At 58.1% G+C, this 57,671-nt stretch carries 46 protein-coding genes (1 of these 46 cut by a window edge); 25 read left to right on the top strand and 21 right to left on the bottom strand.

Features of this window, described 5'->3' with window-relative positions:
• Nucleotides 1–124 precede the first annotated feature (124 nt).
• On the bottom strand, nt 125–5,407 hold the full coding sequence (locus tag EDC30_RS05350) for a hybrid sensor histidine kinase/response regulator (RefSeq protein WP_132257745.1): 5,283 nt from the start codon (nt 5,405–5,407) through the stop codon (nt 125–127).
• A 144-nt stretch (nt 5,408–5,551) separates the two neighbouring features.
• Here EDC30_RS05350 and EDC30_RS05345 point away from each other — a divergent pair, with 144 nt between their 5' ends.
• Complete coding sequence (locus EDC30_RS05345; RefSeq protein WP_132257744.1) at nt 5,552–6,646, top strand: catalase family protein; 1,095 nt, start codon at nt 5,552–5,554, stop codon at nt 6,644–6,646.
• On the opposite strand, the gene EDC30_RS05340 is transcribed toward EDC30_RS05345, so the two are convergent.
• The 3 genes from EDC30_RS05340 to EDC30_RS05330 are packed head-to-tail and all read right to left on the bottom strand — an operon-like array spanning nt 6,580 to nt 9,462.
• The gene (locus EDC30_RS05340) at nt 6,580–8,085 is read right to left on the bottom strand and encodes a Dyp-type peroxidase (protein ID WP_132257743.1); all 1,506 of its coding nucleotides are present in this window, start codon (nt 8,083–8,085) and stop codon (nt 6,580–6,582) included. The genes EDC30_RS05345 and EDC30_RS05340 overlap by 67 nt on opposite strands.
• A gap of 8 nt (nt 8,086–8,093) precedes the next feature.
• On the bottom strand, nt 8,094–8,780 hold the full coding sequence (locus tag EDC30_RS05335; protein WP_132257742.1) for a hypothetical protein: 687 nt from the start codon (nt 8,778–8,780) through the stop codon (nt 8,094–8,096).
• Nucleotides 8,773–9,462: a hypothetical protein gene (locus EDC30_RS05330; RefSeq protein WP_207907210.1), complete on the bottom strand. Its 690-nt coding sequence runs from the start codon at nt 9,460–9,462 to the stop codon at nt 8,773–8,775. The genes EDC30_RS05335 and EDC30_RS05330 overlap by 8 nt, the downstream gene beginning before the upstream one ends.
• Nucleotides 9,463–9,758: 296 nt before the next feature.
• Between EDC30_RS05330 and EDC30_RS05325 the strand changes: the two genes are divergently transcribed.
• The 3 genes from EDC30_RS05325 to EDC30_RS05315 are packed head-to-tail and all read left to right on the top strand — an operon-like array spanning nt 9,759 to nt 10,919.
• Nucleotides 9,759–10,115 (top strand): Hpt domain-containing protein, encoded by a 357-nt coding sequence (locus EDC30_RS05325; RefSeq protein ID WP_132257741.1) that lies wholly within the window; start codon nt 9,759–9,761, stop codon nt 10,113–10,115.
• Between the two features lie 10 nt (nt 10,116–10,125).
• A complete protein-coding gene (locus EDC30_RS05320) occupies nt 10,126–10,539 on the top strand; it encodes a response regulator transcription factor (RefSeq protein ID WP_132257740.1) in 414 nt (137 codons plus the stop codon).
• A 41-nt stretch (nt 10,540–10,580) separates the two neighbouring features.
• The gene (locus tag EDC30_RS05315) at nt 10,581–10,919 is read left to right on the top strand and encodes a hypothetical protein (RefSeq protein WP_132257739.1); all 339 of its coding nucleotides are present in this window, start codon (nt 10,581–10,583) and stop codon (nt 10,917–10,919) included.
• Between the two features lie 65 nt (nt 10,920–10,984).
• Here EDC30_RS05315 and EDC30_RS05310 read toward each other — a convergent pair whose 3' ends face one another.
• Entirely contained in the window at nt 10,985–11,968 is a 984-nt protein-coding gene (locus EDC30_RS05310) for a serine/threonine protein kinase (RefSeq protein ID WP_424446900.1), read from the bottom strand.
• Nucleotides 11,969–12,059: 91 nt separating this feature from the next.
• Between EDC30_RS05310 and EDC30_RS05305 the strand changes: the two genes are divergently transcribed.
• A complete protein-coding gene (locus EDC30_RS05305) occupies nt 12,060–12,749 on the top strand; it encodes a UPF0149 family protein (RefSeq protein WP_132257737.1) in 690 nt (229 codons plus the stop codon).
• 129 nt (nt 12,750–12,878) lie between these two features.
• Here the strand turns inward: EDC30_RS05305 and orn are convergent, their stop codons facing one another.
• Nucleotides 12,879–13,469 carry an oligoribonuclease gene (orn, locus tag EDC30_RS05300; protein WP_132257736.1) on the bottom strand — a complete coding sequence of 197 codons (591 nt, stop codon included), beginning with the start codon at nt 13,467–13,469 and terminating at the stop codon, nt 12,879–12,881.
• Nucleotides 13,470–13,513: 44 nt separating this feature from the next.
• Here orn and EDC30_RS05295 point away from each other — a divergent pair, with 44 nt between their 5' ends.
• From EDC30_RS05295 to rsgA, 3 genes are read left to right on the top strand one after another with little or no spacing between them, the layout of a single operon-like run.
• Nucleotides 13,514–14,779 carry a M48 family metallopeptidase gene (locus EDC30_RS05295; protein WP_132257735.1) on the top strand — a complete coding sequence of 422 codons (1,266 nt, stop codon included), beginning with the start codon at nt 13,514–13,516 and terminating at the stop codon, nt 14,777–14,779.
• Nucleotides 14,780–14,798: 19 nt separating this feature from the next.
• On the top strand, nt 14,799–15,161 hold the full coding sequence (locus tag EDC30_RS05290; RefSeq protein ID WP_132257734.1) for a 4a-hydroxytetrahydrobiopterin dehydratase: 363 nt from the start codon (nt 14,799–14,801) through the stop codon (nt 15,159–15,161).
• Nucleotides 15,161–16,054 (top strand): ribosome small subunit-dependent GTPase A, encoded by an 894-nt coding sequence (gene rsgA, locus EDC30_RS05285; protein WP_132257733.1) that lies wholly within the window; start codon nt 15,161–15,163, stop codon nt 16,052–16,054. Before EDC30_RS05290 ends, rsgA begins: the two co-directional genes overlap by 1 nt.
• Nucleotides 16,055–16,065: 11 nt before the next feature.
• Here rsgA and EDC30_RS05280 read toward each other — a convergent pair whose 3' ends face one another.
• The 3 genes from EDC30_RS05280 to EDC30_RS05270 all read right to left on the bottom strand — a co-directional run bounded on the left by EDC30_RS05280 (nt 16,066) and on the right by EDC30_RS05270 (nt 18,469).
• On the bottom strand, nt 16,066–16,536 hold the full coding sequence (locus tag EDC30_RS05280; protein WP_132257732.1) for a DUF2269 family protein: 471 nt from the start codon (nt 16,534–16,536) through the stop codon (nt 16,066–16,068).
• Between the two features lie 7 nt (nt 16,537–16,543).
• Entirely contained in the window at nt 16,544–17,809 is a 1,266-nt protein-coding gene (locus EDC30_RS05275) for an SDR family oxidoreductase (protein WP_243656657.1), read from the bottom strand.
• A 108-nt stretch (nt 17,810–17,917) separates the two neighbouring features.
• Complete coding sequence (locus EDC30_RS05270; RefSeq protein WP_132257730.1) at nt 17,918–18,469, bottom strand: GbsR/MarR family transcriptional regulator; 552 nt, start codon at nt 18,467–18,469, stop codon at nt 17,918–17,920.
• A gap of 194 nt (nt 18,470–18,663) precedes the next feature.
• Here EDC30_RS05270 and argF point away from each other — a divergent pair, with 194 nt between their 5' ends.
• The 3 genes from argF to ppnP are packed head-to-tail and all read left to right on the top strand — an operon-like array spanning nt 18,664 to nt 21,304.
• Entirely contained in the window at nt 18,664–19,578 is a 915-nt protein-coding gene (argF, locus tag EDC30_RS05265; RefSeq protein ID WP_132257729.1) for an ornithine carbamoyltransferase, read from the top strand.
• Nucleotides 19,579–19,619: 41 nt separating this feature from the next.
• Nucleotides 19,620–20,960, top strand: a complete 1,341-nt coding sequence (gene argG, locus EDC30_RS05260) for an argininosuccinate synthase (RefSeq protein ID WP_132257728.1) — start codon at nt 19,620–19,622, stop codon at nt 20,958–20,960.
• A gap of 29 nt (nt 20,961–20,989) precedes the next feature.
• The gene (gene ppnP, locus EDC30_RS05255) at nt 20,990–21,304 is read left to right on the top strand and encodes a pyrimidine/purine nucleoside phosphorylase (RefSeq protein WP_132257727.1); all 315 of its coding nucleotides are present in this window, start codon (nt 20,990–20,992) and stop codon (nt 21,302–21,304) included.
• Between the two features lie 196 nt (nt 21,305–21,500).
• Here ppnP and murB read toward each other — a convergent pair whose 3' ends face one another.
• Nucleotides 21,501–22,529 carry a UDP-N-acetylmuramate dehydrogenase gene (murB, locus tag EDC30_RS05250; protein WP_132257726.1) on the bottom strand — a complete coding sequence of 343 codons (1,029 nt, stop codon included), beginning with the start codon at nt 22,527–22,529 and terminating at the stop codon, nt 21,501–21,503.
• A 184-nt stretch (nt 22,530–22,713) separates the two neighbouring features.
• Between murB and EDC30_RS05245 the strand changes: the two genes are divergently transcribed.
• From EDC30_RS05245 to EDC30_RS05235, 3 genes are read left to right on the top strand one after another with little or no spacing between them, the layout of a single operon-like run.
• The gene (locus tag EDC30_RS05245; protein ID WP_132257725.1) at nt 22,714–23,199 is read left to right on the top strand and encodes a YajQ family cyclic di-GMP-binding protein; all 486 of its coding nucleotides are present in this window, start codon (nt 22,714–22,716) and stop codon (nt 23,197–23,199) included.
• Between the two features lie 25 nt (nt 23,200–23,224).
• Entirely contained in the window at nt 23,225–23,548 is a 324-nt protein-coding gene (locus EDC30_RS05240; protein WP_132257724.1) for a hypothetical protein, read from the top strand.
• Nucleotides 23,520–24,164, top strand: coding sequence for a TIGR02281 family clan AA aspartic protease (locus EDC30_RS05235; protein WP_132257723.1), 645 nt, complete (start codon nt 23,520–23,522; stop codon nt 24,162–24,164). The genes EDC30_RS05240 and EDC30_RS05235 overlap by 29 nt, the downstream gene beginning before the upstream one ends.
• A gap of 148 nt (nt 24,165–24,312) precedes the next feature.
• Here EDC30_RS05235 and aroG read toward each other — a convergent pair whose 3' ends face one another.
• The 4 genes from aroG to EDC30_RS05215 form a co-directional block, all read right to left on the bottom strand.
• Nucleotides 24,313–25,386 (bottom strand): 3-deoxy-7-phosphoheptulonate synthase AroG, encoded by a 1,074-nt coding sequence (aroG, locus tag EDC30_RS05230; RefSeq protein WP_132257722.1) that lies wholly within the window; start codon nt 25,384–25,386, stop codon nt 24,313–24,315.
• 278 nt (nt 25,387–25,664) lie between these two features.
• Nucleotides 25,665–27,125 (bottom strand): metalloprotease TldD, encoded by a 1,461-nt coding sequence (tldD, locus tag EDC30_RS05225; protein ID WP_132257721.1) that lies wholly within the window; start codon nt 27,123–27,125, stop codon nt 25,665–25,667.
• A gap of 116 nt (nt 27,126–27,241) precedes the next feature.
• A complete protein-coding gene (locus EDC30_RS05220; RefSeq protein ID WP_132257720.1) occupies nt 27,242–28,063 on the bottom strand; it encodes a carbon-nitrogen hydrolase family protein in 822 nt (273 codons plus the stop codon).
• Between the two features lie 4 nt (nt 28,064–28,067).
• On the bottom strand, nt 28,068–32,252 hold the full coding sequence (locus tag EDC30_RS05215) for a YhdP family protein (protein ID WP_243656656.1): 4,185 nt from the start codon (nt 32,250–32,252) through the stop codon (nt 28,068–28,070).
• Nucleotides 32,253–32,499: 247 nt separating this feature from the next.
• Here EDC30_RS05215 and glnE point away from each other — a divergent pair, with 247 nt between their 5' ends.
• The gene (gene glnE, locus EDC30_RS05210; protein WP_132257718.1) at nt 32,500–35,220 is read left to right on the top strand and encodes a bifunctional [glutamate--ammonia ligase]-adenylyl-L-tyrosine phosphorylase/[glutamate--ammonia-ligase] adenylyltransferase; all 2,721 of its coding nucleotides are present in this window, start codon (nt 32,500–32,502) and stop codon (nt 35,218–35,220) included.
• 106 nt (nt 35,221–35,326) lie between these two features.
• On the opposite strand, the gene EDC30_RS05205 is transcribed toward glnE, so the two are convergent.
• Nucleotides 35,327–36,007 carry a hypothetical protein gene (locus tag EDC30_RS05205; protein WP_165973734.1) on the bottom strand — a complete coding sequence of 227 codons (681 nt, stop codon included), beginning with the start codon at nt 36,005–36,007 and terminating at the stop codon, nt 35,327–35,329.
• A gap of 287 nt (nt 36,008–36,294) precedes the next feature.
• Between EDC30_RS05205 and EDC30_RS05200 the strand changes: the two genes are divergently transcribed.
• A complete protein-coding gene (locus EDC30_RS05200; RefSeq protein WP_132257716.1) occupies nt 36,295–38,004 on the top strand; it encodes a RecQ family ATP-dependent DNA helicase in 1,710 nt (569 codons plus the stop codon).
• 167 nt (nt 38,005–38,171) lie between these two features.
• Here EDC30_RS05200 and gap read toward each other — a convergent pair whose 3' ends face one another.
• Nucleotides 38,172–39,182: a type I glyceraldehyde-3-phosphate dehydrogenase gene (gene gap / locus EDC30_RS05195; RefSeq protein ID WP_132257715.1), complete on the bottom strand. Its 1,011-nt coding sequence runs from the start codon at nt 39,180–39,182 to the stop codon at nt 38,172–38,174.
• A 61-nt stretch (nt 39,183–39,243) separates the two neighbouring features.
• Nucleotides 39,244–41,241 (bottom strand): transketolase, encoded by a 1,998-nt coding sequence (gene tkt / locus EDC30_RS05190; RefSeq protein ID WP_132257714.1) that lies wholly within the window; start codon nt 41,239–41,241, stop codon nt 39,244–39,246.
• Between the two features lie 245 nt (nt 41,242–41,486).
• On the opposite strand from tkt, the gene EDC30_RS05185 reads away from it, so the two are divergent.
• The 7 genes from EDC30_RS05185 to EDC30_RS05155 all read left to right on the top strand — a co-directional run bounded on the left by EDC30_RS05185 (nt 41,487) and on the right by EDC30_RS05155 (nt 49,626).
• A complete protein-coding gene (locus EDC30_RS05185) occupies nt 41,487–42,212 on the top strand; it encodes a 16S rRNA (uracil(1498)-N(3))-methyltransferase (RefSeq protein ID WP_132257713.1) in 726 nt (241 codons plus the stop codon).
• Nucleotides 42,213–42,320: 108 nt separating this feature from the next.
• Nucleotides 42,321–43,298, top strand: coding sequence for a bifunctional riboflavin kinase/FAD synthetase (locus EDC30_RS05180; RefSeq protein WP_132257712.1), 978 nt, complete (start codon nt 42,321–42,323; stop codon nt 43,296–43,298).
• Between the two features lie 86 nt (nt 43,299–43,384).
• Nucleotides 43,385–46,261, top strand: a complete 2,877-nt coding sequence (gene ileS / locus EDC30_RS05175; RefSeq protein WP_132257711.1) for an isoleucine--tRNA ligase — start codon at nt 43,385–43,387, stop codon at nt 46,259–46,261.
• Nucleotides 46,262–46,281: 20 nt separating this feature from the next.
• Complete coding sequence (gene lspA, locus EDC30_RS05170; protein ID WP_132257710.1) at nt 46,282–46,782, top strand: signal peptidase II; 501 nt, start codon at nt 46,282–46,284, stop codon at nt 46,780–46,782.
• 16 nt (nt 46,783–46,798) lie between these two features.
• The gene (gene coaBC, locus EDC30_RS05165) at nt 46,799–47,989 is read left to right on the top strand and encodes a bifunctional phosphopantothenoylcysteine decarboxylase/phosphopantothenate--cysteine ligase CoaBC (protein WP_132257709.1); all 1,191 of its coding nucleotides are present in this window, start codon (nt 46,799–46,801) and stop codon (nt 47,987–47,989) included.
• 90 nt (nt 47,990–48,079) lie between these two features.
• Nucleotides 48,080–48,529 carry a dUTP diphosphatase gene (gene dut / locus EDC30_RS05160; RefSeq protein WP_132257708.1) on the top strand — a complete coding sequence of 150 codons (450 nt, stop codon included), beginning with the start codon at nt 48,080–48,082 and terminating at the stop codon, nt 48,527–48,529.
• A gap of 11 nt (nt 48,530–48,540) precedes the next feature.
• Nucleotides 48,541–49,626, top strand: a complete 1,086-nt coding sequence (locus EDC30_RS05155) for a M48 family metallopeptidase (protein ID WP_132257707.1) — start codon at nt 48,541–48,543, stop codon at nt 49,624–49,626.
• Between the two features lie 164 nt (nt 49,627–49,790).
• Here the strand turns inward: EDC30_RS05155 and clpA are convergent, their stop codons facing one another.
• Both clpA and clpS read right to left on the bottom strand, forming a co-directional pair.
• Complete coding sequence (gene clpA, locus EDC30_RS05150) at nt 49,791–52,091, bottom strand: ATP-dependent Clp protease ATP-binding subunit ClpA (RefSeq protein WP_132257706.1); 2,301 nt, start codon at nt 52,089–52,091, stop codon at nt 49,791–49,793.
• Nucleotides 52,088–52,399, bottom strand: a complete 312-nt coding sequence (gene clpS, locus EDC30_RS05145) for an ATP-dependent Clp protease adapter ClpS (protein WP_132257705.1) — start codon at nt 52,397–52,399, stop codon at nt 52,088–52,090. Before clpS ends, clpA begins: the two co-directional genes overlap by 4 nt.
• 337 nt (nt 52,400–52,736) lie before the next feature.
• On the opposite strand from clpS, the gene EDC30_RS05140 reads away from it, so the two are divergent.
• The gene (locus EDC30_RS05140) at nt 52,737–52,940 is read left to right on the top strand and encodes a cold-shock protein (RefSeq protein ID WP_132257704.1); all 204 of its coding nucleotides are present in this window, start codon (nt 52,737–52,739) and stop codon (nt 52,938–52,940) included.
• A 96-nt stretch (nt 52,941–53,036) separates the two neighbouring features.
• Here EDC30_RS05140 and EDC30_RS05135 read toward each other — a convergent pair whose 3' ends face one another.
• A complete protein-coding gene (locus EDC30_RS05135) occupies nt 53,037–55,271 on the bottom strand; it encodes an NADP-dependent isocitrate dehydrogenase (protein WP_132257703.1) in 2,235 nt (744 codons plus the stop codon).
• A gap of 404 nt (nt 55,272–55,675) precedes the next feature.
• Nucleotides 55,676–56,929, bottom strand: a complete 1,254-nt coding sequence (icd, locus tag EDC30_RS05130) for an NADP-dependent isocitrate dehydrogenase (protein ID WP_132257702.1) — start codon at nt 56,927–56,929, stop codon at nt 55,676–55,678.
• A 267-nt stretch (nt 56,930–57,196) separates the two neighbouring features.
• On the opposite strand from icd, the gene EDC30_RS05125 reads away from it, so the two are divergent.
• A protein-coding gene (locus tag EDC30_RS05125) for a pseudouridine synthase (protein WP_132257701.1) crosses the window boundary here: on the top strand, nt 57,197–57,671 show its 5' portion. It continues 86 nt past the right edge of the window; the window shows 475 of its 561 coding nt (coding positions 1–475); its start codon is at nt 57,197–57,199; the stop codon falls past the right edge of the window.

The following is a 57,671-nucleotide window of genomic DNA, read 5'->3' as shown; positions in this document are numbered from 1 at the left end:
CCGCTGTTTAAGGCCCCGGCCTGCTGCAAATATGCCGGAAATTCAATATCTTACATTACTCCACTAGCGCCGGACGACCTCATCCGGCATAAACGTCGCAATTTGGTTTCGCATTGATCGTGTGTTAACTCGCCGCTGTCTCTGCCAGTTCCATGAGCACCGCGCGCAGGCGATCGACGCGAATCGGCTTGGTCAGGAAATAATTCATCCCCGCATCCAGGCAAGTCTGCACGTCGGAAACCTGTCCCGCGGCGGTCAACGCCACAATCGGCACGGCGGAATACGGCATGTCCATCGCACGGATGAGGCGGGTCGCTTCCAGCCCATCCATTTCCGGCATGTGCATGTCCATCAGGATCACGTCGTAGAGTTCGGCCGCCGCCGCGGCTACCGCCGCCCTGCCGTCTGCCACCATGTGCACCTGGTGGCCGGCTTTTTTCAGGAGCGATTGCGCAACCCGCTGGTTGATCTCGTTGTCTTCCGCTACCAAAATGCGCATGCCGCCATCCGGCGTCACGAGCGCTTCCCGCGGCGCCGCTTTTTCGATCGGCGGCTGCGATAATGGCAGCGTCAGCTCGAACCAGAAATCGCTGCCGACTCCTTCGGTGCTGTCGACGCCGATTTGCCCGCCCTGCAGTTCCACGATTTTCTTGCAAATCGATAGGCCCAGCCCGGTGCCGCCAAAACGACGCGTGATGGAATTGTCGGCTTGCGAGAAGGATTTGAACAAGCGTGCGAGCGCATCCGGCGCAATGCCGATACCGGTATCGCTGACCGTAAAACGCAATCTTCCTGGTGGCTCTCCAAGCTGGGCAATGCGCAAGGTGATCGTGCCCTGCTCGGTAAATTTCAGCGCATTGCCGATGAGGTTCAACAGAACCTGGCGCAGCCGACCGACGTCGCCTTGCACGAAGCGCGGCAATTCGCCCTGGTAGTCAAGTTGCAGGGCAATGCCCTTTTCCCTGGCACGGGGCGACATCAGGTTAATGACGCTTTCCGCCGTCTTGATCAGGTCGAAGCTGATGGATTCGAATTCCAGCGTGCTGGCCTCGAGCTTGGAAAAGTCCAGGATATCGTTCAGTATCGTCAGCAAGGCTTCGGCGGAATACTGCGCGGTTTCGAGGTATTCTTTCTGGCTTGGATTGGTCGCCTCCATGTTCGCCAGTTGCATCATGCCTAGCATGCCATTCATCGGCGTGCGGATTTCATGGCTCATGACAGCCAGGAATTCGGACTTGGCGCGGTTGGCTGCCTCTGCAGCCTCCTTGGCGATGGAAAGATCGTGCGTGCGTTCGGCGATCTTGCGTTCCAGGTCTTGATACAGCGTGGCGTTTTCCAGTGAAATGGCAATCTGCGTCGAGAGGATCTGCAGCAGGCCGACACGTTCAGGCGTGAAGACATCCGCCGCCAGATTGTTTTCCAGGTAAAGAATGCCGACTAGCGACCCCTGCTTTTGCAGTGGAATGCAAAGCAGCGATTTGGGCCGCGTCCGCGCAATGTAAGGGTCGCCATTGAAGCGAATGTCATCTCCGGCGTCGCCCAGCACAAGCTGATCGCCGGTGCGCTTGACGTAGTTGATGGCGCTCAGACTGAACGGCAGGTTCTCGTCGACCTGCATGGCTTGGCGCACTTCGATTCGCTCGCCTTCAATGCTGGCTTGAAGCTGCAATACGCCATCCATCAACAGCAGCAGGGCGCCGCGTTCAGCACCGGCGTTTTCAATTAGCAGTCGCATCAGTTTTTCCAGCAGCTTGTCCAGTTGAATCTCGCCCAATAGCGTGTTGGAGGCCTTGATGACCGTATCGATATCCAGGTGCTGTTCAACTGGCGGCATGCCGAGCGTCGCCTGCGCGGATCCGGTTCCCGCCACGCCGTTCAGCAAGCGAGAATAGGATTTTTCAAGCAGTCTCACTTTCGCGGTAGCGCCCCACTGGCGATAGCGAACATAGGCCTCGGCCATGTACATGCGGGCATACATCAGCTTACCCAGGCCCAGGTAGAATCGGGCGGCAAGCTCGTCGGCAAGTGATTCCTCGTTCAGATAGCCGTGCTCGCGCGCGCTGGCGATGGCAAGTTCGTACCATTCCGATGCTTCGCGGTTTCTACCTTGTACGCGCTTGAGTTCAGCCTGCACCAGCTGCCACTTATGCAGATAATTCATGGGCGCATGGCGGGCCCATAACTTCAGCTTCTTCAGTAACTGGCTAACCTGCTGGCGGGCAGCGGACTGCTGCTTCCTGTCCATGTTCGCATAACAGGCCAGCAGGCATAACGCATGATAGAAATGCCAGGCCGGGATCGATGGCATGCAGGCTGCCGAGGCAAGAAAGGGCGCGGCCAGACGCGTGCATTCGAGCGCATGCGGAAATTGTTCGAAGGTATAAGCAGCCATCGCTTCGAACAAATGCTGGTGCAACAGCGTCAGGCGGGTCGTGCTGGGAGGAGTCTGCTCGTCCTTAACCCAGCCTTCAGTGCGCAATGCGGTAACGTAACGCAGGAAGATAGCAACGGCATCCGATGAAGTCTTTTGCCGGAACTGAATTGCCTTGTCGAGACCATCCGCAAGCTTTTCCGCCAACTCGTCCAGGGGACGGCCGCCGAGCACTTCCGCGCGAAGCGCCGAAACCAGGCTGTAGCAGGCGTATTCAAATTCGCCGATTTCAAGTCCGGCCTGATAATTCTCGTACAACAGCCGCGGGGATTCCAGCAAATGTCTCGCCCAATGGAAGATCGCGCCATGGGCAAGGAAGGTCACCCGTACGCCATGGCTATCCAGGCGCTGACTGGACTGGTTCTTCAGACTGGAATCGAGCATGAGCTTGCCGACCCGGGTTGCCAGCGGAATGGATCCGCCGCCTTGAATCGCCACCATGGCATAGCCGCCCAGGGCCCATGGCAAGCCGGGGGAAAACCGCCCTCGTTCCAGCGCCAGTTCGATCTGCTTAAAAGTCAGCAATGGAAACAGCCTGGGGTTGGCGACATACGACGCTGACGCCGCCCGGCTCATGATCTTATGCTTGAGCAGTTCAATCGGTTCTTTTTCGACCGAAAAATCGAGCAGGCGTTGCTCGTCGAACTGGGACAAGAGCTTCTTGCATTGCCACAGTCGCCAGGCAATCGCATGCTTGCCGGGTTTGGCTGGCAACCTGACGCCGAGCATTTGCAAAGCTTCCAGCGCCAGCGCCAGCCCATCGGCATGCCTGTCCTGGTAAAGGCACGCGTGCACCAGCACATCGTACACCCTGGCCTTTTGCACTTTGTCGGAGGCATAGGCAAGCATCGACCTGCCGGTCGCTTCGACTTCCTGGAAGCGATGGCTCATGAAACCGCTTTCCAGTTGTTCCAATTGCAGCGCGAAATACAGTGCCGCGCTGCTTTCATCGGCTTGGCGCAACAGGGCCAAGCCGCTCGATGCCAGCTTCCAGGCCGATTCATGCGCCATCGCCGCCTTGGCCATGCGTGCAGCGGCCAAGTTAAGGTTGGCGAGCGCAGCCTTCTCTTCAGTGCTGGTGATAAGTTCACTGCCGGCGTTCAGATGGTGCGCGATATCGAAAAGATGCTCGCGGCGATGCTCATCCGCGACGGAGACATTCAGCCGCCGGCCGATGCGCAAATGCCATTCCTTGGCAGTACTTTCCGCGATATCTGCATATGCCGCCTGCTGCACCCGGTCATGCTTGAAACGATAGACATGCGCATCCGCGCCATTTGCTGTAAAAACCGCATCTGGGGCAAAGATCAATCCGGCATGCAAGGCAGGCTGAAGAAGTGAAATAGCCTGCTCATGCGCGATTTCCGCCAAGTCGGCGAGCGTCCGGTAATCGAACCGGCTGCCGATGCAGGCCGCCATCTGCAGCAACCGGCACGTCTGGTCGGGAAGACGACTCAATTCCTGGGTCAGCAAATCCACTACGTTATCGGTGATCTGCAGCGATTCGATCTCTGCCAGCTTCCAGTGCCACTGTCCCTCATGGTAGTTCAACAGATTTTCCCGGCGCAGGTTCTTGATGAACTCGCCGACAAAGAAAGGATTCCCCAAGGTCTTGCGATACACGAGCTTGCCCAGCGGCGCTGCCTCCTCCGGTGAAACCTTGACCGTATCGGCAACCAGCATGCAGAGCGTGTCTTGTTTGAACGGCATGAGCTGAATCTGATTGACCGCGACCCTGCTTCGGATGGATTCGATCGCGGCAGCCAAAGCGCTGCCGGCCTCCATCTCATTGTCGCGATACGCGCCGACGACGAGAAAGGCGGAGTCATCCAGGCCCGATAGCGACAATTCGATCAGCTCAAGCGATGCTTCGTCGGCCCATTGCAGATCGTCGAGGAACAGGACGAGCGGATGCTCCGGCCGGGCAAAGACGCCGATGAAATTCTGCACGACGTAGCGGAAGCGGTTCGATGCCTCTGTCGCCCCCAGCGGCGGCAAGGGAGGCTGCCTGCCAATGACGTATTCGAGATCGGGAATGGCATTGATGATCAGCTGTCCGTTGGCGCCAAGGGCTGTCAGCAGGCGCGATCGCCATTCCTGGATGCGGGACTCGCTCTCGGTCAGTATCTGGCGGACGAGTTCCCGGAAAGCCTGCGCGATCGCGTAATAAGGGATATTGCGCTTGAGTTGATCGAATTTGCCGGTGATGAAATAGCCGTGCATCGCCGTGACTGGTTTGTGCAATTCCTGCACGAGCGATGATTTGCCGATGCCGGCGTATCCGCCGATCAGCATCATTTCAGCCGTGCCGGCGGCGGTGCGTTCCAATGCGTGCTGCAGCTGCTCCAGCTCTGCTTGGCGTCCATACAGTTTATGCGGGATCTGCAGCCGGTCATAGACGTCGGCTTTACCCAGCTCGAATTCCGGGACTGCTCCTTCAGCCTGCCAGGCGTCAAGGCATGCCTGCAGATCCGCCTTCAGGCCAGCCAAACTCTGGTAGCGGTCCTCGGCGTTTTTCGCCAAAAGCCGCATGACGATATTGCTGACGGCCTGCGGCACTTCGCGGTTGAGCCGGTTCGGCGGCACGGCCTGACGCGCGATGTGGCCGTAGATGATTTCCATTGCGGCCCCGCCGGTGAACGGCAATTGCCCTGTCAATAGCTGGTAAAACACCACGCCAAGGGAATACAGATCGCTGCGGTAATCGACGCCCCGGTTCATGCGCCCGGTCTGTTCGGGCGAGAAGTAAGACAGCGGCAGCGATGCGTCGTTACGTATTTCGACGCTGCCATCTTCACCAATCCGGATATTGGCCGGGCATATCGCCTTGTGCATCGACGCACGGGCATACCAGCGGTCGAGACCGTCGGTAATGGCAAGGCACACTGACAAGGCGCCGTCCAGATCGAAAGTCTCGCTGCGCAGCAGCCTCACACCCGAGGCATCCGGCTCCCGGTGAAAGAAGCCTGTCTCCATTGCGCCTATTTTTTGCAACACATTCCCCAGATTATTGTTATTTATTTCATCGTTTTGCTATCTTATTGGCGAACGCCTGGGGAGACAATACCCGGATGGCACTTCCTATCGAAAGTCATCGGACGAACCAATATACAGGAGCGTATGAACATTACCAGTCTGACTGCTGAACATATCCCCCCGGGTGAAGTGGACCGTATTCACGACTTGGCAGCACGCCTGCAGGCCAAGATCATTCGCGAAAACACCGATGGCGTCATGCGGCGCGACGCCCATCCCAAGATGCATGGCGTGGTGAAGGCTGAATTCATCATCGAACCGGACTTGCCTTCAGAATTACGGGTTGGCCTGTTTGCCGAGGCGCGCACTTATCAAGCCTGGATCCGCTTTTCCAACCAGAGCCCTGGCCGGGGGCCGGACATCGGACGCGATATCCGGGGCATGGCGATCAAATTGATGGGCGTCCCCGGAGAAAAGCTGCTGGATAAGCAAAAACACGAGCAGACCCAGGATTTCATCCTTATCAGCACCAATGTTTTCGTGACCCGCGACGTCGCCGAGTTCGATGACATGATCAAAGCCATGACGGGCAGCTTCTGGGCCAAGATCGGCTTTTTCGGCCTGCGCTGGCGGGTGTTGCTGAACCTGGCTAAATCCTTGCGCAAGTTCGCCAACTCGCTCCAGATCCGCTATTTCAGCACCACGCCCTACCTGTTCGGCGACACCGCCGCCAAGTATTCCGCCGTTCCGCGAATTAGCGTTCCGGATCGGATCCCTTCCAAACCCGCGGATGATTATCTGCGCCAGGCCATGGTCGAACAGCTTCGTCGTGAAGATGTCGTATTCGACTTCGCCGTGCAATTGCGGACCGATGCCGATTCGATGCCCATCGAGGATCCGGGCAAGGCCTGGAGCGAATCCGCCTCCCCCTGGCGCAAGGTGGCAACCATTCGCATTCCGAGCCAGGAATTCGACAGCGAATCGCAACGCCTATTCGGCGAAAACCTGTCCTTCACGCCCTGGCATTGCTTGCCGGCGCACCGTCCGCTGGGCGGAATCAACCGGGCGCGCCGGGTCGTCTACGAACTGATTTCCGCGTTCCGGCACAAATGGAATGACGTGCCGCGCCGCGAGCCGACCAGCTGGGATATTGAAAACCCTATCGAAGACGATCAGGTCGGATCGACAGAACCTTCGGCAATCATGCGCAGCGCCGCCATGCCCGGCACGAAGAAATAATCGCCACCGCGGGTTTCCACCAGGCGGGGAATATTCCGCAGGAAGTGCGGCGCCTCGTCGCTATCCGGCGACACCGGCAGCACGGCCCGGCTCGGATACTCCGCGTCGTGGTTGCCGAGGATGATTTCCTTATCATTACCCGCGCGGAAGTCGTTGCCGTAATTGACCCACTGCTGCTGCACGAATTCGAACTGCCGGTGGATATCGGCCTGCATCATCAGGATGATGATGCCGTGATTGCCATCGTCGCGGCTTGAATCCTTGACTTCACCGTAAGGCAAGCCCCGGCGCAGGATACGACGGCGGTTGGCAAGCGCGCCGGGCGTATCGAAAGCGCCTGGCGTGGTTTGCAGCGAGGCGCGCGGATTGATGCGACGGATATGCGAGCTGAACGGGCATTTGGCGCCGTCGGCATCCTGATCGAACGTGAACGCGCTCAGCATCCTGTCCTGCTCCTCCGGCGACGCCTGCGCGAAGCGGCGATCCCATTCCTGCTTGGCTGCCGCATCGGGCGCATCGGCCAGCGGCGCGCCATTATCACGCCAGCGGCCGACGAATTTGGCAGCCAGCTGTTCCCTCCCTCCCGGATACGCGCTGCCTTCCGAATCCAGGAAGCTGTTGAAGCTCCCCACGTTTTCATGCAGCTTGCGATACACCATGTAGGTGCCATTACGCACCAGTGACATGGGTGACGGGGCGCGCGGATATTCTTTGGCTTCGTCGATGTGACCAAGGATGAATTCTCCTGTCGCCAGCGGCTCCCATCCCTTTGCTGTCTGCTTGCCGCGGCCGGCCACGTAGCGCTCGGCATCTGGCAAACCCTCGAAAACCGGATCGCCGATGCCATCGGTATAACCGAAATGCTCCTTGCTGGTCAGCTTGCCATTCTCCACCAGCGCATGAGCCTCTTGATACGGCAGATCATCGGCACCATCATTGCCACGGTGACCGGCCAACAATGCCACACCGCCTTCGCTTTGATTGATCTGTTCAAGCAGCCAGTGGTAGCGCTGCTCGAGAAACTCAAGCTTCTGGCCGTTAATCGAAATGAAAATATGCACCTGGCTGCCCTGCCAAACAGGATCCCAATGATCCGGCGAGCTGGGGCCGTTGTCACCCAGGATATCCTTGCGCATCTTCATGCCCATCATGAATTCCGAAGGAAATCCGCGCAGGGACGCTTCCGGCACGCCGAGCGCGCGCAAACCGGCAAAAGTAAAAGCGATATTGGTCGTCGCCTGCGGCTTCGGGATCTCGTTCGGCCCGTCACCCCAGGTCACCGCGGTTGTCACATTCCTGGAGACCGCAGCGACGAACTTGCGGCCACGCTCGCCATGACGGACTCGCAGGAACACGTAGCGCGCATACGGAAAGCTGAAGCGCCCATAGGCCTTGAGCACGTTACCCTGAATATCAAATAAATCCAGCGCCTTGGTCATCTCTTCTCCTAACGTAAACGGTACTGCCCGGGCGTCCAGCTTGGTCCTGCAAGATTGTCAGGTTGGACGCGCGCGACGAACTCGCGCCAAGCTTGCTGCAATTCCGCCGCAGGCCATCCCTGATGGTCAATGGCAAACTTGCCGAGTTCCTGCTTGAGGTAAAGCGACTTCAATTGTTCTTCGAGCGGATCGTCGTTCGAGCCGACGAAGAACAGTGAAGCGGTCAGCTGGCACTTCTTCATGTAGGCGATGAAATCCTCGGCATTGCGCACCTGGTCGAAGGCATAACAGAATTCCCAGGCATGGCGGATCTCATTGCCGATGGCCAGCCACATGCCGCGCAGGTACGCCTCCAGGTCGCCATGAAAATTACAGGAGAACACCAGGTATTTCGACTTCAGATGGTCTTCGCGCGGCAAAGCGCGCCGCCGGGCATTGTCTGAAAAAATTGAGAGAAAATCGAACCAGGTGCCGAACACATCCGCGCCTGCCAGCGACTGGGTAAATACATCATCCAGCACGAAATAACGGCACAGATAGGTTTGCGGCACGCGCGCCATCGGACTGTTTTCCAGCAAATTCCAGGCGTCCAGCCGGCTGCGCACGACATCCGCATAGGAGACTTCATCCAGATGACCATTCCTGATCGGCGACAGGATGGTCAGGGCATAGGCATTGCCACTCTTGTTAGGCATGTTTGCGTTCCTCCTGCAGCGCCGCCAGGCGTTCTTCTTCCTTGCGCACATCGCGCTGCCGCCGTTTTTCCACCTGATGGGCGGACATGCTGACGATCGGCGTGGGCCGCATGTCGCCGAGATCGTTTTGCAGATTGCGTAGCAATCCCTTGTATTGCTTCATGAATTCGTCCGGCGACGCGTCGCTGCAACTGCTGTCGAAATCCATCACCGCTTGCCGGACCTTTTTTGCCGCCTTGATATCGTTGGAAGAAGCCAGCGGATAGGCGCTGTAATAGTGCGTCGTCTCGATCTGGTTGTAGCGGATGTATTCGTGAAACGGCGTCAGTGGCACCGAGCGCGGATAACGGACATTCCATTTCCAGAACAGGTCGAGCCCGCTGGGGATCGAAAACGTGAAGGAATCGACATACTGGTCCCAGCTGCCATTGAAGTTACTGAAGAAAAGCATGTAGCTGTAATGCAGGTCTTCCTTCGGCTGGTCCGGATGCAGATGTGGAAACTGCTTGCGGCCGACGACGACCCAGCGCGCGTAGTGAATCAGCGACAGCGTGATCAATCCCTTGAGAGTGGACTTGCGCTTTTGCGCGATCCAGAAGAACAGCTTGTTAATCCAGGTCATGTACCAGCGGATCGGCGTGATCACGCTCATGGCATAGGCTTTACCGGCAATGTTCGACATGCCTCCCCCCTTGAATTCTTATTGTTTATTGTTGTGCACGATTGGTCGTGTCGGTATTTAGGTGGGTAGATTACTTAAAAGTTAATTTATCGGCAACCACAATCGAAATAGCTGAATCCCGGACTTAGCCATATGTCGCAGGCGCGCAAATTATTTCAGTGCCTGAAAAGTTTTTGCCAACTTCTCGGATGATCGCTTAATATGTGTAAAAAATTGCACAAATAATAAGCAGAGCATGGGGACGCCGCCAGACATCCACGCGATGCTTTGACAAACGATTTAGTCAGGACATAGCTATGACAATGGTTGCCGCTGCGGATATCAGCAGCCAGGATGAACTGGAATCCATGCGCGAGACGTTCGGGGAAGACTTTTCCATGCTCGCCGAACTCTATCTCGCTGACAGCCCAAAACGTATTGCCGCGTTACGCGAGGCCGCCGCCGGCGGCGATGCCGCCCAGGCAGCGCGGGTAGCGCATTCGCTTGGCGGCAGCAGCGCTTCGATCGGTGCGCCAGCGCTGGCTGCGCAATGCCTGGCGCTCGAACAGGATTGCCGCAATGGCGCCCTGGACAAACTCAGCCAGCAATTGCAGAACATAGAAACGGCGTACAAGCACTTGGAAACCAAGATCCGCGGCATGTTGCAGGCATAGCGAGACTCCGATGGCAACTTTCGGAAGGAACAGCACTATCCGCATCTTCATTGCCGACGACGATGCGACGACTCGCACCGTGCTGCGCCTGCTGCTGCAGGAGCAATCGTGCATCGTGGTAGGTGAAGCATCCGACGGCGAACGCGCATTCGAGCTTTGCTCGACGCTCAAGCCACAAATTGCCTTTCTCGATATCGACATGCCCAAGCTGAACGGCAATCAGGTCGCGCAAAAACTGCGAACGCATTATCCGGATATCGGCATCGTCATTGTCAGCGCCCTGTCGACCGTCGATAATGTCGAGGAGGCCAAATTGTCCGGAGCCAGCGCCTTCATCGTGAAGCCATTTACCGCGGCAAAACTCATCCAGGCGATGGAAGCTTGCCTGAAGAAGACCCGGCATCGGGCGGGCATGCCTGGCTGACCGGCCAAAGCCTCCGACTGCGGGAAAGACAAGGATGCAACATGCACACCATCGCTGAATCGAAAAAAAATCACCTGTGGCGCAAGGTCGTCTGGCATACCGACCCGGACGAATTTCCGCTTGGCCCGTTCCACTATGCCGAAGTGTATTGCTGCGAAGAGTCTAATGGCTATGCGGTCTGGTATGTGAGGCGCCTTGCCAAAGATGACCAGCGCAATGCGGCCGCTGTGGAAAATGGTGATTATCTGCTCGATTTCTTTCCCAAGACCGGACGTGACGATGCCATCGAGCGCGCGGTCCTGGCTGCCAATAGCGGAACAGATGCCGACGAGATCATCAATGCGTTGGACAAGCTGGCCAGCGGCGGTAAAAAGGTCTGAGTTACAGATCCTTCGGTGCCTGCCGCAGCTTGCTTACAACCGCCTGACGCTCGAATAACACCAGATCAAGCGGGCCAGAGCGGCGGCTCCTCCATCAGCGCAACCTGCTCCCGCAACTCGAGGATCCGGTCTTGCCAGTAACGCTGCGTGCCAAACCAGGGAAACGCCAGCTTGAACGCCGGATCATCCCAGCGCATGGCGAGCCACGCCGAATAGTGCAGCAAACGCAGCGTGCGCAAGGCTTCAATGAGGTGCAATTCACGCGGATTGAGTTCGACAAAATCCTCGTAACCGGCCAGCAGATCGGAAAGTTGCCGCACCCGGTCTTCACGCTCACCCGAAAGCAGCATCCATAAATCCTGGATTGCCGGTCCCATGCGGCTATCGTCGAAGTCGACGAAATGCGGACCGTCATCGGTCCAGAGCACGTTGCCGCAATGGCAGTCACCATGCAGGCGAATATTGTCCACCTCACCTGCGCGGTCAAAACAGAATCGCACACCTTGAATCGCCTGCGCCGCGACACTGCTGTACGCCTCACGCAGTTCCAAAGGAATGAAGTCGTGGGTCAGCAGATAGTCGCGCGGCTCTTCACCGAAACTGACGATATCCAGACGCGGGCGCTCGTCATACGAGCGGACTGCCCCGACTGCATGGATGCGGCCGATGAAACGTCCTATCCACTCAAGCACGGCTGGGTCCTCCACTTCCGGTGCACGGCCGCCATGACGAGGAAACACGGCAAAGCGGAATCCCTCGAAATGATGCAGGCTTTCCCCAAGCGGTTTCAATGCAGGAACGGCCGGAATTTCGCGCTCCGCCAGTTCATCGACAAATGCATGTTCTTCCAGAATCGCCGCATCGCTCCAGCGGTTTGGCCGGTAGAACTTCGCCACCAGCGGCGGTCCCTCTTCCATGCCGATCTGGTACACGCGGTTTTCATAACTGTTGAGCGCCAGCAGGCGGCCGTCACTGTACAGGCCGATGCTATCGAGGGCGTCGAGAACAGTGTCAGGCGTCAGATCCGAAAAATTGGGGGTGGCGGGCATAATCATGCTTGCAATTGTACGGCGCAAATGCGTCTCACGCCGTAAAGTGGTAAGGTGCCGGTTTTCAGCACCTGCCAGACATCACATACCTATGAATATCGAACAACCGCTCACAGACAAGGAATTCGACGAGCTTGACCAGTTTTTGCTGTCCGACCGTTGCGCCGAAGACGGCATGACCATGGATAGCCTGCATGGCTACCTGACCGCCCTGGCAATCGGCCCGCAGGAAGTGTTGATGCAGGAATGGCTGCCGCGCGTCTGGGGCGCCGAAGGCAAGCCGCCGCAATTCAAGTCGGAAAAGGAAGCGGCGCGCATCACGAGCCTGATTGCGCGTTACATGAATGAAGTCATGATGACTTTCGAGGTGGCGCCGAAGGATTTCGAACCGCTGTATTGCGAATTCGAATATGAAGGCAAGCAATTGATCGATGGCGAAGCGTGGGCCTGGGGCTTCCTGGAAGGCGTGGACTTGCGTGCCGATGCGTGGGAGCCGATCTGGGATTCCAACCTGGAACCGCTGATGCGTTCGATTTATTTGCTCGGCGCTGAAGAGATCGAAGAAGAGGAAATGCCGCTGGTGGACGATCCCGTCAAGCGGAATAAACTGGCGATCGAAGTGGAAGCGGCAATTCCCGCGATCCATAAATTCTGGCAGCCGCACCGCAAGTCAGCCGTTACTACTGTGGAACGTAAGGAAGCCAAGATTGGCCGCAACGACGACTGCCCTTGCGGCAGCGGGAAGAAGTACAAGAAATGCTGCGGTTCCGATGCGGCGTAAGCTTGATGCCGAAATCTGTGAGCTTCGCGAAAATAGCAATGTTTGAACTGATTGAAACTGGTTACCAGCTTGCTTCGCAAAGCGACTGCGCCTGCCAGTAACGGGCAAGCGCAGTTCACACAATCGGCATTACAGCTTGATGAAATGCTCGCGGTAATATTTCAGTTCTTCGACCGATTCAATGATGTCAGCCAGGGCGGTATGCTTTTGATGTTTTTTGAAACCGGTGGCCAGTTCCGGTTTCCAGCGCCGGCACAATTCCTTCAAAGTAGAAACATCAAGGTTCCGATAGTGGAAGAAGGCTTCGAGCTTGGGCATTCCACGCACCATGAAGCGGCGATCCTGGCAAATGGAATTACCGCACATCGGGGATTTGCCCGCAGGGACGAAATGCTTCAAGAACGCAATGATGGCGCTTTCGGCATCGGCTTCCGATACGGTTGATGCCTTCACCCTGTCGATCAGACCAGAACGGCCATGGGTTCCCTTGTTCCAGGCATCCATCTTGTCCAGGACTTCATCCGGTTGATGGATTGCAAATACCGGCCCCTCAGCCAGAACGTTCAGATTCGGGTCGGTCACCACCACCGCGACTTCGATGATGCGGTCATTGTCGGGGTCCAGGCCAGTCATTTCCATATCGACCCAGACCAGGTTGAATTCATTGGGACGCGCCGGATTGGCCGGCACCGTGGCTTGCAAATCAGTAGGTTGTGACATAATTGTTTTTCCTTGGAAGTCCGCTATTTTCTCATAGGCCAAGAATGAATTCTTACGCGTTTTCGCTTTTATTCATCGCTTTTCTCGTCGCGACCCTCGCCGTGCGCTTCTGGCTCAGCTCGCGCCAGATCCGCCATATTCTGGCGCACCGCCATGCCGTGCCGGCCCAGTTCGCGGAAAAAATCTCGCTGACTGCCCACCAGAAAGCTGCCGATTACACCATAGCCAAAGTCAAGCTGGGCATGGTCATGCTGGTCGTAAATGCCGCTGTCCTGATCGGCTTTACTTTCCTCGGCGGCCTACAGTGGCTGTCGACGACGATCCTCGATCTTACCGGCCCCGGCATGACATATCAAATCGCCTTGCTGGCGGCCTTTGCTGTTATCTCCGGCCTAGTGGACTTGCCCTTCAATTATTATTCCCAGTTCGGCCTGGAACAGAAATTCGGCTTCAACAAGATGACGCCTGCCCTGTTCTTCAGGGACATGGTCAAGGGCGTGGGGCTTGGCGCCGCCATCGGCCTGCCGCTGGTGTGGGTCATCCTGACCTTGATGGACAAGGCCGGCGACCTCTGGTGGCTGTATGCCTGGCTGGTGTGGTGCGGCTTCCAGTTACTGATGCTGGTGCTCTATCCCACCGTCATCGCGCCGATGTTCAATAAATTCACGCCGCTGGAAGACGAGAGTTTGAAAACCCGCATCGAGAATCTGATGCATCGCGTCGGCTTCGCTTCCAAGGGCTTGTTCGTCATGGATGGCTCCAAGCGCAGCGCGCACGGCAATGCCTACTTTTCCGGCTTTGGCGCCGCCAAGCGCATCGTCTTTTTCGACACCCTGCTCTCGCGCCTGGCGCCGCAGGAAGTCGAAGCTGTATTGGCACATGAGCTGGGCCACTTCAAGATGAAGCATATCGTCAAGCGCATCGTCGTGATCTTCGCACTGTCGCTGGCTTTCCTGGCCCTGCTCGGCTATCTCAAGACCCAGGTCTGGTTCTACACCGGCCTGGGCGTCGATCCGCAGATGGGCGCCAGCAACGATGCCATGGCACTGATCCTGTTCTCGCTGGCGCTGCCGGTGTTCACCTTCCTGTTCTCGCCGATCGCTTCGCTCAGCTCGCGCAAGCATGAATTCGAAGCCGACGCCTTCGCCGCCAAGCACAGCAGCGCATCCGACCTGGTCAGCGCGCTGGTCAAGCTGTACGAAGACAATGCCTCGACGCTGACGCCCGACCCGTTGCACTCGGCTTTCTACGACTCGCATCCGCCGGCGTCGTTGCGCATCGAGCGCCTGCTCACGGCACGGTCGGCATAACGGCAATCCTGGAGTCCCAATGATCACGACAGCTGAATTACTGACGAAGAAATGCCATCACCAGCAGGCGGCACTGAGCGACGCGCAAGTGCAGGAATACCTGGCCGCCGTTCCTGCCTGGCAAATCCAGGATGGCAGGGTAACGCGCCGCTTCGATTTCAAGAACTATTACGAGACGCTCGCCTTCGTCAACGCCATCGCGTACATGATCCATGCCGAAGATCACCACCCGGTCTTGAATATCACTTACAACCATTGCACCGTGAAGTACCACACGCATTCAGTCAATGCAGGCCAAGGCGGCCTGTCGGAAAACGACTTTATTTGTGCTGCCAAGGTGGATGCCATCTACGCCGGATCGTATAGCGAATCGAAGTCCTGATGGCTCATCTGACTGCAACCATAATTGCCGCGCATGGCCGCCACTATCTCGGCGAAGTCGATGGCAAGCTGCTTCATTGCGTCACGCGTGGCAAGAAAAGCGATGTCGCCGTCGGTGACCGGGTCCAGGTAAAACAAACCTCGCCCGATCAGGCCGTCATCGAAGCCATCGACGAGCGCAAGACGCTGCTGTTCCGTTCCGACCAGTACAAGTCGAAACTGCTGGCAGCGAATCTTACTCAACTGTTCATCGTCGTGGCGACCGAACCGGGCTTTTCCGATGACCTCGTGTCGCGTTCGCTGATTGCTGCCGAAGCTGCCGGCATCAAAGTCCAGATCATCCTCAACAAGACCGATGTGGTGGAACTCTTGCCGAAGGCACGTGAACGCGTCGCGCTATATGCTGGACTGGGCTATCCGATTCATGAAGTGTCCGTGCGTGCCGCTCCTGATGCCACGCGCGCCATTCTGGAGCCGCTGCTGCATGGCGAGAGCTCGATTTTCATCGGCCAGTCCGGCATGGGCAAATCCTCGCTGATCAACCTGCTCGTGCCAGATGTCGAGATCGCCACGCGCGAAATTTCCGCCGCACTCGATACCGGCAAACACACTACGACGTTTACCCGGTTGTACAAAATCGATGAGACCACCAGCGTGATCGACTCGCCCGGCTTTCAGGAGTTCGGTCTCTATCACCTGACCGAAGGCATGATGGAGCGCGCCTTTGTCGAATTCGCGCCACATCTGGGCAAATGCAAGTTCTACAATTGCCATCACCTGAATGAACCATCCTGCGCAGTACTGGAAGCGGTTCAGTCAGGCGAGATTACCGAGATACGTCACGACTTGTATCGACAACTGGTGCACGAAGCGTCGCAGAAGATCGGGTATTGAACAAGCTCTTTTCAAAGGCTTGGCTTATTCACCATCAGGAAATACACCACCATCATGCAGGCAAACGCCGGATAGCCGAGGCCTTCCCACCACCGCGCATAACGCCAGTAAAGTATCGGCAGTGGCCCGCCAGTCTTGGCAGCATGTTCAGCCATGCGTCGCATGCGGATCTGCAGCCACACCACCGGCAGCCAGCATGCGCCCGTGATGAAGTACAGGATGAAAGACCACGCCACCCATGGTGTACTGATCGACCAGCCGGCCATATGCAGCAGCGCGATGCCGGTAACAGGTTGCAGGATCACAGCCGGCGTCGTGAAAATCCAGTCGGCCAGTACGACGAAGCGCGCAACGATGGCTTGCGCCTCCACGCTCTTGCTGCGATTGACACAGAACAGATAAAAGGCCGAGCCGAAACCGACGCCGACCAATACCACGGACGATAAAATGTGCAGCGTCTTGAGTAGCAAATAAGTGGACACGATCAAGTCACCCCTTCCTGGTTTCAAATGCATCCAACACGATCAGCAGTGCCAGAATCGCAATGTTTTTCAAAATCGGCCCGAACGGATGCAGCCAATATTCGGGCAAGAAAATTGAAATGATGATTGTGTAACCCGCGATGAGCGCCATTTGTAGCCGCCAGAGCAGACGCCCTGACGCAAGCAGCGTGGCCAGACCAAAAGCCAGATCGAGCAGCGCCGCGCCATAGAGCGCGATATCCGCAACGACATTATGCAAGCCGACTCGCCGCAGCAAGTCCAGGCTTTGGTCGACCGGAAAAATCCCCAAGGACAGTACGCCGGTAATGATCCACACCAGTGCCAGCGCCAGGCGGAATAGGGGCAAAGACCAGGCTGCAATTGCCTGCGTCCTCAGCATGTCCGGCGACAAGCCCGAGAACCAAGCATCGGCACCACGCGGCTTATGCCCCAGCAGTCGCGAGAACTTTGCGCTATCTGCCACATTCCCTTCCTCCAGCATGCGCAGGGAGACCGGTGACAGTACGCTTGCCGGAAACAGCGCCGCCAGCCACGCCGCCATGTTCATGAAGAACATCGGCACCGGCAACCAGATCGGCGGCGCAAGCTGCATCGCATCACGATAAGCCTGCAGCATGCCGCGATAAGTCATTGCCTCGGGGCCGACCGCGGCAATCACTTGACGAGTGGGTTCGGATGATTCCAGCAAGTTCAGCACGGCAGCGCAAATGTCGTCGATATGAACAGGCTGCAGAAGCTGTAGCCCCTTCCCTGGCAAGCCGATCACCGGCAGGCTCGCGAACACGCGAAACAGTCTGCTGCTGGCGCCATCCGCGCCCACGATCAGCGAGGGCCGCAGGATGCTCCAGTCGAGGCTGGTTTGCCGCAGATAGGCATCCGCTTCACGCTTGCTGCGCATATAGAGCGTCGAACCCATCTCATTTGCGCCGCCCAGTGCCGAAATCTGGATCACACGTCTGACACCCGCCATTTCACACGCCTTGAACAATGCAATGGGCGCATCGCGATGAATGGCATCGAAACGCCGTTGACCAATCTCCTGCAGAATGCCTACCGCATTAATGACGGCATCCACGCCAGCCAGTCGCGGCAGCCATGTTTCAGGATCCAGATCGCGCCCATAATCCATTGCCACGTCCGAAGGCCTCTCTGGCTTGCGAACGCCATGCACGACTTCATGCCCAGCCTTGACCAGCGAAACACAAAGATGCTGTCCGATGAAGCCGCTGGCGCCGCAAACCAGAATTTTCACGCTGCCTCCTTCGCTGTATTGCACGATCCGGAATTAATGGATTAACACATCAAAATTTTTCGTAATTTCTGTTAAAACAGAAATTCATGAGCAAAAAAATTTCCTGCGTTATTCCTCCGACTTGCTACCGCTACGATTATCTCCGCGTACAAACTTTTGCACCGTTGCGCCCATCTTCAACAGCTTCATCAGGGTCGCCGGCTCCAGCCGCAGCATTTCATCGGTCCACGAAGTCAGCGTTTCCATGAGTGCCAGGGTTTCGGCAATACGCTGCTGCGCCGCCTTGTCCTCCTGCGCCAGCTCCGGGCTGCCCAAGCATTCACGCAAGGTGCCAATCGTCGGGTCAAGCTCGCGCGTCTTGCGCTCGCGGACGATCGTCCTGAACAGTTCCCAGATATCCAGCGAAGTCTCAAAGTGATCGCGCCGGTCGCCCATGATGTGCGCGACTTTCACCAGCTTCCAGTTTTGCAGCTCTTTCAGGCTCGTCGACACATTCGACCGCGCCACGCCCAGGGTCTCGGCGATTTCCTCGGCATGCATGGGCTTGCCGGTAATGTACAAGAGCGCATGGATCTGGCTGACGGTGCGGTTCACGCCCCAGCGGGATCCCATTTCCCCCCAGTGCAGTACAAATTTTTGCGAGATCGGTGTGAGTTCCATGTCAATAACCTACGCTTTTCTATAATTTCAGTCAATACTGAAATTATAGAAACCATTGAATTATTAATGACGCTCTGCGCTAAACCAATGAGTTCTTTTTCCCTTCTGTCATTCCCGCCACAAAACTCTTATAATTGAAGCAGTTACAGCAAATTTACCGGCGGCAGGCGCCACCCTTGCCGCCGTTTCCATTTATGGCAATCAAACATTTCCTGCAATTTTCGGACTTCACGCTCGACGAATACGAGTACGTCATCGCACGTGCCCGCATCATCAAACAAAAGTTCAAGAATTACGAACCGCATCCGACGCTGGCCGACCGTACGCTGGTCATGGTATTCGAAAAGAATTCGACGCGTACCCGCCTGTCGTTTGAAGCCGGCATGCATCAAATGGGCGGCGCGGCCATTTACCTGAACACGCGCGACAGCCAGCTTGGCCGCGGCGAACCGGTAGAAGATGCGGCACAAGTCATGTCGCGCATGTGCGACGTGATCATGATCCGCACCTTCGGCCAGGAGATCATCGAGCGCTTCGCCAAGCATTCACGCGTGCCGGTCATTAATGGCTTGACCAACGAGCACCATCCCTGCCAGGTGCTGGCCGATGTCTTTACCTATATCGAGCATCGCGGTTCCATCGCCGGCAAGACCGTGGCCTGGGTAGGCGACGCCAACAATATGCTCTATTCCTGGCTGCAGGCCGCGCAGGTGTTCGGCTTCCATGTCAATGTATCGACTCCGGAAGGCTATCCGATCGACCAGTCGCTGGTGGCGCCGGATAATGATCGCTATACCTTCTTTGCCAATCCCTCCGACGCTTGCCAGGACGCAGACCTCGTCACCACCGATGTCTGGACTAGCATGGGCTTCGAGGAAGAAAACGCCGCGCGCCTGAAAGCTTTCGACGGCTGGATCGTCGATGCCGCCAAGATGAAGCGCGCCCGTCCCGATGCCCTCTTCATGCACTGCCTGCCGGCGCACCGCGGCGAGGAAGTCGCGGCCGAAGTCATCGATGGCCCGCAGTCGGTAGTCTGGGATGAAGCCGAGAACCGCCTGCATGTGCAAAAGGCCTTGCTGGAATATCTGGTGTTGGGCAGGCTCAGCTGAACACTCCTATTTATTTACCTTAAGTACGCGAAGCAGAAATCATGTCGACCATTCTTCAGTCCGTTCCCGTCAACCAAAAAGTGGGCATCGCCTTTTCCGGCGGCCTCGACACCAGCGCCGCGCTGCACTGGATGCGCCAGAAAGGCGCGATTCCCTACGCGTACACCGCAAACCTGGGACAACCAGACGAGCCGGATTACGACGCCATCCCGAAAAAAGCCAAGCAATACGGCGCCGAGCAAGCGCGCCTGATCGATTGCCGCGAACAGCTGGTCGCCGAAGGCATAGCCGCCCTGCAAAGCGGCGCTTTCCACATCTCCACCGCCGGCGTCACTTACTTCAACACCACGCCGCTGGGCCGCGCCGTCACCGGCACCATGCTGGTGGCCGCCATGCAGGAAGATAACGTCGACATCTGGGGCGACGGCTCCACCTTCAAGGGCAACGACATCGAGCGCTTCTACCGCTACGGTCTGCTGGTCAACCCGGCTCTGCGCATCTACAAGCCGTGGCTCGATGACACCTTCATCCAGGAACTCGGCGGCCGCAAGGAAATGTCGGAATTCCTGATCAAGTCCGGTTTCGACTACAAGATGTCGGTCGAAAAAGCTTATTCGACTGACTCCAATATCCTGGGCGCCACGCACGAGGCGAAAGACCTCGAGCATCTCAACAGCGGCATGAAAATTGTCCAGCCGATCATGGGCGTGGCGTTCTGGCGCGATGACGTCGAAGTCAAGCGCGAAGAAGTAACGGTGCGTTTCGAAGAAGGCCGTCCGGTCGCGCTCAACGGCATCACCTTTGCCAATGCGGTCGACCTGCTGATGGAAGCGAACCGCATCGGCGGCCGCCACGGTCTGGGCATGAGCGACCAGATCGAAAACCGCATCATCGAAGCCAAGAGCCGCGGCATTTACGAAGCCCCGGGCCTGGCGCTGCTGTTCATCGCCTACGAGCGCCTGGTCACCGGCATCCATAACGAAGACACCATCGAGCAATACCGCGAAAACGGCCGCAAGCTCGGCCGCCTGCTGTACCAGGGCCGCTGGTTCGACCCGCAAGCCATCATGCTGCGCGAAGCGTCGCAGCGCTGGGTCGCCCGCGCCGTCACCGGCGAAGTGACCGTGGAACTGCGCCGCGGTAACGACTACTCGATTCTGAACACCGAGTCGCCGAATCTCACCTACGCACCGGAACGCCTGTCGATGGAAAAAGTGGAAGACGCGCCTTTCACCCCGCAAGACCGTATCGGCCAGCTGACCATGCGCAATCTGGATATCACCGACACTCGCAACAAGCTGGGCATCTACAACGATGTCGGCCTGCTGAACGCGAACTCCTCGGTCGCCCTGCCGCGCCTGACCAAGGACGGCGACAAATAAGAATCACCATTCACAATCCATACGACATCATGACTACCCAATTCGATAACGTTTCCGTCGTCAAGAAAGCCAACATCTACTTCGACGGCAAGTGCGTCTCGCACAACATCCAGTTCGCCGACGGCACGAAGAAATCCATCGGTGTGATCTTCCCGTCGTCGCTGACCTTCAATACCGGCGCACCGGAAATCATGGAACTGAATGCCGGAAAATGCCGCATCCGCCTGAAGGGTGAAACCGAATGGAAGAATTACGAAGGTGGCCAGAGCTTCAACGTGCCGGGCAATTCCAGCTTCGACATCGAAACCCTGGAAACGCTGGACTACGTCTGCCACTTTGGCTAATAAATAGAAAGCGCAGATAGCGCGATCAGGGCTGGTTGTGGCGGGCGGATGCCTGCTTCAACCAGCCCTTTGTTTTTGTGCGGTGCAATTGTGAATGGCAAGCCTGAAGTACTGGCAAGGCCGATCACTGACGCGATACGCCGGCAACGTAGGAGACAAAAGAACCAGGCGAGCACTTAACTGCAATGGTCATCGCTCAAACGATCACCGGCTCGGGCTCAATGAGCACACCAAAACGCGCTTGCACGTCTTCCTGGATTCGGCGCGCTAACGCCAGTACTTCCTGGCCGGATGCCCCGCCCCGGTTCACCAGCACCAGCGCCTGCTTGTCATACACGCCCGCCGCGCCGAGGCTCCTGCCCTTCCAGCCACACTGATCGATCAGCCAGCCGGCGGCAAGCTTGTACGTGCCATCTGCCTGCGGATAGCTGATCAATTGCGGAAAGTGCTCCAGCAAGGCATGACGCTGCTGTGCCGGCACCACCGGATTCTTGAAAAAACTGCCGGCATTGCCGATCACCGCCGGATCAGGCAACTTGCGCGTGCGGATGGCGATGACGGCATCGCTGATATCTTTCGGGCTAGGGCTGTCCAGTCCACGCGAGGCAATTTCCTGCTCCAGTTCCGCATAGCGTAAATTGGCTTCCCATTTCCTGGGCAAGGCAAACGTTACATCCAGGACGATGGCGCGGTCGCGCAAGGCATGCTTGAAGATGCTGTCACGGTAGCCAAACGCACAGGCTGCTTTATCCAGGCGCAAAACTGTGCCGCTTTCGAGATCGAATATGGTCGCAGAATGAAAGCAATCCTTGACTTCCGCACCATAGGCGCCGATGTTCTGGATCGGTGCCGCTCCCACGCTTCCCGGAATCAGAGAGAGATTTTCCAGCCCGCCCAATCCCTGGGCCAGCGTCCACAAAACAAACTGATGCCAGTTCTCGCCACCTGCGGCTTTTACATATGTTGCCTCGGCATCTTCCCCCACAATGTCGATGCCTTTCATGCACATATGCAGCACTACGCCAGGAAAATCACGCGTCAGCAGGATATTGCTGCCACCACCTAATACTAGACGTGGCAACCCGGATAATGCTGGCGACCGTAACGCTTTTTGCAACATTTCTACCGAACCAATTGTTACATATCGTTTCACAGTTGCCTGAATACCAAAAGTATTGTGGTCTTGCAAAGAAAAATCGGATTGAATATAAGAAATGGCAGTCATAGAAGGCGATTATAGTCGCCCACTGCATTCGCGGCACGACTGATATCTCCCGAAATTAATAGGCGATTCTCTGCGCAGGTCTAGCCACCGCAGGTCGACTTCGCTAGAATTGGCAATTAATCAATAAACAATTGTTTGCGGCATCTCGGCCGCTGCTCCCATAGATTTACAAGGATGGAAAGTCATGCCTTCATTTGATGTTGTTTCCGAAGCTAACCTGGTTGAAGTGAAAAATGCTGTAGACCAGGCGAACAAGGAAATCTCGACCCGTTTCGATTTCAAGGGAAGCGATGCGCGCGTTGAACAAAAAGAGCGCGAACTGACTGCCTATGCCGATTCGGAATTCCAGCTGAACCAGGTCCGTGACGTACTCATGGCAAAGATGACTAAGCGTAGCGTCGATGTGCGTTTCATGGACAACGGCAAGATCGAGAAAATCGGCGGCGACAAGGTCAAGCAAGTCATCAAGATCAAGAACGGCATCGAGTCCGACGCCGCCAAGAAAATCGTCCGTATCATCAAGGACAGCAAGATGAAAGTGCAAGCCAGCATCCAGGGCGAAGCCGTACGGATCGCCGGCGCCAAGCGCGACGACCTGCAGGCCGCCATTGCCTTGCTGAAGAAAGAAGTGACCGACTTGCCGCTGGAATTCAACAATTTCCGTGACTAGCATGGCAAATTACTGGGAGAGCATTATGCCGCGCTACCGTTTCCCCGCTTCGAATCCGCCGACGGCTGAAGTAGCGAGTCCGGGTGACGGGGCGGCGCCCTGCCAGTGTGCGCTGGAAGCGCAGTTCCCCCACATCCTGTCGGCCATCCAGGCGTTGTGGGGCTACAAGGAACTGAATACCTACTTCACCAAGCTGACGCTCGACGAGCGTGGCGGCCGCGCAGGCTTTCCGCCGGAAGTATGGGATGAGATCCATACCCTGCTGCGCCTGCATCAGGAAATCCTGCCCGAACCCTTGTTTGCCACGAACATTTCCCGCCATGCGCTCGACTTCATGCGTACTAGTTAGCCTGCTCGCGGGCTTGTCACTAGCCGGCAACGCTGCCGCCGCCGACATCGATCTGGTCGGTGTTTTTCCGGGCAAGGCTGTCCTGGTCGTCAATGGCGCCGCTCCCAAGACCTATTCGGTTGGGAATACCGTCACCGATGGCATCAAACTCACCAGCGTCGGTACCGAATCTGCCGTCCTCGAACAGAATGGCAAGCGGCAAACCCTGAAGCTCGGCGAACATTTCAACCGTACCTCTCCTTCCGGCCCGGCCAGCATCACGCTGCACCCGGATAGCCAGGGCCACTATCTTACGCACGGCCAGATCAATGGCGGCACGGTGCGCATGCTGGTCGATACCGGCGCCAGCCTGATTGCCATCCCGGCCAGCGATGCAACGCGCCTCGGCATCAATTACAAGCAGGGGCGACAGGGTTATTCCAGCACGGCCAACGGCGTCAAGGTGGTATACCGGGTCACGCTCGACTCAGTCAGGATCGGCGATATTCAGCTCAATCAGGTTGATGCCACCGTACATGAAGAAGGCTTGCCGATCACACTGCTTGGGATGTCATTTCTGAACCGGACGTCAATGCGCCGGGAAGGCGATATGCTGACGCTGTCCAAGCGCTATTAATCTTTTCAAAGCCGCTCGGCGAGGTTTTTCAATGTAGTGCCGGCACGGCATCCGGCAAATAAAAAACGGGCGCAAAGTATGCGCCCGTTTTTGCTTTCGGCAGAATATGCCGCTACCGGTTTTGCAGCAGCGGCACTTTCGCAGCCTGTTAACCTTCTTCTTTAGAACCTTCCTTGAGCCGGCGCTGCTTGACTGCCGCAGCCAACACTTCCAGCACGCCCAAGCTTTGATCCCAGCTGATGCAGCCATCAGTGATCGATTGGCCATAGACCAGTTCCTTGCCTTCGACGAGATCCTGGCGGCCCGCCACCAGGTTCGATTCGACCATCACGCCGACGATACGGGTATCGCCTGCGGCGATCTGCTCGCCGATATTGGCGCACACCGGCACCTGATTCTCCGGCTTCTTGCTGCTGTTGGCGTGGGAAGCATCGATCATCAGGCGCGAGGCCAGGCCGCTGGCGGCAATCGCCTTAGCAGCCGCATCCACGCTCTCCGCATCATAGTTCGGCGCCTTGCCGCCGCGCAGGATGATATGGCAATCCTCATTACCGGACGTTGACACGATTGCCGAGTGACCGCCCTTGGTCACCGAAAGGAAATGGTGCGGCTGCGATGCGGCCTTGATCGCATCGACAGCGATCTTGACGTTGCCATCGGTGCCGTTCTTGAAGCCGACCGGGCACGACAGGCCCGAGGCCAGTTCACGGTGCACTTGCGATTCGGTCGTGCGGGCGCCGATCGCGCCCCAGCTGATCAGGTCGGCGAAATACTGCGGACTGATCACGTCGAGGAATTCGGTGCCGGCCGGCAGACCCAGCTCGTTGATATTGACCAGCAGTTCGCGCGCCATGCGCAAGCCGTCATTAATGCGGAAGCTGTTGTCCATGTACGGATCGTTGATCAAGCCTTTCCAGCCAACCGTGGTGCGCGGTTTTTCGAAATACACGCGCATGACGACTTCCAGTTCGCCGGCATAACGCTGGCGTGCCTTGAGCAGCAGATTGGCGTATTCCATCGCTGCCTTGGGATCATGGATGGAGCATGGGCCGATCACCACCATCAGGCGGTCATCCTGGCCGTGCAGGATACGATGCAGGGAGGTGCGCGCGTTGGCGACGACTTCGCCAACTTTTGCCGAGCACGGAAACTCGCGGATCAGGTGCGAGGGAGGTGTCAGTTCTTTCAATTCTCGGATCCTCAGATCGTCAGTGCGCGGCATCTTTTTCTCCAGTAAATTAAATCTGTATAAACGAAAAAACCGCCATCACTGGCGGTTTTTTCAGAAATCGGTTTAGGGCTTGTTTATTCGCGCGCTTACCGCTTTTCCACCGCCATCGGGCTGGAATAGCTAAAGTAAAACCAGAAATAAAAGCGGGCGATTGTCATCGGGATTACCAAAATACTTCGCTGATGGGGAAATATTGCTACAAATCGAGCCTCTTGGCAAGTTTGTGTCCCATTTTAGCAAAAATGCCCGGGCCTTTGCCGGGCATTTCCTTATGCTGTACCGCCGACCGTCATGCCGTCGATGCGCATGGTCGGCTGGCCGACGCCAACCGGTACGCTCTGTCCTTCCTTGCCGCAGACGCCGATGCCCGGGTCCAGCTTCATGTCATTGCCGATCATCGATACCCGATTCAGGACTTCCGGGCCATTACCGATCAGGGTCGCGCCCTTGACCGGGTAAGTCACCTTGCCATCCTCGATCATGTAGGCTTCGCTGGCCGAGAACACGAACTTGCCGTTGGTGATGTCGACCTGGCCACCGCCGAAGTTCACGGCATAAAGGCCATTCTTGACCGATGCGATGATTTCCGCCGGATCCTTGTCGCCGGCCAGCATGTAGGTATTGGTCATGCGCGGCATCGGCAGGTGGGCGAAGGATTCGCGGCGCGCGTTGCCTGTGATCGCCATCTTCATCAGGCGCGCGTTCAGCGTGTCCTGGATATAGCCCTTCAGGATGCCATCCTCGATCAGCGTGGTGCACTGGGTCGGATTGCCTTCGTCATCCATGTTGAGCGAGCCGCGGCGATCCGCCAGAGTGCCGTCATCCACCACCGTCACGCCCTTGGCGGCGACGCGCTCGCCGATGCGACCGGAGAAGGTGCTCGAACCCTTGCGGTTGAAATCGCCTTCTAGTCCATGACCGATTGCTTCGTGCAGCAATACGCCTGGCCAGCCATTACCCAGCACAACGGTCATCGGGCCGGCCGGCGCAGGGCGCGCATCCAGATTGACCAGCGCGGAATTCACCGCTTCGGTCGCATATTTTTCCAGCAGTTCATCGGTGAAGTAATCGTAGCGGTAGCGCCCACCGCCGCCGGAAGAGCCGACCTCGCGCCGGCCATCCTGTTCGGCAATAACGGTGACGGACAGGCGCACCAGGGGACGGATATCGGCGGCGAGCACGCCATCGCTGCGCACCACCAGCACGACATCGTATTCACCGGCCAAACCGGCCATGACCTGCACTACGCGCGGATCGCGCGCACGGGCAATGCGCTCCACCTTTTCCAGCAGCTTGACTTTCTGGGTGGCGTCCAGCGACACCAGCGGATCGTTCGGCAAGTACAGGTTGCGCCCGCCGCCCGGCTGGATGGCTTGCGCCACCTGGATCTTGCCCGCACCCTGGCGTGCGATGGTACGCGTCGCCGCAGCAGCCTCATTCAGCGCGCGCTCGGAAATCTCGTCGGAATAGGAAAACGCCGTCTTGTCGCCCGACACCGCGCGCACACCGACGCCCTGATCGATCGAGAAGCTGCCGGTCTTGACGATTCCCTCTTCCAGGCTCCAGCCTTCATTCTTCGTGAACTGGAAATACAGGTCGGCGTAATCGACCTTGTGCGTGAACATGGTGCCCAGCGCGGTCAGCAGCTTCGATTCATCCAGGCCGAATGGCGTGAGCAGGATGTCGCGGGCAGTGGCAAGCGTAGCGAGATTGGGTTCGAATGGTTTCATGTGCGCGCTGAAAGTAAAAGTTACCGGACCGGAAAATCAGCCGGGCAAAAACTCATTGTAGAGCATCCTGCAAAGCGGTGCTGCCGCCTTGCCGAGGCATCGCCATGATGGAGAGCTTATAACTTGCGATGGCGCAATGCTGGCAAGTTCTCACGTACGCGTGCCAGTTCGGCGGCATCGATATCGCCCAGCACCACGCCCTCGCCTTCCGGCAAGACCGCCTTGATCTCGCCCCAGGGATCGACCAGCATGCTATGTCCCCAGGTACGACGGCCGTTGACATGCTTGCCTCCCTGGGCAGCTGCGAGGACATAGCACTGATTTTCGATGGCGCGGGCGCGCAACAGGATTTCCCAGTGCGCGCGTCCCGTCGTATAGGTGAACGCTGCCGGCACGACGATCAGCGACACCGGCCCCATGGCGCGATAGAGTTCCGGGAAGCGCAAGTCGTAGCAGACCGACAGGCCGACCTCGCCGAAAGGCGCGCCGAAGACCGTGACATCCTTGCCATGCACGATGGTTTTCGACTCGTCGTAGGATTCCTCGCCCTTGGTAAAGCTGAACAGGTGGATCTTGTCGTACCGTGACACCATCGCGCCATCCGGCCCGTACACCAGCGTGGCATTCATGACCTTGCCCGCCTCCTGCGCCACCAGCGGCAGCGTGCCGCCGATCAGCCAGATGCCGTGCTCACGGGCGATCGCCGACATGAATTGCTGGATCGGGCCGCCATCGAGCGCCTCGGCCAGCTTGACCTTGTCCACATCCTGCATGCCCATGACCGGCCAGTATTCCGGCAGCAGCACCAGTTGCGCCCCCTGCCCGACCGCATCGGCAATCAGGCGGCGCGCGGTTGTGAAATTCTCTTCCACCACAGGCGTCGAAACCATCTGCACTGCGGCGACTTTGACAGCCTTGTTTTGTATTGAATTAGTCATGGCATTATTTTACAGATTCAACGTTGCCGGGGACATTGTCCGGATTCCCTGTACCTGAAGCAGGGTCGCTTCTCCTGCTGAGCTTGGTAACCACCGGCTCCTTCCATGGACCTGCCACCTGGTATTCAAAGGTAAAGGCCTTCATCAGCGGATCGCGCAGGAATAGCTGCGCCAGGAAAGTGCCCAGCCCGATGACAGGGTTCACAGCCAAACCATACACGATCGAGGCGGCGCCTGCATTGATCTCGGGGATCACGGCCACATGCAGATTGGCGGTTTCCCTGGCTATGTCCGCCATGCCATCCATAAGCACGGTGGCGCTGACGCTACGCATCTTGAAATTGTCGGTCTTGGCTACGCCGCGGGAAATCGCGGCCGTGCCGACGATGCCATCGAAAGCAAAGCCCTGCGAGAACACATCGCGGAAGTCCAGTGTCAAGCGGCGAGGCAAAGATTGCAGGCTCAGCACGCCCAGCAGCTTGGCGGCGGCGGGATCGGCCTTGAGGAATTGTCCGGAGCCGATATTCAGGCTTAGGCGGCCATCGAGCGACGGGATATCGAGATCAAAAGGCAAGCCCTTCCAGCTCAGTTGTCCTTCCATCTTTCCCTTGCCGCCTCGCAGTACATTATTGAAGCCGAAACGGTCGAGCAGCTTGCCCGCGTCGATGATCTCCAGTGTGTAATCCAGGCTCGACTGGCTGCTGCCTTCCCGCGTGATCCAGTTTCCCTTGGCCTGAAATTCGCCATCCGCATTCAGGATGGCAAGCCTGTTGATCCGCCATTCGCGCACGCCGCCGGCCGGCCTCATGTTATGGGCCTGCAGCTCCAGATGGCCGAAGCGCTTGCCGAACAGTTCGAAATTTTCGGCGGTAATATCCAGCGCCGGAATTTGCGCGGCTTCCTTTTTTCCTTCCAGCAGGTCCGACACATCGGACGCGGCCGCTTCAGGCACGATCAGCGATGCCAGACGCGCCGTCACCTTGCCCAGTCCACGTCCGGAGCGGGATTCTTCCCAGGTCACGTAACCGGACGCCTGCTCCGAATCGATATTGGCTTGCCACGCTCCCTGCAGATGGGATGCACCGACCACCACGTTATCGAGCTTCTTGCCGGCGATGATCAGCTCGTTTGCCCGCGCAGCCAACACTTCCGGTTCAAAATACGACGACAGGTTAGACCCGCCTGCTTGTGCTGTAGCGGCCGAGGATTTTGCCGCTGTCGCGACGGGCTTGCCGGCGTCGAGAATTCCCGATACCAGCTTGTTCCAGGCATCGATATTCAAGGAAGGCAAGTTAACATTGGCAATCACGCCGCTGTCCGGCTGTGGCGGCGGGACATTGATGCCAATGCCGCCACGTAGAATCCGCCATGCCGCATTTTTCTCATGCCGTCTTTCCCGTTCATACCAGGCGCCGATGGCACTGCCGGCCGAGACCCTGATTTCATCACGGCTGCTTTGCGGATTCGGACTTGTCTTCGCGATCAGATCCAGCTTGAACGGCAGGGAATCGCGAGGTTCCTTTTGCAAGGGTGCGGGAAAATTCAGGCCGATCCCTTGCAGGCTGGATTCAACCGTCACATCCGTTTGCCCGCCTTTCCTGACTCGCACCTGCGCGGTATAGCGCGTGTTGCCGCTGATGCGCTGCCCCACCTGCTGCAAGGCCGGGTCCGGGTAGGCTTTGCGCAAGCCATCGGTAGTCAAGCCGCCAGCGGCTTTGATGATGATGGTGCCATCCTTTAGCGTACTGCCGGTGATGCTCGACGCCGCGCCAAGGAATGTCGTCTTCACGCCGGGCAGATTGACGCCAAGCTCGCTGAATTCCAGCTTGCCGCTCGTATCCGACATCTGCGGCAATCCATCGAACAGCACGATATCGTTGCCGAGAAATTGCAGAGTGCCCTGCACTTTGGTTTGTTCGACGTGATTCAGCGGCATTTGCAGCTTTAATCCAAGCCTGGCCTTGCCGGATGCCTTGCTTTCCTCGGTGAAGTTGCCGATCCATTCGGCCACCGGGCTGGCATTGACGTACTGGATGAAGTCCTGCAGGCTGGCGTCGGCCTGGCCATCGATATCCAGCTGGGGATGGTCGGACAGCAAATCCGGAATCACCGCTTTCACATTGGCCAGGTCGGCGCCGCCGGTTTTGGCGCTGTCGGCCTTGATCTCCAGATGTGCGCGATTAAAGGTAATCGTGCCCTGAATGTCATCCAGTATCGGCCAGAACGGCGACTTGCCATCCGCGGCAAGCTCGCCCGGCGTGTAATTGATGCGGCCATCGGCGATACGTCCGCTCAGCGTGAATTCGCCGGTCGGCTTGGCGCCCGGGCGATCGGCACGGAAAGGAAAATCGGCGAGATTGCCTTTTATTTTCAGCGCCAGATTTTGTGCCTTGCCGCCTTGCAGACCACCTTCCAGCCATTCCCGCGTATGTTGCGGAGTCTGCATCGGCAGATAGCGTCCCACCTTGCGCAAATCGAGTTCGGCGATTCTGCCGGTCAGGTCGATATGGCCAAAAGGCGTGGCGCCGCGGGCCTGCAGGGGCATCAGGTGACGCCCAGACAGCGAAGCCACGAGGCCATCCTGCACCACATCCATGCGCTCGATTTCCAGCAGCAGTTGCTGATCTTTCTGGAATGTCCAGTTGGCCTGCATGTCGAACTGCTCGAACAGCATGACCGGCTCGCTGAAATATCCTGGCAAATCGAGCTTGAGCCCTTTCGACAGCACGTGGAAATTGCCGCCCTTGTCGCTGGCATCCACCGTGCCGCTCAGGTTTTCGAAACCGGGAATCGCCGGCAGTGCCGCCTGGGCCGGCTGATTGCCGATACCCGGACGCGCCGGGCGCGGCGGCTGGGCATTCATGCTCAGGCCGGAAAAGATACCTTTGACTCGGTAAGCGGTCAGTGCCGGATAGCTGCCTTGCCATTGCACGGAAAAATCGCGCAACTGCCCGCGCGGCATGAAGTCACTGAGCATTTCGCGCTGGCCTGCCGGCAAAGGCAGGCGTTCGGCAAAGTTGGCCAGCGTATGCAAATCCAGCAAGCGTGCGCTCACCTCGAATTTTTCCGGCTGACCCTTGGCTGCCGGCGTATATCGTTCAGTCAGGGTCGTGCTTGGAAATACCAAGCCTTCCCTGGTCGTGAAAGAAAAATCGGTCAGGGCAATGGCATGGCCATGGCTTCCGAAAGTCGGCGTGCCATCCTGCCGGTGCGGATCGATTTCTTCCCTGACCGAGATGCGGCCATTCACCTGCACCATGTCCAGCGCTTGCAAGTCCGGCCGCAAGCGGGTGTGGACATCCAAGAGAGACAGGTCGGCGCTGAAATCGGCAACCCGGGCCTGATCGAATTTCAGCCAGGCGCGGACCGAACCTCGCCCCTGCGTCAGTTCGACCGGATAGTCGACATAGGCTTTCCAGGCCGACAGATCGGTATTGCGTAAATCTGCATACAATTGCCCGGTCCAGCGGCTGATGTCGGAAGTCCGCTTGGCGAAATGCGGGTGGTAGAAATCCGCGCGCACATCCAGCGGCTCCGCAAAGTTCGCTGGCGGGGTTGCCTTCAAGGCAAAGCGATGACGCCGCCAATGGTTGCGCAGGACAAAATCAATGTCCTGCAGGTTCAGCACGGGAGCGCCGCGCTTTTCGTCCAGCCAGCTCAGGCGACCGCCGCGGATGGCAATTTCTTCCTGGTGAAGTACCCATTCCAGACCGCGCGACTCGCCTGTTTCGTTCTGCCGCAGGTCGACCTCGATGCCGCCGATATGCAGGATATCGTTGCGGTCCCGCCGGATTTCCATGTCGGGACGCTCGATTTCCAGGCGACGCAGGCGCAAATCCGCCACCATCACGGATGACCAGGAAAGTGTCGCGGAGACTTTCGGCAATACCAGCGCGGCCTGACCGGCAGAATCGCGAATTACGACATTGCCAAGGACGAGATGCGGCCGCAATCCGCGCCATGACGCCTGCAAGCTGCCGGCCTCCACGGGGCGGCCTATTGTCCGGCTGACCACCTGTTCGATTTCAGGCTTGTAAGCATCGACATTCGGCAGAACGATGTACCGCAGCGCCAGGATAAGCAGGGCAAATAGAAAATAAACAACGACCAGGGCCTTGAATGCCGCGCCGAGCAAATGATAAGTCGCACGATTGGCAAGCCGATAGGCGCGACGCACAGATGCCCACATGGTTTCCAGGCGTCTACGTGTGGGCAAAGTGGAAATGATTTGATCTCTTGGCATCAATCGAAATTGGTTGTCTCTGTCCGGCAGAAGGCTTTATCTTTAGTAATGGCCACAATTGGCGACAGAGGCAGCGCTGGGGAACAAACCCGGCGTACAATGAAATTATAAAAATAATGCATTGCCTGCAATTAATTGTATTGATGCCCTGTACGCTACAAGCCTGGCTCGGCGTTCATCACTGTATTTACCTATGACAACTCATTCCTTGACTGGTGCCGTCGCCTCACGGTTTTATTCCCGCTGGCTGGCTGCCGATCCGGCCAGGCCAGAGCAACTGGCAAGCGTAGCCGGATTATCGCTTGGCCCGGCGGTTTTTGCCAAAGTTTTACAAAATGAAACAGCAGCAGGCATGCCTTTGCCGCGTGCCATGCGGCGTTTGCGCAACTTGGCGATTGCCGTCCTGATTGAGCGCGACCTGTCGGGCAAGGCCGATCTGGCTGAAGTGGTCAGTACCATGACCAGCCTGGCGGAATTCGCCGTGCAACACCACGTCACCGCGCTTACCGAGGAATTCATCGAACGCCATGGCACGCCGATCGGCCAGGATTCAGGCAAGCGGCAAGACCTCATTGTTCTGGGCATGGGCAAGCTGGGTGGCGGCGAGCTGAATGTCTCGTCCGATATCGACCTGATCTTTGTCTATCCGGAAGATGGCGAAACGCAAACGACTCAACCTGACCAGAAGTCGCTGTCCAACCATGAATTCTTTACACGCCTGGGCAAGCGCCTGATCAAGGATATCGCCGACATCACCGAGGATGGCTTCACCTTCCGGGTCGACATGGCCTTGCGGCCGAACGGCAATTCCGGACCGCTGGTTGCCAGCTTCGGCATGGTGGAGGAATATCTGCTGGTGCAGGGCCGGGAATGGGAGCGGTATGCCTGGGTAAAGGCACGCGCGCTGACCGGCGACCCGGATGAAATCGCGGCGCTGGAAGCGATCATTAAGCCGTTCGTCTACCGGCGCTATCTGGATTTCGGCGCCATCGAAGCCATGCGCGGCATGCATGCGCAGATCCGCGCCGAAGTCGTGCGCCAGGAGACCCGCCATCCGGAACGCAGTCACAACGTCAAGCTGGGGCGCGGCGGCATCCGCGAAATCGAATTCCTGTCGCAGGTTTTCCAGCTGATCCGCGGCGGTCGCGACACCGAGTTGCGCGACCGCTCTACCCGCACCACCCTGCGCACGCTGGCTGCGAAACAATTGCTCGATCCGGATGAAGTGGATCAGCTGCTGGAAGCCTATACCTTCCTGCGCAACCTGGAACACCGCCTGCAGTACCTGGAAGATGCCCAGACCCATACGCTGCCGGTCAGCGACGAGGACCGCCTGGTGGTCGCCAACATGATGGGCTATGCCGATACGGCAGCCCTTTTGGACGCGCTCGAAACGCGCCGCAAGTTTGTCGCCGCGAGCTTCGATGCCATCTTCGCGGAAAAGAGCGGCCAGGAAGGCGACAAGGAAGACAACCAGGCGGCAAGCCAGGTAACGCTGGCGCCGAACGATGACCTGGATTCGCTGCAGACCTCGCTCGAGGGATTGGGCTATACCAATCCACGCGAGGCCGCACAGCGCCTGCTGACGACGCTGCAATCAAGTCGCCTGCAATCCTTGCCCGAGGCCAGCCGCAATCGCGTCATCGCACTCATCAACAGCGCGCTGCCGCTGGTCGCCTCCTGTCCCGATGCGCAGAACGACACGCTCAACCGCTTGCTGGATTTCTTCGAGACGATCGCCAGGCGCGCCGCTTACCTTGCCTTGCTGACGGAATATCCGCATGCCCTGCGGCGCGTCGTGCGCATGATGCACTCCAGCGGCTGGGCGGCGCAATACCTGACGCGTCATCCTATCCTGCTCGATGAATTGCTCGATGACCGCACGCTCAGGGCAGCGCCCGACTGGTCGGCTTTTTCTGCGGAGCTGCAGCGACAGATGGATGCCACCGAAGGCGATACCGAACGGCAGATGGATACCCTGCGTGAAATGCATCATGCGCAATTGATGCGTCTGCTCGCGCAAGACCTCGAAGGAGACTTGAGCGTGGAACGTCTTGCCGACCACTTGTCGTGTCTGGCGGATATCCTCGTCGGCGCTACCGTCAAGGCAGCCTGGCAAACGATACCGAAACGCCATCGCGAAGTACCCAAATTCGCGGTCATCGCCTATGGCAAGCTGGGCGGCAAGGAACTCGGCTATGCTTCGGACCTCGATGTCATCTTCCTGTATGACGACGACGACCAGGAAGCGCCGGCATATTATTCCAAGCTGGCGCAGCGTTTCATTACCTGGATGACCAGCCATACCGCCGCCGGCATCCTGTTCGATGTGGATATCGCCTTGCGTCCGGATGGCGCCAGCGGCCTGCTGGTAACCAGCGTCACCTCCTTCGAAAAATATCAGATGGAATCGGCCTGGTTATGGGAGCACCAGGCCCTGACGCGCGCACGCTTCTGTGCCGGCGATGCCGACATAGGCGCCAGGTTTGAATCGATCCGCGAAGCCGTGCTGCGCAAGCCGCGCGAGGAAGCCAGCCTGAAACACGAAGTGCTGGCCATGCGAAAACGGCTCCGCGAAGCGCACCCGAATGCGAGCACGCTGTTCGACCTGAAACATGACGAAGGCGGCATGATCGATATCGAGTTCATGGTGCAGTACCTGATCCTGCGCCATGCAGCCCAATATGCCGAACTGGTGCCGGACATCGGCAATATCGCTTTGCTCAAGCTATGCGGCAAACTGGGGCTGATCAATAGCGAATTGGCGGAAAAAACCGCCGATGCCTACCGCAAGTTCAGAAAACTGCAGCACCAGGTCCGCCTGCAGGGCGCCGACAAGGCGCGTGTTGCGCCGCAGCGCGTGGAAAAGGACGTAACGGCGGTCACTCAGCTCTGGGCGGAAATCTTCGCCTAGCTGAGCTTGCCTCGAGGTTGGCATTGAGTCCATTGCCGGCCTCCGACTCGGCCCCGCACCGTTTGCGCATACCGATACGCACCTGGCGACATGCCTGCCGCGATCATCAGCCACCCTTGGAATTCGGCCGTGGCTGCCGGCGCATTAACACCGCCTGCACCACGACCGCTGCTGCCAGCGCCATCATGAAGCTGACAGCAATCGATTGGCTTTCCAGCAGCGTCGCCAGCACCCAGCAAAACATCGTGAATGCAAAAAAGCCCTGCACCATGCCTTTCAGCAGCCCAACGGCGAATGGTTGACTGACATTCCGGTGCGAGAACACCGCCAGCACGCTGCCCATCACGGGAAACACGGCAAGCAAGCCCGCGAGGCGCGGTCCTAGACTGCCCGAAAACACCGTAACGGCAAGCACAAGAACCAGGCCGGCAAGCATTCGATACGCCACATCCGATCTCGGCTTGCCTGAAGAAGGCACATTCGGCAAAGCCTGCGGATACAGCCTGGACGCTAGCGATAGAAATACCATCGTCAAAACAGCCGCCTGCAAGGACGACACCTCCAAGAGGATGGAGGGAACAATGACACCTAAATACGCAGCCCAGCCGGCGCTCAGGCTCAGGAACCAGGATCGTGTCCGCGACACCCAGCTGTAGGCAATGCCGAAACCGATATTGCCGGCCACAGCCAGGATCGCCGCGGTTGCAGCATGGGCGGCAAAGGACTGGCCTTGCTCGATCGCGACGAAAAAGAGAATCGGCCCTGCAACCACGGGAAAGGCAGCCAAGCATCCGGCTACACTGGCGCCCCAGCGGCGGCCTGCGAACGTTACTGCGGCGATCAGGGAAGGAACAAGCGTGAGTTTAAGAGCTAATAAGCCGTACATAAGGAGGGAGGGAAATGCAGATTTCGGAGCAGGTAATCAGCGTACTTTAGCAGAACATGCGAGCTAAGCGTATGAACAATGTATTCGAGCAAGGCCATGACGGCAGCGTGACACTAAATGCAAAACTTTAGTCCGAACAATGCATCCAACCAGTAGCGCGCTTTGCCAATTACACAACCCCATCACCTATGACCACATCTCCTGTTCTGCAAGAAAGCCTGACTGAACAACTGCAGGAAGTCTTTGGCATTACCGAATTGAGGCCCGGCCAACGGGAAGTCATCGACAGCGTTTTACAAGGACACGACACTCTCGCCATCATGCCCACCGGTAGCGGCAAGTCATTGTGTTATCAGCTCCCCGCCTTGAATCTGCCGGGCACCACGGTCGTCGTGTCGCCCTTGATTTCACTCATGAAGGATCAAACGGAAAAGCTGGAAGAATCGGGCGTCGATGCCGCGCAGATCAATAGCACCCTGAGCGAAGACGAAGAACAAAGCGCCCTGCGCAATATCGCGCGCAAGCGCATGGCTATCGTGTTTGCCACGCCCGAGCGCATGACCGATCCCGAATTTCTGGCGAGCCTGAAGCGTGCGCAGGTCAGCCTGTTCGTCGTCGACGAAGCGCACTGCATTTCGCAATGGGGGCATGATTTCAGGCCAGCCTATCTGCAGCTTGGGCACGCCATCGAAACCCTCGGCCGTCCGCCGGTGCTGGCGCTCACGGCCACTGCCACTCCCGAAGTGATCGAAGACATTACGCATCAGCTCAAGTGCCGCTCGCCCCGCATCGTCAACACCGGCATCTACCGTCCGAATCTGCATTACGAAGTCGTGCGCGCCGCCAGCGAAGCGGAAAAACTCGAGGCGCTGCACGCGCTGCTCGGCAAGCTGCAAGGCAGCGGCATCATCTATACCGCGACCGTACGCGCGGCGGAGGAATTGCATGAAGCGCTCAAGGAGCGTGACATCGACGTTGCGCTTTACCACGGCCGCATGCCAGTGAGGGCGCGCAGCGACAGCCAGGAACGCTTCATGCAAGGCGAAACACGCATCATGATCGCGACCAATGCTTTCGGCATGGGTATCGACAAAGCCGACATCCGCTTCGTGATTCATTTTCAGGTGCCGGGCAGCCTGGGCGCTTATTACCAGGAAGCTGGCCGCGCCGGGCGCGATGGCGAACCGGCGAAATGCATCCTGATTTTCCATGACCAGGACAAGCGCATCCAGCAGTTCTTTCTGGCCCATCACTACCCCGACGAACAAGACTTGCGCGCCGTCCTCAAGGCAATGGAGGAATCGAGCCATGATCATGCGCCCGTCAAATTCGAGCAGCTGAGGGAATGCCTGACCAAAAGCTCAAAGACAAAGCTGCAAATCATGCTCAAACTGCTGCAGGATGGCGGCCTGGTCGAATCCACCGGCAGAGACGCTTTCCGGCGCACGGAAAGCCGCGCCGACGCCCTGCTTCTTGAGCAATTGGTTAAGGAGTACCGGCGCAAGGGCGAGCATGACCGCTACGCGCTTGAACGCATGGTGTTTTACGCGCAAACCGGATTTTGCCGATGGAAGGTTTTGCTTGAATACTTTGACGATGAGGTCCAGTGGCAGCGCTGCGGCAGCTGCGACAATTGCCTTCACCCGCCCGAAAAGGAACTGACGCCATTGGCAAGATCGAGCTCGTCGCGGCCGAATCTGCGCAGCCCGGTTCGCAAGCGCAATGCCCCGGCCTTCGTGCCTGGAAGCCGCGTGACCGTTCCAAAATTCGGCGAAGGGAAAGTGCAAGCCGTGGCCGGCGATCAGATCACCATCCTGTTCCCGGACAGCCGGTCAAAGACCTTCTTGCAGCAGTATGTCAGGCCGCTACCCAAAGTCTTGGCAGCCTCGATGTATTAGCCTGGTTGTATTAGCCTCATTGAGCTAGCTTGGTTGTGCTAGCCGCAATGCCCTGCGCGTTGTGTCAATTCATGGCCGACGCAACTCTGGAACGTCACGTACCGGAATTCAATACCCGAAAAAAAAGCGCTCCGGTTTGGAGCGCTTTTGCCTGAATCGATCAGGAATTATTTTGCCGACATCAGTGCAACGGTGGTGTCCAGCATGCGGTTGGAGAAACCCCACTCGTTGTCGTACCAGGACGAGACCTTCACCAGGCGGCCCGACACCTTGGTCAGGGTGGCGTCGAAGTTGCTCGAAGCCGGGTTGTGATTGAAGTCAACCGATACCAGTTGCTCGGTCTGGTAGGTCAGGATGCCTTTCAGGGCGCCTTCCGAAGCTTCCTTCATGATGGCGTTGACTTCATCAACGGTGGTGTCGCGCTTGGCGATGAAGGACAGGTCAACGATCGACACATTGATGGTCGGCACGCGAATCGCGAAACCGTCCAGCTTGCCGTTCAGTTCCGGCAGCACCAGGCCGACAGCGGCAGCAGCGCCAGTCTTGGTCGGGATCATCGACTGGGTAGCCGAACGGGCGCGGCGCAGATCTTCGTGCATCACGTCGGTCAGCACCTGATCGTTGGTGTAGGCATGCACGGTGGTCATCAGGCCGGTTTCCAGGCCGATCTTTTCATGCAGCGGCTTGACCAGCGGGGCCAGGCAGTTGGTGGTGCAGGAAGCGTTGGAGATGACAGTGTCGGTCGATTTCAGGACGTTCTGGTTGACGCCGAAAACGATGGTGGCGTCGACATCCTTGCCGCCCGGAGCGGAGATGATGACTTTCTTGGCGCCGCCCTTCAGGTGTGCCGAAGCCTTTTCCTTGGTGGTGAAGAAGCCGGTGCACTCCAGCACGACGTCGACATTCAGCTCGCCCCACGGAATTTCAGCAGGGTTACGCTGCGCGAACACGCGGATCTTGTCGCCGTTGACGATCATGAAATCGCCGTCGACCTCCACGGTGCCCGGGAATTTGCCGTGCGCGGTGTCGTAACGGGTCAGGTGCGCGTTCGATTGCGCATTGCCCAGGTCGTTGATGGCAACGATCTGGATATCTTGCTTCTTGCCGCCTTCGTAGAATGCGCGAAGGACGTTGCGGCCGATACGGCCGTAGCCGTTGATTGCGACGCGAATAGTCATGGTTTTCTCCTGAACGTAAATAAGCTGAAATCTTCCCTGTGGATTCTTGCTCTTGCAGTCCTTACTGTGCAGTTACCCGCTTTACCGCAGCCACGACGTTCTCGGTCGTGAAGCCGAAATGCTTGAACAATACGCCAGCCGGCGCGGATTCGCCGAAGGTATCGATGCCGATCACCGCGCCTTCGAGACCAACGTACTTGTACCAGAAACTGGTCACGCCGGCCTCGATGGCCACGCGCGGCACGCCCTTGGTCAAGACGCTCGCCTTATAGGCAGCATCCTGGCGATCGAACACATCGGTCGATGGCATCGACACCACGCGCACCGGCACGCCTTGCTGCGCCAGCTCATCGGCAGCTTTCACGGCCAGTTCGATTTCGGAACCGGTGGCAATCAGGATCGCCTTGGCATTCGGCGCATCCTTCAGCACGTAACCGCCGCGCTTGATGTCGGCAACCTGAGCAGCAGTGCGTTCCTGGTACGGCAGGTTCTGGCGCGAGAAAATCAGGGTGCTCGGGCCATCCTTGCGCTCGACGGCGGATGCCCATGCCACGGCCGACTCGACCGTGTCGCACGGACGCCAGTTGTCCAGGTTCGGAATCAGGCGCAGGCTGGAAACATGCTCCACCGACTGGTGAGTCGGGCCGTCTTCGCCCAGGCCGATCGAATCGTGGGTGAACACGAAAATCGAGCGAGTCTTCATCAGCGCCGCCATGCGCAAGGCATTGCGGCTGTAATCCGAGAAAGTCAGGAAGGTGGCGCCGAACGGGATGTAACCACCGTGCAGGGCAATACCGTTCATCACCGCGCTCATGCCGAATTCGCGCACACCGTAGTTGATATGGTTGCCGGCCTGGTCGGCACGCACGGCGACGCATTCCTTCCAGTTAGTCAGGTTGGAGCCGGTCAGATCGGCCGAGCCGCCGAGGAATTCCGGCAGCACCGGTGCGAATGCCTGGATGGCGTTCTGGCTGGCCTTGCGGGTGGCGATGGTTTCCTTCTTTTCCAGGCAAGCGGCGATGTAGTTGTCGACGGTCTGCTGGAAGTTGGCCGGCAGTTCGCCCTTCAGGCGGCGCGACAGTTCAGCGGCCAGTTGCGGGTGGCGCTCTGCATAAGCCTTGAACAGTGAATTCCATTCTCCTTCGCGCTCGGCGCCGATGGACTTGGCATCCCAGGCGGCGTACACGTCAGCCGGAATTTCAAACGGCGCATGCGGCCAGCCCAGCGCTTCGCGGGTAGCGGCGATTTCCTTGTCACCGAGTGCCGCGCCATGCACCTTGTCGGTGCCTTGCATGTTGGGCGCGCCCTTGCCGATGACGGTCTTGCAGCAGATCAGCGTCGGCTTGTCGGAGCCGCGCGCCTGCGCGATGGCAGCCTCGACGGCAGCAACATCGTGGCCATCGACATTCGGGATGACGTTCCAGTTATAGGATTCAAACCGCTTCGGCGTATCGTCCTGGAACCAGCCGGTGACATGGCCGTCAATCGAGATGCCGTTATCGTCATACAGCACGACCAGCTTGTTCAGGCGCAGCGTGCCGGCCAGCGAGCAGGCTTCGTGCGAAATGCCTTCCATCAGGCAACCGTCGCCGACGAAGACGTAGGTGTGGTGATCGACAACATTGAAGCCAGGCTGGTTGAATTCGGCGGCCAGCAGCTTTTCCGCCAGCGCCATGCCGACGGCATTGGTAATGCCCTGGCCGAGCGGACCAGTGGTGGTCTCGATGCCTGGCGTGATGTGCACTTCCGGGTGGCCCGGGGTCTTGGAGTGCAACTGGCGGAAGTTCTTGATCTCGTCCATCGACAGGTCGTAACCGGAGAGATGCAGCAAGGCGTAGTGCAGCATCGAGCCATGGCCGTTGGACACGACGAAACGGTCACGGTTGCTCCAGCCCGGGTTTGCCGGATTGTGGCGATAATGCTTGGACCACAGCGCAACGGCGATTTCCGCCATCCCCATCGGCATGCCGGGGTGCCCGGAATTGGCTTTTTGAACGGCATCCATTGCCAATGCGCGGATTGCATTGGCCATCTTTGAAGTGGGGAGCGAGGCGGTCATAACGAAGAAACTTTGCTAAATTGAAAAGAGTACGCTGCTTCAGCTAGTAAACTGACTTGCTTTGCGGTTTGCACGGAAGCAAAGCCCAGTATTTTACCAGAGCCTGCTCTTCGTCATTCATTTTGGGATACGATCCAAATCATTAATGTCGGAAACATATTGCCACTGTTCGAAAACGTGAGCTTGACTTTTTTATAAGCACAAGTCAGAACATTCCATTTACAACATAAAAGTCTTGCCCTGCCATGCCGCGTTTTTTTTGCCCACAACCTTTAGCCATTGGACAAGCCGTGAGCTTGCCGGAAACGGTGGCACATCATGCTCATGTCTTGCGCCTCGATGCTGGCGCGCCTATCGTTCTCTTTAACGGAGAAGGCGGGGAATATGCCGCAACCCTGGAAACCATCGAAAAGCGCCGTGCCACGGCAAGAATTACCGCTTTTTCCGATCGCGGGGCGGAACTGGCTATGCCGATCACGCTTGCCCAGGCCTTGTCGGAAGGCGCCAAAATGGACTGGATCATAGAAAAAGCGGTGGAACTGGGCGCCGCTTCCGTGCAACCGCTCGCCGCGCAGCGTTGCGTGGTGCGCCTGGCCGGCGATCGCGCGCAGAAAAAGATGCAGCACTGGCAAGGCATCGCTATCGCCGCCGCCGAGCAATGCGGTCGCAACCGCGTTCCCGGCATCGCCGATATCGCGGATTTTTCAAGCTGGATCGCCAAGTCGCCCGATCAGCCACGCATCCTGCTGAGTCCTCGCGCCGATCTGAGTTTGACGGATTGGGCACGACAGAACCAGCCGCAGGCACTCACATTGATGATCGGCCCGGAAGGCGGCTTCTCCGAAAAGGAGGAAAATGCCGCACTCGAGCGCGGCGCCATTGCCTTATCCATGGGCGCACGCGTACTGCGCACGGAAACGGCCGGCATGGCGGCGCTGGCAGCGCTGAATGCGCTATGGGGAGGAATGTAGCAACCTAGCAATCGGCATTGCCTGGCCAACATTGCGCCTTTTCCATCGAGAACCTATGGAAAAGATTTATAATTCAAGGTTTTGCGGCATTTTTCAATTTTTAGCTTGATGAGAGTATTTCGCGGACTTCCCAATGCCGCATCGCGTGCGCCCTGTGCGCTCACGATCGGCAACTTCGACGGCGTTCATCGCGGCCACCAGACTCTGCTGGCTCACTTGCGCGATGCCGCCGATCGCCTGGGGCTGGATGCCGCGGTGATGACATTTGAACCTCATCCGCGGGAATTTTTCGCGCAACGGACTGGCGGCGCCGTGCAGGCCCCCGCCCGCATCGCCAGCCTGCGTGACAAGTTGCAGTCGCTTGCCGCCCAGGATGTGGACCGCGTCATCGTTGAACACTTCAATGCCCAGTTTGCTTCGTTGGCCCCTGATGAATTCATCGAAAAAATCCTGGTGCAAGGATTGCATGTGAAGTGGCTCATGGTCGGCGAAGATTTCTGTTTCGGCGCCAAACGTGCCGGGTCAGTCGACCATCTGGTTGCGGCGGGACGGCACTATGGCTTTGAGGTCGAATTGCTGCCGGCAGTGACGCACGACGAAGTGCGCATTTCCTCTTCTGCCGTCCGTACCGCGCTGGCTGCGGGCGACTTCAACAGAACAGCGCAGTTGCTGGGACATGCCTACACAATTTCCGGACATGTCGTTCATGGCCAGAAACTTGGCCGCGATCTTGGCTTCCCGACCCTGAACCTGCGCATTGGCCATCGCAACCCTGCCCTCACCGGCATATTTGTCGTGCAGGTGCATGGACTTGAAGCTCAGCCTCTGCCGGCAGTCGCCAGCCTTGGCGTGCGGCCCACTGTGGATGATAGCGGCCGCGTGCTGCTGGAAGCACACGTGCTCGACTATGCCGGCGATTGCTACGGCAAGGTGGTAAAAGTTGAATTCCTCAAGAAGCTGCGCGACGAGGAAAAATACGATGACTTGCCGACTCTGACAGCGGCGATCATGCGCGATGTTGAGAATGCGCGTACCTACTTTCGCCAGACCGGCATGATGGCGGTATCGGCCACCGATCGAATTTGAGCTTCGGCAGCGTAATTTACCGAGGCGGTTTGATGCAGTAATCATCAGACCATGCAAAGAATTTGGGATTTCAGTGAAAAGACGATATGTCCGACAATAAACCGAACAAGCCGGCTGCCAAGCCGCAAAGCAAATACCCGGTCAACATGACCGAGACCGCCTTCCCCATGCGCGGCGACCTCGCCAAGCGCGAGCCGCAATGGGTCAAGCAATGGCAAGAGAAAAAAATCTACGAGCGCATCCGCAAGGCTGCCAAGGGCCGCCCGAAGTTCATCCTGCATGATGGTCCACCGTATGCCAATGGCGATATCCACATCGGCCACGCCGTCAACAAGATCCTGAAGGACATGATCGTCAAGGCCCGCAACATGGCCGGCTTCGACGCGCAATATGTGCCGGGCTGGGATTGCCATGGCATGCCGATCGAAATCCAGATCGAAAAGCAGTACGGCAAGGGTTTGCCCACCGCCGAAGTGCAGGCCAAGTCTCGTGCCTATGCCACCGAGCAGATCGCGCGCCAGAAGCAGGATTTCATCCGCCTGGGCGTGCTGGGCGAGTGGGACAATCCTTACCTGACCATGGCACACGGTAACGAAGCCGATGAATTGCGCGCGCTCGGCGCCATCATGGAAAAAGGTTATGTGTACCGCGGCCTGAAACCGGTGAACTGGTGCTTCGATTGCGGCTCGGCGCTGGCCGAGGCGGAAGTCGAATACCAGGACAAGCGCGACCCGGCCATCGATGTCGGCTTCCCCTTTGCCGAGCCGGAGAAGGTCGCCCAGGCCTTTGGCCTCGACAAGCTGCCGACCGATAAAGGCTACGCCATCATCTGGACCACCACGCCGTGGACCATCCCCGCCAACCAGGCGCTCAACATGCACCCGGAATTCACGTATGCGCTGGTGCAGGTCGAGCGTAATGGCGAGGCGCAGTTGCTGATCCTGGCGCAGGACCTGGTCGAGCAATGCCTGCAGCGCTATGGGCTGCAAGGCAATGTCATCGCCACCGCCAAGGGCGAGGCGCTGTCGCTCGTCAATTTCAAGCACCCCTTTGCGGATGCCGACGCCGGTTACAAGCGTTTCTCGCCGGTATACCTTAGCGACTACGTCACGCTCGACACCGGCACCGGCATCGTCCACTCCGCGCCCGCCTACGGCGTGGACGACTTCAACTCGTGCAAGGCGCACGGCATGAAGGATGACGATATCCTCAAACCTGTCATGGGCGACGGCAAATACGCCTCCTGGCTGCCCTTCTTTGCCGGCATGACGATCTGGGAAGCATCGAAACCAATCTGCGGCAAGCTGGAAGAAGTCGGCTCGCTGTTCAAGCTGGTGATGTTCGACCACAGCTATATGCACTGCTGGCGTCATAAAACGCCGATCATCTACCGCGCCACCTCGCAATGGTTCGCCGGCATGGATGTGAAGCCCAAGAGTGGCGGCGCGACCCTGCGTGAAACCGCGCTGGCCGGCATCGAGAAAACCGCATTTTATCCAGGCTGGGGCAAGGCGCGCCTGCACGGCATGATCGCCAACCGTCCCGACTGGACCTTGTCGCGCCAGCGCCAGTGGGGCGTGCCGATGGCCTTCTTCGTGCACAAGGAAAGCGGCGAACTGCATCCGCGCACGCCCGAGTTACTGGAAGAAGTCGCCAAGCGCATCGAGCAGCACGGCATCGAAGCCTGGCAGGCGCTCGATCCGGCTGAACTGCTCGGCGCCGACGCCGCCAGCTATGTCAAGAACCAGGACACGCTGGACGTCTGGTTCGATTCCGGCACCACGCACTACACCGTCCTGCGCGGCTCGCATAAAGACCAGCTGCAATTCCCAGCCGATCTCTACCTGGAAGGCTCGGACCAGCATCGCGGCTGGTTCCACTCGTCGCTGCTGACTGCCTCCATGATCGACGGTCAGCCGCCTTACAAGGCACTGCTGACGCACGGCTTCGTGGTCGATGGTGAAGGCAAGAAAATGTCCAAGTCCAAGGGTAACGTGGTGGCACCGCAGAAGGTTTCCGACACGCTGGGCGCGGAAATCCTGCGCCTGTGGGTCGCCTCGACCGATTACTCGGGCGAGCTGTCGATCTCCGACGAGATCCTCAAGCGCGTGGTGGAAAGCTACCGCCGCATCCGCAATACCCTGCGCTTCCTGCTGGCCAACACCTCCGACTTCGATCCGGCGAAAGATGCCGTGCCGACCGCCGAACTGCTGGAAATCGACCGCTACGCCATCGCCCGCATGGCGCAGCTGCAGGCCGAGATCACCCAGCATTACGATGCGTATGAATTCCACCCGGTGGTCGCCAAGCTGCAGATGTACTGCTCGGAAGACCTCGGCGGCTTCTATCTCGATATCCTGAAGGACCGTCTCTACACGGGTGGCACGACCTCGCCGGCACGCCGCTCGGCACAGACCGCGATCTGGCACATCACCCAGTCGCTGTTGCGCCTGATGTCGCCGATCCTGTCCTTCACCGTCGAAGAAGCCTGGCCGATCTTCGCCGGCGAGAAAGCCTATGCCGCCAGCGATGAGACCATCTTCACGCAAACCTGGCATGAACTGCCGGCAGTGTCGGATGCCCCGGCGTTGCTGGACAAGTATGCGCAATTGCTCTCACTGCGTGCCGACGTCACCAAACAGCTCGAAGAAGTGCGCATGGCCGGCGGCATCGGCTCGTCGCTGCAAGCCGAAATCGAGATCAAGGCTGCGGGCGACAAGTACAAGCTGCTCTCCAGCCTCGACGACGACCTCAAGTTCATCTTGATCACCTCGCAAGCAAAAGTGACGCAGGTCGCGGACGCAGCCAAGGAAGCGGTGATCGTCACGCCGTCGACACAGCAGAAGTGCGAGCGCTGCTGGCACTATCGCGCCGACGTCGGTGCTCATGCAGAGCATCCTGGCCTGTGCGGACGCTGCGTTGCCAATCTGTTTGGCGCCGGCGAAAAGCGCAAATTTGCTTAAAGCTTAAAAGGACGAAGAATATGGCGAAAAATCGCGCGATTTCCGCAAGCGGCGGCAATGCTCTCCTGCCCTGGCTGGGCATTGCCGTCATCGTTCTGCTGCTGGACCAGCTTACCAAGATCACTATCCTCAAGCTGTTCTCGTATGGTCAATCCATGCCGGTCACCTCTTTCTTCAATCTGGTGCTGGTATATAACAAGGGGGCCGCGTTCAGCTTCCTTGCGGCGCAGGGCGGATGGCAGCGCTGGTTATTTACCGCTCTCGGCATCGGTGCTGCGATATTCATCGTGTATCTGCTCAAGCGTCATTCGGCCCAGCGGATGTTTTGCTGGGCGCTGGCGCTGATCCTTGGCGGCGCCGTCGGCAACGTGATTGACCGCGTCGCCTACGGTCACGTAATCGATTTTCTCGATTTCCACATCGGCAACTGGCACTGGCCCGCTTTCAATGTGGCGGATAGCGCCATTTGCATCGGCGCCGTGCTGTTCGTGCTGGATGAACTGCGCCGCGTGAAGAAATAAATTCAGGGAGAAGCGCATGGAACTCGCCGGTAAAAAGATTCTCCTTGGCCTGTCGGGCGGTGTGGCCTGCTACAAGGCAGCTGAGCTCGCTCGCCTGCTGGGCAAGGCCGGCGCTTCCGTGCAGGTGGCGATGACGGATGCGGCGACGCATTTCATTACCACCGTGACCATGCAGGCGCTGACCGGCAAGCCGGTGTTCACCGACCAATGGGATGGCCGCATCGCCAACAACATGGCGCACATCGACCTCACTCGCGAAGCCGACGCCATCCTGATCGCCCCCTGTTCCGCCGACTTCATCTTCAAGCTGGCGCACGGCGCCTGCGACGACTTGCTCTCCACTCTTTGCCTGGCGCGCCCCTCGCATTTGCCACTGATGGTGGCGCCGGCAATGAACGTCGAAATGTGGCAAAACCCGGCGACACAACGCAATGTCGTGCGCCTGAAGGAAGACGGCATCCTGGTATTCGGCCCGGACGCCGGTGCGCAAGCCTGCGGTGAAACCGGCATGGGCCGCATGCTGGAACCGGAAAGCCTGCTGGAAGAAGTGATTGCCGTCTTCCAGCCCAAGCTCTTGCAAGGCAAGAGCGTGTTGATCACCGCTGGCCCGACTTTCGAACCCATCGACCCGGTGCGCGGCATCACCAATCTCTCTTCTGGCAAGATGGGATTTGCCATCGCCCGCGCTGCGCGGGAAGCCGGCGCGCAAGTCACGCTTATCGCCGGTCCCACCGCCTTGCCCACGCCTTACGGCGTTAGCCGTCTCGACGTGCAGTCCGCGCAACAGATGCATGAGGCAGTGCTGGCACAGGTCAAGGCGCAGGATGTCTTCGTCGCCGTGGCTGCCGTCGCTGACTGGCGCGTCGTCGGCGCCAGCGAGCAAAAACTGAAGAAGGATGCCAGCGGCACGCCACCGCAACTGCGCCTCGAACCGAACCCGGATATTCTTGCCACGGTGGCGGCGCTGGCTGACCGTCCCTATTGCGTCGGATTTGCCGCCGAATCCGAAAATCTTGCCCAGTATGGCGAAGCAAAGCGCCAGCGCAAGAACGTGCCGCTATTGGTCGGCAACATCGGCCACCAGACGTTCGGCAAAGACGATAACGAGCTCATCCTGTTCGAAGAGAATGGGCAAACCGTGCTGCCACGCGCCAGCAAGCAGCAACTGGCCCGCCAGCTGATTGCGGCAATTGCACGGCGAATCTGATCGTTGATGCACCATCCCGGGCCGGCTGCCTGGCCACCCGCTTCACGCGGGCAGACAGCCGGCATAAATTAGTCTTTAAAGCGAGTTTTCATGAAATCCATAGACGTCAAAATTCTCGACCCGCGCATGAAAGACCAGATGCCGGCCTATGCCACTACTGGCAGTGCCGGGCTTGACCTGCGCGCCTGCATCGATGCGCCGCTGACGTTAAAGCCTGGCGAAACCCAGCTGATTCCGACCGGCCTGGCCATCCATATCGGCAATCCGGGCTATGCGGCCATGATCCTGCCGCGTTCCGGGCTCGGCCACAAGCATGGCATCGTCCTTGGCAACCTGGTCGGCCTGATCGACTCCGATTACCAGGGTCAGTTGATGGTATCGACCTGGAACCGCGGCCAGAGCGAATTTGTGCTCAACCCCATGGAACGCCTCGCCCAACTGGTGATCGTCCCGGTGCTCCAGGTCGGCTTCAATATCGTCGAAGAATTCGAAAGCAGCGAACGCGGTGCCGGCGGTTTCGGCAGCACCGGCAAACACTGAAAGGAATTTTCATGACCGAATGTAACCCTCGAAAAGCTCGCGGCCGCACGGCTTCCCGCCTTGCGGCCTTGCTGCTGCCGGCAGCCTTGCTTGCCGCTTGCGCCACGCCGCCGCAGCCGACGGTACTGCCAACACCCACCATGGGCAAAGAGTCGACGTCGCAGGGAATGACACAGCAACAAACCTTGCTGGCAACGGCAGCGGCGCAAAATCGCATCGACCGCGTAGCCGCACCGCTGCTGGTCAATAACGCCCCCTTGTGCAAGACATACGCGCGCAAGCTGCTTGGCTTTTCAGCCAAAAACAAATATTCGTATTCGGCCGAATTGGCCGACGTCGTGCAAAAGACCTTTGGCTATGACGAACGTCTCCAGGTCAACAGCATCCTGGCTGGCAGTGGCGCCGAGCGCGTTGGCATACGCCGTGGCGACATTCTTATCGCTGCCGAAGACAAGCCGTTCGTTCCTGGCGAGGATGCCGAGCGCCAGGCTGCCGCCGTGCTCGCGCCGCTGGTACGCAACCGTTCTCTCGTCAAGCTGACCGTCGACCGCAAGGAAGGCCAGACCTCGCTGGTCGTGCCGCTGACGACCGCCTGCGCCTTCAGCATCGACCTGGGCAACGCCGACCATGTCAACGCCTACGCCGACGGCCGCCGCGTCGTCATCACCCGCGGCCTGCTGGACTACGCGCGTTCCGACCAGGAGCTCGCCTATGTGATCGCGCGCGAAATGGCACACAACATTCTTGGCCACCCTACCAAGCAGCGCATGGTCGCCACCATGGGCGGCATTATCGACAATCTGATTCGATTCAATCCCGACCTTGAAACCATGACTGGCCGCTCCGGCGTCACGCCGTATCCGCCAGAGCTCGATGCCGAAGCAGATCGGCTTGGCCTGTACCTCGCCGCACGCGCAGGTTACGACATCACCTACGCACCGACATTCTGGCGCACCTTTGCCGAACGCTACCCGGCGTCGGTCGCGAATGGCTATGCCGCCATTCATCCAGGCATCGATTCTCGCCTCGTCGCTATTGAAAAGGCGACGACCGAAATCCGCGCCAAACAGGCTGCAAAGCGTGGTCTGATTCCCTGAGCTGCTCGCGAAGCTTGACTCGTAAAAAAAGCCCCATTTGCATGGGGCTTTTTTAATTCCATCTCCACAAAAAAAGCCCGGCTCTCATTGCATGAGCCGGGCTCTCGCCTGTGCCATTGCAGAGCCTGTCGGTCCTGCAATGGCTGTTGGTTGGCTTAGTTGCTTTAGTCGACTTCGGCAGCTTCCTGCGGTGTCGACGGCGGCGGGATATCGCCTTCCGCGAATTCCAGCTTGATCTGGTTTTCGTCGTCCAGCTCCACCGTCACCCTGCCGCCGGATACCAGTCGACCGAACAGCAGCTCGTCTGCCAGCGCCTTCCTGATCATGTCCTGGATCAGGCGGGACATCGGACGCGCACCCATGAGCGGATCGAAGCCTTTTTGAGCCAGGAAGCGGCGCAGCTTTTCGGAGAAGATCGCATCGACCTTCTTCTCGTGCAATTGCTCTTCCAGCTGCATGAGGAACTTGTCCACCACGCGCAGGATGATTTCTTCGTCCAGCGCCTTGAAGCTGATCACCGCATCCAGACGGTTGCGGAATTCCGGCGTGAACATGCGCTTGATGTCGCCCATCTCGTCGCCCGGCGCGCGCTGTTCCGTGAAGCCGATGGTGCGCTTCTGCAGGCTCTCGGCGCCCGCATTCGTCGTCATGATGATGATGACATTGCGGAAGTCCGCCTTCCGGCCGTTATTGTCGGTCAGCGTGCCGTGGTCCATCACCTGCAGCAGGATATTGAAGATATCCGGATGCGCCTTTTCGATCTCATCGAGCAGCAGCACCGCATGCGGCTTCTTGGTGATCGCCTCGGTCAGCAAACCACCCTGGTCGAATCCGACGTAGCCCGGTGGCGCACCGATGAGGCGCGACACCGCGTGGCGCTCCATGTATTCCGACATGTCGAAGCGGATCAGGTCGATGCCCAGGATGAAGGCCAACTGCTTGGCAACTTCCGTCTTGCCCACGCCGGTCGGACCGGAGAACAGGAAGGAGCCGATCGGCTTGTCGGTCTTGCCGAGGCCCGCGCGTGCCATCTTGATGGCTGACGCCAGCGCTTCGATTGCCGGATCCTGACCAAACACGACGTTCTTCAGGTCGCGGTCGATAGTCTGCAGCTTGGTGCGGTCGTCCTGGTTGACGGTCTGCGCCGGGATGCGCGCGATCTTGGCGATGATGTCCTCGATCTCGGCCTTGCCGATGGTCTTCTTCTGCTTCGACTTCGGCAGGATGCGCTGAGCCGCGCCAGCCTCGTCGATCACATCGATGGCCTTGTCGGGTAGATGACGGTCGTTGATGAAGCGTGCCGCCAGCTCGGCTGCGGTGGTCAACGCCGAAGCCGAATACTTGATGCCGTGATGCTCTTCGAAGCGCGACTTCAGGCCGCGCAGGATCTGCACGGTCTGCTCGACCGTCGGCTCGTTGACATCGATCTTCTGGAAGCGCCGTGACAACGCGTGATCCTTCTCGAATACGCCACGGTATTCGGTGAAGGTAGTCGCGCCGATGCACTTGAGCTGGCCGCTCGACAGAGCGGGCTTGAGCAGGTTGGAAGCATCCAGCGTGCCGCCCGAAGCCGCGCCCGCGCCGATGATCGTATGGATCTCGTCGATAAACAGGATGCCGTTCGGGTTTTCCTTCAGCTGCTTCAAGACCGCCTTCAGGCGCTGCTCGAAATCGCCGCGATACTTGGTGCCGGCCAACAGCGCGCCCATGTCGAGCGCGTACACGACTGCATTCTGCAATACTTCCGGCACATCGCCCTGGGTGATGCGCCATGCCAGGCCTTCGGCGATCGCGGTCTTGCCGACGCCGGCTTCGCCTACCAGCAAGGGATTATTCTTGCGGCGACGGCACAGCGTCTGAATGACACGTTCGACTTCCTGTTCGCGGCCGATCAACGGATCGATCTTGCCTTCGGCAGCAGCCTTGTTGAGGTTCTGGGTGAATTGCTCCAGCGGGCTTTCCTTGCCCTGGCCTTCCACCTGCGCATCTTCCGTTCCCTCAGGCGACTTCTGCGCGTCGGACTGCTGATCCTTGCGCACGCCGTGGGAAATGAAATTCACCACATCCAGGCGCGTGACGCCCTGCTGGTGCAAGTAATACACCGCATGCGAATCCTTCTCGCCAAAGATGGCCACCAGCACGTTGGCGCCCGTGACTTCCTTCTTGCCGTTGGAAGCGGACTGCACGTGCATGATGGCGCGCTGGATCACGCGCTGGAAACCCAGGGTCGGCTGGGTATCCACTTCGCTCGTGCCCGGCACGGTGGGTGTGTTGTCGCTGATGAAGTTTGTCAGCGTTTTGCGCAGGTCTTCGATGTTGACGGCGCAGGCGCGCAGCACCTCCGCAGCCGACGGGTTGTCCAGCAACGCCAGCAGCAAGTGCTCGACGGTGATGAATTCATGTCGAGCCTGGCGCGCCTCGACAAAGGCCATATGCAAACTAACTTCAAGTTCCTGCGCAATCATGCTTCCTCCATCACGCATTGCAGGGGGTGTCCTGCTTTCCTAGCGTGGGTTAATACCAACTCGACTTTAGTGGACGCGATATCCTTAGGATACACGCCGCACATCCCTTTTCCATCGCGATGCACCTTGAGCATAATTTGCGTGGCAGTTTCACGGTCCTTATTGAAATACTCCTGAAGAATCGCCACCACGAATTCCATCGGGGTGTAATCGTCATTCAATAATAATACTTGGTACATGGGGGGCGGTTTGAGCTTTTGCTCCTGCCGTGCCAGTACCGTCCCGTTGTCGTCATGCTTAGTTGCCATGCGTCTATTCTAATGCTTTCATTAAGGTGCGCAACGCTCGAAAATAATTCCGGCTTTCGTTTTTAACGATATTACGCCCTTTCTTGATAGTGCGCAGATGGCGCCGGATTAGAGTAAAACAAGGCCAATTTGTTGCGATCGCGCATAAACCATTTATTTCCCTGGTTGCTAGGCCTTGACTTTAGCTTTTTTTCCTAGAACAATGGACAACGTTGGCAGGGATGAAAGTTGCAGACTTGCTAATACGAAGTGAGCAGGTTTGAAGAGGGGGCAGCTTTGCGCGAGCCTTCTTGCTTTTACGGCTCGTGTGATTAGTTCAATTTGAAAGACGCTTTTTATGGCAACTGGTACTGTTAAGTGGTTTAACGATTCCAAAGGTTTCGGTTTTATCACTCCGGACGATGGTGGCGAAGATCTGTTCGCGCACTTCTCCGCAATTCAGATGAACGGCTTCAAGACCCTGAAAGAAGGTCAAAAAGTCGCGTTTGAAGTCACGCAAGGCCCCAAAGGCAAGCAAGCTTCCAACATTCAAAACGCCTGATTACAGTCAGGTGTTTTAAGAAAAACCCCGCTACCGCGGGGTTTTTTGTTTTTTACACGAATCTAACGGCGCACCGAGCGGTGCGCCGCTTTTATATCAGGCACCTACGGTCTGCAGCGCCGAGTTGAACGTCGTACTCGGGCGCATGACTGCCTTCAACTTGGCGTCGTCAACTTTGTAATAGCCGCCGATGTCGACCGGCTTGCCCTGGACTTCGATCAGCTCGGCAACGATTTTCTGCTCGTTGTCGGCCAGCGCCTTCGCCAGCGGCGCAAAGTAAGCGCCAAGTTCAGCGTCCTCCTGCTGTGCTGCCAATTCCTGGGCCCAGTACATGGACAGGTAAAACTGGCTGCCACGGTTGTCGAGCTCACCGGTCTTGGGGGAAGGCGACTTGCGATTGTCCAGCAGCTTGCCGGTCGCCGCATCCAGCGTCTTGGCCAGGAGTTTGGCCCTGGCGTTGCCGGTCTTGATGCCCAGATCTTCCAGGCTTGCCGTCAGTGCGAGGAATTCACCCAGCGAATCCCAGCGGAGATGGTTTTCTTCAACCAGCTGCTGCACGTGCTTCGGAGCCGAGCCGCCGGCGCCGGTTTCGTACATGCCGCCGCCAGCCATCAGCGGAACGATGGACAACATCTTCGCGCTGGTGCCCAACTCGAGGATCGGGAACAAGTCAGTCAGGTAGTCGCGCAGGATATTGCCGGTAACCGAAATGGTGTCGAGGCCACGCATCACGCGTTCGAGCGTGTAGCGCATGGCACGCACCTGCGACATGATCTGGATATCCAGTCCGGTCGTATCGTGATCCTTCAGGTAAGTCTTGACCTTCTTGATCAGCTCATTCTCATGCGGACGGTAGGAATCGAGCCAGAACACGGCTGGCATGCCCGAGTTGCGGGCGCGCGTGACGGCCAGCTTGACCCAGTCGCGGATCGGTGCATCCTTGACCTGGCACATGCGCCAGATGTCGCCCTGCTCGACATTCTGCGTCAGCAGCACTTCGCCGGTAGCCAGATCGGTGATGTTGGCCACGCCGTCTTCCGGAATCTCGAACGTCTTGTCGTGCGAACCATATTCTTCCGCCTGTTGCGCCATCAGGCCCACGTTGGGCACGGTGCCCATCGTGCGCGGGTCGAATGCACCATGCCATTTGCAAAAGTTGATGATTTCCTGATAGATACGTGCGAATGTACTCTCCGGCATCACCGCCTTGACTTCTTTCAGGCGGCCGTCGGCGCCGTACATCTTGCCACCGGCACGGATCATGGCCGGCATCGAGGCATCGACGATGACGTCGCTGGGCGAATGGAAGTTCGTGATGCCCTTGGACGAATCGACCATCGCCAGTTCCGGACGATTCTCATGGCAAGCATGGAGGTCGCGCATGATCTCTTCGCGCTGCGAATCGGGCAGCTTGGCAATCTTGTTGTACAGATCGACCATGCCATTGTTGACGTTCACGCCAAGGCTATCTAACAGCGCGCCGTGCTTCTTGAACGCGTCCTTGTAGAAAATCTTTACGCAGTGGCCAAAGACGATCGGGTGGGACACCTTCATCATGGTGGCCTTGACGTGCAGCGAGAACAGCACGTTGGACTTGCGCGCGTCTTCGATCTGGCGCTCGTAGAAGTCGCACAGCGCCTTGACGCTCATGAACATCGAGTCGATGATTTCGCCAGCCTGCAGGGAAACCTTGGGTTTCAGGATCAGTGTCTTGCCGCTCTTGGTGATGAGTTCCATCTTCACGTCACGTGAGCGGTCCAGGGTCATCGATTTTTCACCGTGGTAAAAATCGCCGCCATGCATGTGCGACACGTGGGTGCGCGAAGCCTGCGCCCATTCGCCCATCGAATGCGGATTCTTGCGGGCGTATTCCTTTACTGCGCGCGGCGCACGGCGATCGGAGTTACCTTCACGCAGAACCGGGTTAACGGAAGAGCCGACACACTTGGCATAGCGTGCCCTGATTTCCTTTTCCTCATCGTTTTTCGGATCAGCCGGATAATCCGGAATCTTGTAGCCCTTGCCCTGGAGTTCCTTGATCGCTGCCAGGAGCTGCGGCATCGATGCGCTGATATTGGGCAGCTTGATGATGTTGGCGTCCGGATCGAGCGTCTTCTTGCCTAATTCAGCGAGCGTGTCGGGCACGCGCTGCTCCGGCGCCAGGTATTCGGGAAAGTTGCCCAGAATGCGCGCCGCGACCGAAATGTCGCTCTGTTCAATGCGAATGCCAGCCGGCTTGGTGAAGGTGCTGATAATTGGCAGAAATGAATAAGTTGCCAGCAAGGGCGCTTCGTCGGTTAACGTATAGATAATGGTCGGGTCGCTGCTCATGTGCTCTTTCCTTGGCTTTCGGGAAATTTTTTGGAATTCGTAATCTGAAAGTTCTCGCCTGTTCAGGCGAGGGTCAACGCATTACTCTTGCTCTTCTACATCTCTTAAGAGAGAAGGAGGGACAGGGCATGTGTGCGGTGAAATCAGGTCTTATATAAGACATAAGACGAACACCATATTATGCATCAGCCTTTCACATTATGCAAATGAATGAAGGCCATAGATCCTCATCTTCGTCACCCAAAAGCGGACGAGATGTAGACGTTTGATGGGTCAGGCGACGACACTGACTTTTGAGCTTGGCGCCTGCCCCCCTCATCGTTGCCGAAGCTAAGGGAATTTCAGCTTACTCCATAAAAAAACCGGGCACTAGGGCCCGGTTGCCTTGGTGCTCCAAGGATGAATTACATATTTTCGATCATGACCTCGCCAAAGCCCGAGCATGATACTTGTGTCGCGCCTTCCATCAGACGGGCGAAGTCATAGGTGACTCGCTTCGATGCAATGGATTTTTCCATCGAACTGATGATCAGGTCAGCCGCTTCGTTCCAGCCCATGTGACGCAGCATCATTTCCGCCGAAAGGATCAGCGAACCTGGATTGACGTAATCCTTGCCTGCATATTTCGGTGCAGTGCCGTGGGTCGCTTCGAACATCGCTACCGAATCCGACATGTTGGCGCCCGGCGCAATACCGATGCCGCCGACTTGCGCAGCCAGGGCGTCGGAAATGTAGTCGCCGTTCAGATTCAGTGTCGCGATCACGCTGTATTCGTTCGGGCGCAGCAGGATTTGCTGCAGGAAAGCGTCGGCAATCGAATCCTTGACGATGATTTCCCTGCCGGTCTTCGGATTCTTGAACTTGCACCATGGGCCGCCATCGATCAGCTCGGCGCCGAATTCGCGCTGCGCCAAGGCATAGCCCCAGTCACGGAAGCCGCCTTCGGTGTACTTCATGATATTGCCCTTGTGGACAATGGTCACCGACGGCTTGTCATTGTCGATCGCGTACTGGATCGCCTTGCGCACCAGGCGCTCGGTGCCTTCACGCGAGACCGGCTTGATGCCGATGCCCGAGGAGCCCGGGAAACGGATCTTCTTGACGCCCATTTCCTTGGTCAGGAATTCGATCACCTTCTTGGCGCCGTCGGAGCCTTCGGCCCATTCGATACCGGCATAGATGTCTTCGGAGTTTTCACGGAAGATCACCATGTCGGTCTTTTCCGGCTCGCGCAGCGGCGAGGGAACGCCCTTGAAGTAGCGTACCGGGCGCAGGCAGACGTACAGGTCGAGTTCCTGACGCAGCGCCACGTTCAGCGAACGGATGCCGCCACCAACCGGAGTAGTCAGGGGACCCTTGATCGATACGACGTAATCCTTCAGGACCTGCAGAGTTTCATCCGGCAGCCAGACGTCCGGGCCATAGACCTTGGTCGATTTTTCGCCGGCATAGATCTCCATCCAGCTGATCTTGCGCTTGCCGCCATAGGCTTTGGCAACGGCAGCATCGACCACCTTGATCATGACCGGGCTGATATCCACGCCGGTACCGTCACCCTCGATGTAGGGAATGATCGGGTTTTCAGGAACGTTCAGGGAAAAGTCGGAATTAACGCTGATCTTTTTGCCGTCAGTAGGCTCTTTAATATGTTGAAACATCTTGGTCTCCAGGTGGAAGGAGGAAGTGGCCGGGTGTCTTTTCTTCAACCGCCGGTTCGGAATCTCATGCCAGCCTCATACTTAACATATGTAACGCACGAGGCAAATATTTCATGTTATGCACTAAAATTTCACTTTGTGCCATATTGTGGCAATAATTTGGAATACTGACAAGCGCCAGCAACCCTGCAGACCATCCGGTTCCACTTGAGCCAGGGCTGTAAAATCATACGCGCGGTCCGCACACCCTTCCCGTCCAGGATCAACATGCCGCTCATTCTTTTCAATAAGCCGTTTCAAGTCATGTGCCAGTTTTCTCCGCACCCGGAGAGACCCACGCTGGCGGACTATCTATCGATTCCCGGCATTTATCCCGCAGGGCGGCTGGATGCCGATAGCGAGGGGCTTGTTCTGTTGACCGACGACGGCAAGCTTCAGCATGACCTGAGCCACCCGGCGCGCAAGCAACCCAAGACCTATATCGTTCAAGTCGAAGGTTGCCCCGATACCGCTCAACTGGAGCGTTTGTCCGGGCCGCTGGATCTGGGCGATTTCATTACCCGCCCCTGCCAGGCCCGGCGCATTCTCGAGCCGGAGTGGGTGTGGCCGCGCAATCCGCCGATCCGCCAACGAGCCAATAGCCCTACAAGCTGGCTCGCCATTACCTTGACCGAAGGTAAAAACCGCCAGGTCCGCCGCATGACCGCAGCGGTCGGCCTTCCTACCCTGCGGCTGATCCGGA

The sequence above is a fragment of the Paucimonas lemoignei genome, assembly GCF_004342585.1.
Classification (GTDB): Bacteria; Pseudomonadota; Gammaproteobacteria; order Burkholderiales; family Burkholderiaceae_D; genus Paucimonas; species Paucimonas lemoignei.
The sequence above is the reverse complement of the archived record's forward strand: the minus strand, read 5'-3'. Positions and strand labels throughout refer to the sequence as shown.

Excerpts from the sequence above, each read along its gene's own strand:
- EDC30_RS05350 (WP_132257745.1), bottom strand. The coding sequence starts at position 5,407 with ATGGAGACAGGCTTCTTTCACCGGGAGCCGGATGCCTCGGGTGTGAGG.
- EDC30_RS05345 (WP_132257744.1), top strand. The coding sequence starts at position 5,552 with ATGAACATTACCAGTCTGACTGCTGAACATATCCCCCCGGGTGAAGTG.
- EDC30_RS05340 (WP_132257743.1), bottom strand. The coding sequence starts at position 8,085 with ATGACCAAGGCGCTGGATTTATTTGATATTCAGGGTAACGTGCTCAAG.
- EDC30_RS05335 (WP_132257742.1), bottom strand. The coding sequence starts at position 8,780 with ATGCCTAACAAGAGTGGCAATGCCTATGCCCTGACCATCCTGTCGCCG.
- EDC30_RS05330 (WP_207907210.1), bottom strand. The coding sequence starts at position 9,462 with ATGTCGAACATTGCCGGTAAAGCCTATGCCATGAGCGTGATCACGCCG.
- EDC30_RS05325 (WP_132257741.1), top strand. The coding sequence starts at position 9,759 with ATGACAATGGTTGCCGCTGCGGATATCAGCAGCCAGGATGAACTGGAA.
- EDC30_RS05320 (WP_132257740.1), top strand. The coding sequence starts at position 10,126 with ATGGCAACTTTCGGAAGGAACAGCACTATCCGCATCTTCATTGCCGAC.
- EDC30_RS05315 (WP_132257739.1), top strand. The coding sequence starts at position 10,581 with ATGCACACCATCGCTGAATCGAAAAAAAATCACCTGTGGCGCAAGGTC.
- EDC30_RS05310 (WP_424446900.1), bottom strand. The coding sequence starts at position 11,968 with ATGCCCGCCACCCCCAATTTTTCGGATCTGACGCCTGACACTGTTCTC.
- EDC30_RS05305 (WP_132257737.1), top strand. The coding sequence starts at position 12,060 with ATGAATATCGAACAACCGCTCACAGACAAGGAATTCGACGAGCTTGAC.
- orn (WP_132257736.1), bottom strand. The coding sequence starts at position 13,469 with ATGTCACAACCTACTGATTTGCAAGCCACGGTGCCGGCCAATCCGGCG.
- EDC30_RS05295 (WP_132257735.1), top strand. The coding sequence starts at position 13,514 with ATGAATTCTTACGCGTTTTCGCTTTTATTCATCGCTTTTCTCGTCGCG.
- EDC30_RS05290 (WP_132257734.1), top strand. The coding sequence starts at position 14,799 with ATGATCACGACAGCTGAATTACTGACGAAGAAATGCCATCACCAGCAG.
- rsgA (WP_132257733.1), top strand. The coding sequence starts at position 15,161 with ATGGCTCATCTGACTGCAACCATAATTGCCGCGCATGGCCGCCACTAT.
- EDC30_RS05270 (WP_132257730.1), bottom strand. The coding sequence starts at position 18,469 with ATGGAACTCACACCGATCTCGCAAAAATTTGTACTGCACTGGGGGGAA.
- argF (WP_132257729.1), top strand. The coding sequence starts at position 18,664 with ATGGCAATCAAACATTTCCTGCAATTTTCGGACTTCACGCTCGACGAA.
- argG (WP_132257728.1), top strand. The coding sequence starts at position 19,620 with ATGTCGACCATTCTTCAGTCCGTTCCCGTCAACCAAAAAGTGGGCATC.
- ppnP (WP_132257727.1), top strand. The coding sequence starts at position 20,990 with ATGACTACCCAATTCGATAACGTTTCCGTCGTCAAGAAAGCCAACATC.
- murB (WP_132257726.1), bottom strand. The coding sequence starts at position 22,529 with ATGACTGCCATTTCTTATATTCAATCCGATTTTTCTTTGCAAGACCAC.
- EDC30_RS05245 (WP_132257725.1), top strand. The coding sequence starts at position 22,714 with ATGCCTTCATTTGATGTTGTTTCCGAAGCTAACCTGGTTGAAGTGAAA.
- EDC30_RS05240 (WP_132257724.1), top strand. The coding sequence starts at position 23,225 with ATGCCGCGCTACCGTTTCCCCGCTTCGAATCCGCCGACGGCTGAAGTA.
- EDC30_RS05235 (WP_132257723.1), top strand. The coding sequence starts at position 23,520 with ATGCGCTCGACTTCATGCGTACTAGTTAGCCTGCTCGCGGGCTTGTCA.
- aroG (WP_132257722.1), bottom strand. The coding sequence starts at position 25,386 with ATGCCGCGCACTGACGATCTGAGGATCCGAGAATTGAAAGAACTGACA.
- tldD (WP_132257721.1), bottom strand. The coding sequence starts at position 27,125 with ATGAAACCATTCGAACCCAATCTCGCTACGCTTGCCACTGCCCGCGAC.
- EDC30_RS05220 (WP_132257720.1), bottom strand. The coding sequence starts at position 28,063 with ATGACTAATTCAATACAAAACAAGGCTGTCAAAGTCGCCGCAGTGCAG.
- EDC30_RS05215 (WP_243656656.1), bottom strand. The coding sequence starts at position 32,252 with ATGTGGGCATCTGTGCGTCGCGCCTATCGGCTTGCCAATCGTGCGACT.
- glnE (WP_132257718.1), top strand. The coding sequence starts at position 32,500 with ATGACAACTCATTCCTTGACTGGTGCCGTCGCCTCACGGTTTTATTCC.
- EDC30_RS05200 (WP_132257716.1), top strand. The coding sequence starts at position 36,295 with ATGACCACATCTCCTGTTCTGCAAGAAAGCCTGACTGAACAACTGCAG.
- gap (WP_132257715.1), bottom strand. The coding sequence starts at position 39,182 with ATGACTATTCGCGTCGCAATCAACGGCTACGGCCGTATCGGCCGCAAC.
- tkt (WP_132257714.1), bottom strand. The coding sequence starts at position 41,241 with ATGACCGCCTCGCTCCCCACTTCAAAGATGGCCAATGCAATCCGCGCA.
- EDC30_RS05185 (WP_132257713.1), top strand. The coding sequence starts at position 41,487 with ATGCCGCGTTTTTTTTGCCCACAACCTTTAGCCATTGGACAAGCCGTG.
- EDC30_RS05180 (WP_132257712.1), top strand. The coding sequence starts at position 42,321 with ATGAGAGTATTTCGCGGACTTCCCAATGCCGCATCGCGTGCGCCCTGT.
- ileS (WP_132257711.1), top strand. The coding sequence starts at position 43,385 with ATGTCCGACAATAAACCGAACAAGCCGGCTGCCAAGCCGCAAAGCAAA.
- lspA (WP_132257710.1), top strand. The coding sequence starts at position 46,282 with ATGGCGAAAAATCGCGCGATTTCCGCAAGCGGCGGCAATGCTCTCCTG.
- coaBC (WP_132257709.1), top strand. The coding sequence starts at position 46,799 with ATGGAACTCGCCGGTAAAAAGATTCTCCTTGGCCTGTCGGGCGGTGTG.
- dut (WP_132257708.1), top strand. The coding sequence starts at position 48,080 with ATGAAATCCATAGACGTCAAAATTCTCGACCCGCGCATGAAAGACCAG.
- EDC30_RS05155 (WP_132257707.1), top strand. The coding sequence starts at position 48,541 with ATGACCGAATGTAACCCTCGAAAAGCTCGCGGCCGCACGGCTTCCCGC.
- clpA (WP_132257706.1), bottom strand. The coding sequence starts at position 52,091 with ATGATTGCGCAGGAACTTGAAGTTAGTTTGCATATGGCCTTTGTCGAG.
- clpS (WP_132257705.1), bottom strand. The coding sequence starts at position 52,399 with ATGGCAACTAAGCATGACGACAACGGGACGGTACTGGCACGGCAGGAG.
- EDC30_RS05140 (WP_132257704.1), top strand. The coding sequence starts at position 52,737 with ATGGCAACTGGTACTGTTAAGTGGTTTAACGATTCCAAAGGTTTCGGT.
- EDC30_RS05135 (WP_132257703.1), bottom strand. The coding sequence starts at position 55,271 with ATGAGCAGCGACCCGACCATTATCTATACGTTAACCGACGAAGCGCCC.
- icd (WP_132257702.1), bottom strand. The coding sequence starts at position 56,929 with ATGTTTCAACATATTAAAGAGCCTACTGACGGCAAAAAGATCAGCGTT.